Origin of the sequence: Modicisalibacter radicis, assembly GCF_900961225.1 — a bacterium.
Taxonomy (GTDB): Bacteria; Pseudomonadota; Gammaproteobacteria; order Pseudomonadales; family Halomonadaceae; genus Modicisalibacter.
This window is the reverse complement of record NZ_CAAHFN010000076.1, coordinates 56,276-112,914: the sequence shown is the minus strand read 5'-3', so window position 1 is coordinate 112,914 and position 56,639 is coordinate 56,276. Positions and strand designations below refer to the sequence as shown.

Genomic DNA, 56,639 nt, shown 5'->3' with positions numbered 1-56,639 from the left:
AATAGAATGCCAGGTACATCAGTGCCGTCGAGTCGCCGGTGGAGGATTCGATGACCGGACTTTCCGCGGCTTGGGGCAGCACGCTGCGCTGACTCGCCACCTTGGCCTGGACTTCGGCCAGGGCGGCATTGGCGTCGTAGTTGAGTGTCATGTGCACCTCGATGGTCGAGGCGCCCTGGATGCTCTGGGAATTGATGTAGTCGATGCCGTCGGCCTCGGCGATGGCCTGCTGCAACGGGGTGGTCACGAACCCTTGCACCAGTTCGGAACTGGCACCGGGATAGGACGTGGTCACCGTGATCACGGTGCTTTCCAGCTGCGGATACTGGCGCACTTCCATGTCCATCGCCGCGCGCAGACCCATCAACAGGATCAACAGACTGACCACGGTGGCCAGCACCGGCCGATGAACGAAGATGTCGGTGAACTTCATCAGCCCTGGGCCTCCGCGTCCGACGCCTCGGCATCAGCGGCCGGGGCGTCGCCGTCCGGGTTTCCCGCCGCGTTCGAGCCGTCCTTGACCTTGATCGGCTGGCCGTCGCGCAGCCGCAACTGGCCGGTGGCGACGACACGGTCACCGGGGGCGAGCCCATCGACGATCTCTACCTGGTCGCCACGCAGGCGACCGATGCTGACCTGGGTGCGCTGGGCGATCGTCTGGCCCTGATCGTTCTCGGCGATCCTGAAGACGTAGTCGCCATAGGTATTGAAGGCGAGGGCGGTGCGCGGCAGCGTCGGTACATTGACGGTATCCGGGGCCAGGGTGCGCACGTCGGCGAACATCCCCGGACGCAGCAGGCGCTCGGCATTGCTGAGCTTGGCGCGGACGTCCAGCGTGCGGCTGCTTTCATCGACGGTCGGTGCCACGGCCTCGATCTCGCCGTCAAAGACCCGCTCGGGAAAGGCCGCCACGCGAACCTCGACCTGGCGACCGGCCTGGACCCGGTCGAGCTGCTTTTCGGCCACGCTGTAGTCGACGTAGATGGGATCGAGCATGTTGAGTTCGACGATCGGCGTGCCTACGGCAATGTACTCGCCTTGATCGACCTGGCGCAGCCCGACCACGCCATCGAACGGCGCGCGGATGGTCTTCTTGTTGAGCTGTGCCTGCTGTTGTGCGACATCGGCCCGGGCGGCCTGGTAGTTGGCCTGGGCCTCGTCGTATTGCGATTGCGAGATGGCGTTGCGCGGCAACAGGTCGGAATAGCGCCGGAACGTCTCGTTGGCCAGGCGGGCCTGGGCTTCCAGGGCGGCCAATGCGGCCTGATCGACGCTATCCTCGAGCCTGATCAGGATATCGCCACGGGAAACCCGCTGACCGGACTCGAAGGCGATCTCGCTGACCACGCCGGCGACTTCGTTGGAGACCGCCACGCCGTTGATCGCCCGCAGCGAGCCGACCGACTTGATCTCCGGGCGCCAGGCTTCGGCGGTCAGGGTGACGCTGTCGACCGGCGTGGGTGGCTGGGCCTGGGACATCTGTTCGCCCATCTTCTGCATCTGCAGGAATTTCCAGCCAAAGATCCCTCCCAGAATCGCGGCCAGCAACACCAGGACGACGGTCATGCGTACGGCGGTTTTCATGCGCGGTATTCCCGAATTCTTTTTAACGGCCAGCGCGGAGCCACGCTGACGGGTAACCGCGTATCATGCAAGTAAGGTACGCTGAAATCCAGTCGTCGTAGGTCGCGACTATCAACGCAGTTGCGTCATCTGGGGCGCCGGAGGGATTGGAGACGGGGGTGGACGACTTGCGCGATGTGCGCCGAGACATTCAATTTAACATAATATATATTATGCGAACCAATGGCCTCATCTAGTGTCCTATCGCGGCGTCATGCGACCCGTGAACGCAAAACGGCCCCGCCTGGCGGAGCCGCTGAATGTGCATGACGTTTCACGTCATCGCCGCATGCTTTCGGATTGGTTTCAGAGCTCTTCGGAGGGCGCGTAGGAACCATCGGGGCGGTGGTCTTCCTTGCCGGTCAGGCCCGGGGTGAAGACACAGGCCAGCACCAGCGTCTCGGACGCGCGGAGCATGTGGTCGTCATGCTGGTCGAGAATGTAGATGTCACCCGGGCCGATCGGCCAGAGCTTGCCATCGGCGAGCGTCTCGACTTCACCCTTGCCTTCGATGCAATAAACCGCCTCGAAGTGATGCTTGTAATGGATGTGGGTCTCGGTGCCGCCGAAGATCCGGGTGATGTGGAACGAACAGTTGCCGCCATCGTCGGCGAGAGACAGGCGCGTGCTGTCCCAGTTGCCATTCGCCGCGGTAACCAGCCGGTCGGTCTGGCGCGCTTCCTCGAGGTTGCGAACGATCATTGAGTGATCTCCTGTTTTCGTGACAAGCCGACTGAGTCGACGGATGACTGAGCCACCCGACGCGATCCGCTGTGATCGGCGTCGAGTGGCTCCAGCATATCAGCTGAAGGCCTGGCGGGTACTGGCTTCCAGGATATCGAGGCCTTCGAGCAGGTCCTCGTCGGTAATCGTCAAGGGGCACAGGCACTTCACCACTTCGCCGTCCTGACCGCTGGTTTCGATGATCAGGCCGTTCTCGAATGCCTGGTGGGTGATCTTGTCGGCGATGTCGCCGCTACCCACGTCGATACCGCGCATCAGGCCCCGGCCACGCTCGGTGGCTTCGATGCCCTGCTCGCCCAGCCAGGCGGCGATCTTCTGGAAGCGCTCTTCGACGATCCGGCCCTTGCGCTGGACGTCGCGCTCGAAGGTATCGTCGCTCCAGTACTTGCGCATGGCGGCGGCGGCGGTGGTGAAGGCCAGGTTGAAGCCGCGGAACGTGCCGTTGTACTGGCCGGGCTTCCACTTGTCGAGTTCGGGGCGCATCAGCACGTGTGCGAACGGCAGACCGTAGCCGGACAGCGATTTGGAATTGGTGACGATATCGGGTTTGATGTCGGCGTGCTCGAAGCTGAAGAACTTGCCGGTACGCCCGCAGCCCGCCTGGATGTCGTCGATGATCAGCAGGATGTCATTGGCCCGGCAGATCCCTTCCAGACGCTTGAGCCAGTCGAGGCCGGCAACATTGATGCCGCCCTCGCCCTGCACCGTCTCGACGATCACGCCGGCCGGTGTGTCGAGCCCGCCGGACTTGTCGCCCAGCAGTTTCTCGAAATAGTCCAGTGTATCGGTCGCCTCGCCCATGTAACCGTCATACGGCAGGAAGGAAGCGCCCTGCGTGGGAATCCCGCCGGTCGCTTCGCGGAACTTGCGGTTGCCGGTGGTGGCCAGCGCGCCCATGGTCACGCCGTGGAAGCCGTTGGTGAAGGTGACGATGTTGTGGCGGCCCTTGGCCACGCGGGCCAGGCGGATCGCCGCCTCGACGGCATTGGTGCCGGTCGGCCCCGGCAGGTGAACCTTGTAGTCGAGTCCGCGGGGCTTGAGGATCACTTCCTCGAGGGCTTCGAGGTAGTCACGCTTGGCCGCGGTCCAGAAGTCCAGGCCGTGGACGATGCCGTCGGACGCCAGGTAGTCGATCAGGGCCTGCTTGATGTGGGGGTTGTTGTGGCCGTAGTTGAGGGTGCCGGCGCCGGCCAGGAAATCGATGTACTCTCGGCCGCTCTCGTCGGTCAGGCGAGCGTTCTGCGCCTTGGTGAAGACGACCGGAAAAGAGCGCGAATAGGTCCTGACTTCCGATTCCATGCGTTCGAGAATCTGTGTCTGCATTACGACCTCCGGGTCGATATGAAAGTAGCAAGAGAGTGACGTGTGATGACATGACGCCTGGACGCAAGGCGTCGAAAGGGACATGGCACGTAGCCACGGGCATGCGGCTCGAATCAGATCCGCTCGGGATCGAAGGGGCCGATGCGTACCAGGTTTTCCGGGTCGTGCTCGCCACCGAGCTGGTCGGTGGAAAAGTATTCGCGACTGTTCAGTGGCGCCTGCCAACGGTCGGCGAGTCGCTTGAAGAGCCCCCAGGACGCCTGGTTGTCCGGCGTGATGGTGGTTTCCATGTGCCGAACCTGGGCCATCTGCGGGCGGTGCATCACGGCCTCGACCAGACGCCGGGCGAGGCCGGTACCGCGGGCCTTTTCGCCGACGGCGACTTGCCACAGGAAATAGGTGTCCGGCGCGTTGCGCTTGGGATAGCCCGAGACGAAGCCAACCACTTCGCCCTCCTCGTCGGTGGCGACGGCGCAACTGTCACGAAACTGGGTCGCCAGCAGCAGGTAGGCGTAGGCGGAGTTGACGTCGAGCGGCGGGCAGGACTTGACGAGCTCGTAGATGGCCCAGCCATCGTCGGTGGTGGGTTTGCGGATGAACAACGGGTTGTGCTCATGACCCACTATGGCATCCGCGACGCTGGGCTTCGCCAGGTCGGCCGAGGGGATGAAGGGCTGCGTTGTCATGTTCATGAGGTCGGGTTCGCCGTTGCGAATTTGTGGTGAACTTTAACAGGCACTTAGGGATAAATCAAAAAAACGGTTATCGCTCCGAGCGTGCTCCATAAGGGTTGGTTATGCATGGAGCGAGTCGCCCTCAACCAAGTCTAGCCCAACCACGGACTTGTCGATGACCTGAATGACAGATTCGCGGCGATCGGACGATTCCGTCAGGACCCGAACGGAGCGCCCGGCTCTTGTCGAGGATTGAAGCCGGGACCGTGGCGGTCACTGCTGGGCTCGCCAACCCTAGTCCAACCACGGGCTTGTCGATGACCTGAATGACAGATTCGCGGCGATCGGACGATGCCGTCAGGACCCGAACGGAGCGCCCGGCTTTTATCGAGGATTGAAGCCGGGGCCCAAACGAAACAGGCCACCCTTGGGTGGCCTGTTCTGGCGTGTGGCGGCCACTGCTGCGGCTCGCCAACCGCTTGCCCGCCGGCTATCGGGTCAGCGCCGGCTGGGCGTGCGCATGGTGACGAACTCCTCGGCGCCGGTCGGGTGGATACCGACGGTGGCGTCGAAGTCGGTCTTGCTCAGTCCCGCGCGTACGGCGATGGCGATGCCCTGGATGATCTCGCCCGCTTCCTCGCCGACCATGTGCGCGCCCACGACACGGTCGCTGGCGTCGTCGACGATCAGCTTCATCAGGCAGCGCTCGTCGCTTCCCGACAGCGTGTGCTTCATGGGCCGGAAGTCGGCGGTATAGATGCGCACGTCGTCGTACTCGGCACGCGCCTGCTCTTCGCTCAGCCCCACGGTACCGATATTGGGGTGACAGAACACCGCCGTGGCGATGTTCCGGTAATCCAGCGGACCCGGCGGATTCGAGGTGAAATGGTGCTGCACCATATGCATGGCCTCGGTCAGCGCCACTGGCGTCAGCTCGGGGCCGCCGGTGACGTCGCCGAGCGCGAGTATCGAGGGGATCGACGTTTCGTAGCGCTCGTTGACCTTGAGCGTGCCGTCGGGGTTGAGGGCGACATCGAGCTGGTCCAGGCCCAGCCCGGCCAGGTGCGGGCGACGGCCTGTCGCCGCGAGCACGGCGTCGACTTCGAGGGTCTCGCCGTTGGTCAGGGTCACTTGAAGAGCGTCGCCCTGCTTTTCGATGGCTTCGATGGTGGTTTCGAAGTGCAGGTTGACGCCCTTCTTGGCCATCTCGTCGCGGGTGAACTCGCGAACTTCGTGGTCGAAGCCGCGCAGGAACAGCGCACCGCGGTAGACCAGATGCGATTCACTGCCCAGGCCGTTGAAGATGCTGGCGAACTCGACGGCGATGTAACCGCCGCCCAGGACCAGAAAACGCTTGGGGAACGTGTCGAGATCGAATACCCGGTTGGAATCGAGCACATGCTCGTTGCCGGGAAAGTCGGGAATCCACGGCCAGCCGCCGACCGCGACGAGGATCTTTTCGGCACTGACCGTCTCGCCGTTGACCTCGACGCGATGGCCGTCGACGACCTTGGCGCGGGTGTTGATCAGCGTCACCCCGGCGTTGTCGAGCAGGCGGTTGTAGATGCCGTTGAGACGCTTGATCTCGTCGATCTTGTTGTCGCGCAGAGTGGCCCAGTCGAAGCGCGGTGCCTCGGGCAATTGCCAACCGAAACCGGCGCTATCCGCGAAGGCTTCGTGGAAATGCGCGGCATAGGAATAGAGCTTCTTGGGTACGCAACCTACGTTGACGCAGGTGCCCCCGAGATAGCGGTCCTCGGCGATGGCAACTCGGGCACCGGTCGCGGCGGCGGTGCGTGCGGCACGCACGCCCCCCGAGCCGGCACCGATGACGAACAAATCGTAATCGTACTCAGCCACTTGCTTTCTCTCCTGTTTACCAATTGACGGCGATGATAACAGCCGTGTCGGCCTGCCGGGAGGCCCTTGCCATTGACCCTCTCTATACCGCTGATAAAGAATGCTAGCCGCCGAGCGGTCTGACCATCAGGAGCCCCTTATATGAAAACCGAAATGCAACGTCTACTGGAGCGCAACCGCGAGTGGGCCGAAAAAGTGAGTCGCCAGGATCCGGATTTCTTTGCTCGCCTGTCGCAACAGCAGAATCCGGACTATCTATGGATCGGCTGCTCGGATAGCCGGGTCCCCGCCAACCAGATCATCGACCTTCCCCCCGGCGAGGTCTTCGTCCACCGCAACGTGGCCAACCTTCTCCAGCACAACGACATGAACGCCCTGTCGGTGGTCCAGTTCGCCGTCGACGTGCTCAAGGTCAAGCACATCATGGTGGTCGGCCATTACGGGTGCGGCGGCGTCAGGGCGGCGATCACCGGTGGCGAGTTCGGTGTGGTCGACTACTGGCTGCACTCGATACGCGAGCTCTATAGCCGCCATCGCGACAGCCTCGAGGAGCTGCCGCTCGACCAGCAGGTCGATCGCATGTGCGAGCACAACGTGCGTGCCCAGGTGGCCAACCTGTGCCAGACCAAGATCATCCAGCGCGCCTGGTTGCGTGGCCAGCCGCTGGCCGTCCATGGCTGGGTCTACGGTCTCAGCGACGGCCGCGTCACCGATCTCGAATGCACGACAGAGGGACTCGATCAGGTTTCACAGCTCTATCGCGTCGACCGCATCGAGCCGGCGTCCCCGGCCGACTGAACGGGCCGCATCCGGGCCGATTGCAAGGTGTCGCCGAGCGGGGCATCAGGCCAGGCTCGCCCCAGGCGCCATACGCCGCGCGTATGGCGCCTGTCAGTTTTTCGATTGTCCCGCCCTGCCCCGCTCTCTATGGTGATACCGGGACCTCAGGGTCATACAACGAACAATCAACCATTTCGGGTTTTTGACCATGACATTCAAGAAAACACTGCTTGCCAGCTTGGTGGGTGCCTCGCTGAGCCTGCCCATGGCGGCCATCGCTCAGGACGATCAGGACATCACGTTGCGCGTCGCCTATGACGCCGACCCCGTCTCGCTGGACATCCACGAGCAGCTGTCCGGCGGGATGCTGCAACTCTCCCATCTGGTCTTCGACCCGCTGGTACGCTGGACCCAGGATTTCGAATTCGAGCCGCGCCTGGCCACCGAGTGGGAGCAGCTCGACGACACCACGCTGCAGATGAAGCTCCGCGAGGGCGTCAAGTTCCACAGCGGCAACGCCTTCACCGCCAAGGATGTCGCCTGGACCGTCGAGCGCCTCCAGCGCAGCGCCGACTTCAAGGCGATCTTCGAGCCGATCGCCAGCGTCGAGGTGGTCGACGAGCATACCGTCAAGTTCCACACCGAGAAGCCCTATCCGCTGCTGCTCAACCTGGCCACCTATATCTTCCCGATGGATAGCCAGTTCTATTCCGGCGAAACCGACGCTGGCAAGGACAAGAGCGATATCGTCAAGAACGGCAACTCCTACGCTTCGCGTCACGTATCGGGTACCGGCCCCTATCAGGTCACCGAAAGGCAGCAGGGCGTCAAGATCGAGTTCGAGCGCTTCGAGGATTACTGGGACGAGCAGTCGCCGGGCAACGTCGACCACATCGTGATGACCCCGATCAGCGAGAACGCCACCCGCGTGGCCGCCCTGCTCTCCGGCGACGTCGACTTCATCGCCCCGGTGCCGCCCAACGATCTGGAGCGGGTCCGCGCCGCCGACGACGTCAAGCTGGTGACCATGTCGGGCACCCGCATCATCATGATGCAGATGAACCAGAAGCGCGTCGAGGCCTTCAAGGACCCCAAGGTCCGCCAGGCCTTCGCCTATGCGGTCAACCAGGAGGCAATCGCCGACCGCCTGATGAAGGGCTTCGCCACGCCGGCCGCGCAGCTCTCGCCGGAAGGCTACGACGGTCACAACCCGGATCTGAAGCCGCGCTACGACCTGGAGAAGGCCAAGCAGCTGATGCAGGAAGCCGGCTACGAGGATGGCTTCAGCATCACCATGATGGCGCCCAACAACCGCTACGTGAACGACGCCCAGATCGCCCAGGCCGTGTCGGCGATGCTGGCGCGGATCAACGTCACGGTGGATCTCAAGACGCTGCCCAAGGCGCAGTACTGGTCCGAGTTCGACGATCGTGCCGCCGATATGATGCTGATCGGCTGGCACGCCGACACCGAGGATTCGGCGAACTTCTTCCAGTACCTCACCGAGTGCCCCAACGCCGACACCGGCGCCGGCCAGTACAACTCGGGCAACTACTGCAACCCCGAGCTCGACGAGAAAGTCGCCGCGGCCAACCTCGAGACCGATCGCGAGCAGCGCGCCAAGATGCTTCAGGCGGTGGAGAAAGGTCTCTACGACGATGCCGCCTTCATCCCGTTGCACTGGCAGGACCTGGCCTGGGCCGCCGACGACAACGTTCAGATCGAGCCGGTACTCAACGTCATGAACTTCCCCTACCTGGGGGACGTGGTCGTCAACCCGGAATAAGCCGCACCCACCCGCCGCTCGACGGTGCAAGCCGGCGAGCGGTCAGTCGCTTCGAATTTCAAGCCGAGCAAGTGCGTCCTGACGGTCGACGACCGCCCGGGCGCCCTTCGTTTGCCAACAGGGCCCGCAATCCATGATTGCCTTTCTGATCAAGCGCCTGTTTCACGCCTTCCTGGTGATGTTCATCATCAGCGTGATCAGCTTCGCCATCCAGGACAACCTCGGCGACCCCATCCAGCAGATGGTCGGTCAGTCGGTGCCCGAGAGCGAACGCGCCGAACTGCGCGAGGAGCTGGGCCTCAATGACCCGTTCATGGTGCAGTATCTGCGCTTCGCCAAGAATGCCGCACAGTTCGACTTCGGCTATTCCTACTTCTACGGCGAGCCAACCATCGACGTGGTCCTGCGTCACCTGCCGGCGACCCTGGAACTGGTGTTCGCAACGACCCTGCTGATTATCCTGCTGTCGGTGCCGATAGGCGTCTACAGCGCCATCAAGCCCCGCGCGGCACTCTCCCGGCTGTTCATGGGCCTCTCGATCGTCGGCATCTCGATACCGGTATTCCTCACTGCCATCGTGCTGATCCAGATATTCGCCATCGGCGTGCAGTTCACGTTGTTTCCCGCCGACACAGGCTGGGGCGGCTGGCTCAACGGCGTACTGTCGACCGATGGCGGCATGCCCGCCTACGGGCGCGGCGACGTGGTTCACGTGATCGGCACCTGGAGCACCAACTTCGCCTCGCTGGAGGGGCTGTCCTACCTGGTGCTGCCGGCGATATCGCTGGCCTCGATCATGCTGCCGCTGTTCATTCGCCTGATCCGCGCCGAAATGCTCGAGGTGCTGCAGTCCGAGTACGTCAAGTTCGCCAAGGCCAAGGGCATCAGCATGCGCCGCATCTACTTCCTGCACGCGCTGAAGAACACCATGCTGCCGGTGATCACCGTGGGCGGCGTGCAGATCGGCACGCTGGTCGCCTACACCATCCTCACCGAGACGGTCTTCCAGTGGCCGGGCGTGGGGCTGATGTTCCTGGATGCCATCGAACGTTCCGACATCCCGCTGATCGTCACCTACCTGATGATCGTCGGCCTGATTTTCGTGATCACCAATACCCTGGTCGATCTGATCTACGGCCTGGTCAATCCCACCGTGAAACTCACAGGGAAGCCCGCATGACTACCGCCTCGACCTCTTCCCCGGCCCCCTCTCGCTGGGCGCGCTTTCGAAGCTCCTATCTGCTCTACAGCTTCAAGCGCGACTGGATCGCCCAGGTCTGCTTCATCATCTTCGTGCTATTGGTGGCAGCGGCGATCCTGGCGCCCTGGCTGTCGCCGATGAACCCCTACGATTTGGCGCAGATCGACATCCTCGCCTCGGAGCTGCCACCGTTCTGGATCGACGGCAGCGATCCGCAATACCTGCTGGGCACCGATGCCCAGGGCCGCGATCTGCTGTCGACGATCCTCTACGGTGCCCGCGTATCGCTGATCATCGGCTTCGGCGCGGTGATCATGCAGGCCCTGCTCGGTGTGACCTTCGGTCTGCTCGCCGGCTACCTGGGCGGGCGCGTCGATGCCTTCCTGATGCGCATGGCCGACATTCAGTTGTCGTTCTCCACGCTGATGGTGGCGATCATCGTCGGCGCGGTGATCAAGGCCAGCTTCGGTGGCGCCGTCTACAGTGAATACGCGGTGTTCATTCTGGTGCTGATCATCGGCCTCGCCGAGTGGCCGCAGTACGCGCGCACGGTGCGCGCCTCGGTGCTCGCCGAGCGCAGCAAGGAGTACGTCGATGCCGCGCGGGTGATGGGCTTTCGCGCCAAGCGCATCATGTTCCGGCACATCCTGCCCAACACCCTGTCGCCGATCTTCGTCATCTCCACCGTGCAGATCGCCAACGCCATCATTTCGGAAGCGGCGCTGTCGTTCCTCGGCCTGGGCATGCCCGAAACCCAGCCGTCACTGGGCTCGCTGATCAAGTCCGGCTTCGACTACCTGCAGTCGGGTTCCTGGTGGATCACGCTGATTCCGGGGGCCGTGCTGGTGGTGCTGGTGCTGGTGATCAACCTGCTCGGCGACTGGCTGCGCGACGTCATGAACCCGCGACTCTACAAGGGCTGATCGCATGGCTTTACTCGAAGTTTCCAATCTCGATGTGCGCTTTGCCCTGCGCCAGGGCGAAGTCAAGGCGCTGCGCGGTGTCAGCTTCACGCTGGATCGCGGCGAGCGCCTGGGGATCGTGGGCGAGTCCGGTGCCGGCAAGTCGGTGGCCGCGTTCACCATTCTCAACCTGATCGCCAAGCCGGGCTATATCGCCGGCGGCAGCATCCGTTTCGACGGCCGCGAGCTGACCACCATGAAGCCGCGGCAGCTGCAGCAGGTGCGCGGCAATCAGGTCTCGATGATCTTCCAGGACCCGATGATGACGCTCAATCCGGTGTTGACCATCGGCGAGCAGATGGTCGAGTGCCTCAAGGCGCACCGCCGCATCCGCAGCCGCGATGCCCGGGAGATCGCGCTCAACAAGTTGCGCCAGGTCTACATCCCCTCCCCCGAGCGGCGCCTGGACCAGTATCCCCACGAGCTCTCCGGCGGCATGCGACAGCGCATCATCATCGCCATCGCCCTGCTGCTCGATCCCGACGTGATCGTCGCCGACGAGCCCACCACCGCGCTCGACGTGACCATCCAGGCGGAAATCATGGAGCTGCTGCTGGAGCTGTGCGAGAAACACAACGTGGCGCTGATCCTGATCACCCACGACCTGGGCGTGGTCAGCCAGGTCACCCAGCGCACACTGGTGATGTATGCCGGTCGGGTGATCGAGCAGGGGCCGACCCGCGAGATCATCAACGACGCGCAGCATCCCTACACCCAGGGGCTGATCAACGCCCTGCCGCAGATGGCCACCCCCGGGCAGCGTCTCAACCAGATTCCCGGTTCGATGCCCAGCCTGGCCAACACCCCGCCCGGCTGCGCCTTTCACCCGCGTTGCAGCTTTTCGGTCGACGCCAACGGCGAACGCCGGCGCGACTGTCGCGAGGTGATCCCGACGTTCGTGCGGTCGGGCAATTGCGATGTCGCCTGTCACATGGTGCGCGAGCTGGTCGAGTCACGTCCGGCCGGCGACGCCGAACAACGGGAGGCCCCATGAGCGAGGTCATGAAACCCTCACAGCGTCAGGACGACGATTCGGCGCAGGCCGGCGAGACGCTGCTGCAGATCCGCGGGCTGGAAAAGCACTTTCCGCTTTCCGGCGATTTCCTCGAACAGTTGCGTTTCGAGGGCGGCAAGCTGAAGCGTCGCCAGGAGTTCGTGCATGCCATTAATGGCGTCGACATCGACGTCAAGCGCGGCGAATCATTGTGCGTGGTCGGCGAGTCCGGCTGCGGCAAGTCCACGGTGGCGCGCATGGTGATGGGGCTGCTGAGCCCCAGCGCCGGCGAGATCCGCTACGACGGCCAGCGCATCGATCATCTCAGCCCGGGTCAGTTACTGCCCTACCGCCGGCGCATGCAGATGATCTTCCAGAATCCCTATGCGTCGCTGAATCCGCGCATGAGCATCCAGCAGACGCTCGAGGAACCGCTGCGCTTCCATCATCCGGACTGGAATCGTGAACGGATCCTCGAGAAGATCGCCGAGGTGATGGCTTCGGTGGGCATCGATCCCGAATGGGGCAAGCGCTTCGGTCACGAATTCTCCGGCGGCCAGCGTCAGCGTATCGCCATCGCCCGGGCACTGGTGGTCGAACCCGAGTTCATCGTCGCCGACGAACCGATATCGGCGCTCGACGTATCGATCCAGGCGCAGGTGCTCAATCTGCTGATGGACGCCCAGGAGGCCCATCACCTTACCTACCTGTTCATCACCCACGACCTGGCGGTGGTCGAGCACTTCGGGACCCGCGTGGTGGTGATGTATCTGGGACGGGTCTGTGAGATCGCCGAAACCCGTAGCCTGTTCGACCGCCCGCGCCATCCCTACACCCAGGCGCTGCTCTCGGCGATCCCGCGTCTCGAGGACGATGGCCCCGACCATATAAAGCTCTCCGGCGAAGTACCCACTCCGGTCAACCTGCCCTCGGGCTGCGTCTTCCATGGTCGCTGCCCGCATGCCAATGAACGTTGCCGGCGCGAGATTCCCCGGCTGATCGAAGCCCAGGGCAGTCAGGTGGCGTGTCACGGTGTCGAAGAGGGGCGAATTTAAGCAGGGCTCTAGGGGTTGTACGAAAAGTCGGCAATCGGCGCCTGCTCCGGCTCGCCCTGGGCAGGCGCCGTTAGCGCAGGCCCCGCCTTGCTCACCCTGTCGACTCATCACGCGTGTCAGCAAAACGAGGTAAACCGATGGAGATTCGCTGGTTGGAAGACTTCATCACCTTGGCCAGGACGCGCCATTTCTCGCGGGCTGCCGAGGCCCAGAACGTCACTCAGCCGACCTTTTCGCGGCGCATCAAGCTGCTCGAGGAAGAGATGGGCACTACCCTCGTCGATCGCCAGAGCCTGCCGCTCACGCTGACCCCGGCCGGCGAGGAATTCCTGCGCCTGTGCGAACAGATCACCGAGCGCGTGCGGCTGACCCGCGAGCGTATCGGCCAGATCGCCGAGGATCAGGCCCGGCGCATTGTCCTCGCCGCCCCCCAGAGTGCGTTGTCCTATATCCTGCCGGACTGGCTTAACCAGCACGGACTGCAGCAACGGGTCGAACCCTACCTGCGCGCCACCAGCTGGCTGCTGGGTGATTATTTCCGGGCCCTGGATCGCGACGAATGCGACCTCGCGCTGTGCTACTGGCCGCGACAGCCGGTATCGCTGGATGTCGACACCAGCGGTTTCGAATATCTATCCATCGACACGGAGCTGCTGATTCCGGTCTGCGCGCCCGACGACTGCGGGCAACCGCGCTTTGCCCTGCCCGGCCAGCGCCGCCAGCCGTTGCCGTGCATCGCCTATCATCCCCGCGGGTTGATCCAGAAGGTGATCGAGGCGCACCTGATGCGTCTCACCCAGCAATGCTATCTGAGCACGCTCAACGAGAACGTGCAGACCGCCAACATCAAGGAACTGGTGATCCAAGGCTACGGGCTCGGCTGGCTGCCCCAGCGGGTCGCCCGGCGTGCGCTGGATTCAGGCGAACTGGTACCCGCCGGGCCCGCACGCTGGAACGTTCCGCTCGAGGTGCGCCTCTATCGGCGCCGAGCGCACCGCCATCCCGGCCTCGACGAGCTATGGCAACAACTACAGGAGACACCCTCATGAGCGCAACGCGTCTCGACGACCAGCACGATGCCCATCTGGAGGGCCTGGAAAACGCCTACGCCCGGCTGCTCGAGGCCCATGGCTACGATGGCGTGCTGCTTTACAGTGGCGCGCCGCGGCCCTTCTTCGGCGACGACCAGCAGGCCAGCTTCGCGACCTTCGCGCACTTCCTGCACTGGGTACCGCTGGCCGGCATCGAGCACAGCTGGCTGCTGATCCGTCCCGGCCAGCGCCCCCTGCTGCGCATCCATGCCCCGGCCGATTTCTGGCACCTCGCGCCGTCGCTACCGGAAGCGGCCTGGACCCGGCGCTTCACCATCGAGACCGGCGACGACGCCGTGCCACCGGCTCCGCCCAGGGGCCGCCTGGCGATCGTCGGCGAGGTCGATGCCGCCACGGCCGAACGGCTCGGGGCGGTGCTCAACCCGCCGGCGCTCTGCCGGGCGCTCGACGAACTGCGCATGCGCAAGAGCGACTACGAGATCGCCTGCCTGCGCGAAGCCAATCAACTGGCGCTGGCCGGCCACGCGGCGGCCCGCCGGGCCTTCCTCGACGGCGACGCGGAGCTCGACATCCAGCTCGCCTACCTCAAGGCCAGCCGTCAGCGCGAGTCGCAGGTGCCCTATCAGAACATCGTCGGGCTCAATGAACATGCCGGGGTGCTGCACTACCAGCATTACGACATCGAGGCCGCACCGCATCGTTACAGCTTGCTTCTCGATGCCGGACGACGCGTCGCCGGCTACGCCTCGGACATCACCCGGACCTGGGCAGGCGATGATGCCGATCCGCAGTTCACGGCCCTGATCGAGGGCGTCGAGCGGCTGCAGCAGCGCTTGATCGCCGAGCTGAGACCGGGGCTGGATTACGTCGCCCTGCACGAGCGGATGCACCTCGAGCTGGGTCGCTTGCTGAGCGAGCAGGCGCTGATCGAGTGTTCGTCCGAAGCGGCGGTCGAACGTGGCATTACCCGGGCATTCTGTCCGCACGGCCTGGGTCATTCGCTGGGTCTGCAGGTACACGATGTCGCCGGGCGGTGCGATTCACGCGGTGAGCCGCTGCCAGCCCCCGAACGCGATCCGGCCCTGCGTCTGACACGCACCCTGGAAGCCGGCATGGTGGTCACCATGGAGCCGGGGTTTTATATCATCCCGATGCTGCTCGAGCCGCTACAGGCCGAGCCGGCGGGACGCGACATCGATTGGGCCGGTGTCGCGCGGCTGGCGCCCCATGGCGGTATCCGCATCGAGGACAACATCGTCATCGGCGAGGCCGGGCCGATCAACTTGACTCGTGACAAGTAAGCCCCGGGCCGCTGCCATCGGCACCTTGTAAGCGGCGATGGGCGGGATATGCTGGAGGAGCGATCATGGCAAGCGATCATGGGGGCCGCATGGCACGCACCGTCGTTCCAGCCACATTCACCGCCGCGCGCGGCCTGGGCAACCGCCATATCCAGACCCTGCTGCCGCGTCTGCTGCCGCTCCCGGCACTGGAACGCGACATCGAGATCCTCAACCTGCCCGACGGCGACTTCGTCGAGCTGGCCTGGGTTCGTCCGGCGCCGCTCGCCGACGATGCGCCGTTGTTCATTCTCTTCCACGGCCTCGAGGGGTCGTTCGATTCGCCCTACGCCCGCGAGCTGCTGAACATGGCCAGCCGCCTCGGCTGGCGAGCGCTGCTCATGCACTACCGCGGGTGCGGGCAGGCTCCCAACCGGCTGCCACGGGCCTATCATTCCGGCGACACAGCCGACGCCTACTGGCTGATCGGCCAACTGGCGCAGCGCTATCCGCGCGCCATCAAGGTCGCCGCCGGCGTCTCGCTGGGCGGCAACATGCTGGCCAAGCTGGTCGCCGAACAGGGCGGCGACGGTCTCGATCTGGCCGGCGCCATCGTCGTCAGTGCGCCGCTCGACCTGGCCGCCAGCGCCGATGCGCTGAATCGCGGCTTTGCCCGCGTCTACCAGCGGCATCTGCTCAAGGCGCTGCGCAGCAAGATCGCCGCCAAGATGGCCAGCGGTCCGTTGCCGATCGACCTCGCCGCCCATCAGCTCGAGCGCCTCGACAGCTTCTGGGCCTACGACAACCAAGTGACTGCCCCGCTGCATGGATTCGCCTCGGCCAGCGATTACTATCGCCGTGCCTCGGCAGGCCGGTTGCTCGGCGACATCGAACTGCCGACGCTGATCCTGCATGCCGACGACGACCCCTTCATGCCGGGCGATCTCTTCTCGCGGCTGCCGATGGCCAGCGATGCCGTGCGCATCGAGGTGGCTCGCCAGGGCGGCCATGTCGGCTTCATCGAAACCCGCAATGGCCGACTGAATCCCTGGCTGGCCGATCGCGTGGGTCGCCAGCTCGCGGATTGGACGAGTATCCCGACACCCATCAGGGCCGCGGCCAGCCGTTCATGACGCGCCTCTGTGCACGTTGCGTCAGCCGATCGGGCAACTCACGCCGGTGCCCTTGAGGCCGCAATACCCTCCCGGATTCTTCACCAGGTACTGCTGGTGGTACTCCTCGGCGTAGTAGAAAGCCTTGAGCGGCGCGATCTCGGTGGTGATCGGCCCCATGTTCTCGCTGCCCAGGGCCTGCTGGTAACGCGCCCGGCTCTGTTCGGCAAGCGCCTGCTGATCGGGATCGGTGGTATAGATCGCCGAACGGTACTGGCTGCCGATGTCGTTGCCCTGGCGTAGCCCCTGGGTCGGGTCGTGGGCCTCCCAGAATACCTGCAGCAGTTCGGGCAGGCCGATGACCGTCGGGTCGAAGACCACCCTGACGACCTCGGCATGTCCGGTCATGCCGGAGCAGGTCTCTTCGTAACTGGGGTTGGGCGTGTAGCCGCCGGCATAACCCACCGCCGTGACATGCACGCCGGGCAACTCCCAGAACAGCTGCTCGGCGCCCCAGAAGCAGCCCAGGCCGAGCACGATCTCCTCGTAGCCCGCCGGGAAAGGCGGTAGCATCGAGCGCTGCGTGACGGCGTGAATGCCACTGATCGCCATCGCCCGGTCGCGCCCCGGCAGGGCCTGTTCCGGCGTGGGCATGCGCTGTTTGTCTCTACTCCACATGATGTCTAGCTCTCTTGAACGATGGAAATTGCCCCGACCGCTGCCTGTCCGTGTGGCAGCCGCTTCTCCTATGCGACCTGCTGCGCGCCGATTCACGTCGCCCCGGGCCGGGCGCCGACGCCCGAGGCATTGATGCGCGCCCGCTTCAGCGCCTTCGTCCTCGCCGACAACGACTTCCTGATTGCCAGCTGGGCCCCGGAAACCCGGCCATCGCGCGCCGAACTCGGCGAACCCGGGCCACACTGGCGGCGGCTGATTGTCGAAGCCAGCGAGCATGGCGCCGATCAAGGCTGGGTGCGCTTTCGGGCGATTGCCCGGCAGCCGGATGGCTGGCTCGCCCTCGACGAAACCAGCCGCTTTCGACACGCCGACGGCCAGTGGTACTACCTGGATGGCGATGCCGAGTGGCAGCGGCTGCGCGTGGGCCGCAACGCCCCCTGCCCATGCGGCAGCGGGTTCAAGGCGAAGCGCTGCTGCGGCCGAGACTGAAACTGTAGATCAGGTCCACCGCCTGGGCCGCCCCGGTCACCGCCTCCAGGTAGAGGTTCTGCATCAGCTTGTAGCGCAGTGTCAATTCGGCGATCGGCGAGAAGACCCCGACGCCGTAGCTGACCTCGAGATCCTCGAACAGCTGGCCGCTGACCACCACCTGGCTATCCTCACCGCTGCCGGCGGTATCCAGGGTCAGATCCTGTACCCCGAAGGCCTGCCCCAGGCGGCCGACGGCGTTGCCGGTACGCGATAGCGACAGCCCGATCAGTGCCGACGTCAGCGCGCCGTCGCTGCCGGCGTCATCCGGCGCGCGACCGCGCAACAGGTAGGACAGCGCCCGGCTCTCGGCCATCGCCGGCTCGGAAAACACTTCCAGGTTGGGCTGCTCCGCCGGCCCGGTGACACGCAGCCCGGCGATAACGTCATCCTCGGTGGCCTCCGGATTGCGAATCGCCTCGAACTGCAGGCGTGGCTGCGAGGCCGGGCCGCTGAACAGCACCTGCCCCTTGCGAATCACCAGATCCTGGCCGAACGCACTGTATTCGCCATTGATCAGGTTGACATCGCCGAACAGCTGTACCGGGCCGCTACCCTGGCGCACCTGCAGGTCGCCGGTCAGCTCGGCCTCGAGGCCATAGGCGGCGATGCGCACGTCGGGACCGATGTTCAGGTCGACGCGCACGTCGAGGCGCATGCCGGCTTCCGACAGTGCCTGGGCGGTCGCTTCGTCGGCGCCCTTGCCCGCTTCATCGGCGGCCTCGGCGGCCTCGCGCCGGGCGCGCTGCTCGTCGCGTCGGGTGATGATCACTTCATCGCTGCTCGGCGACACCGCCGAGGCCGGCAACTGGCCGACCTCGAGGCGCCCCCAGGGGATGCCGACCCGGCCGCGTATCTGCAACAGCTCCGGTGAAGCGGCAATCTGCAGGTCCGGTGCCACCCGCAGGCGCCCGAACTCGGGCATCGTCAGTTCCAGCGGCTCCTCGACGCCCTCGAGCGCCAGGTCGGCCTGCCACTGGCCGGGCTCGGGCCAGCGCGCATCGCCGGAAAGCTCCAGGCGACCCCGCTCGGCGGCAACGAAGCCCTGGATGTCGGCCCGATGGCCGCTCAATGCGATCTGCAGGCGGCCATCGCGGACTTCAACGGGTACCTCGCCGCCTTGGGCGCTCAGCCCGTCTAGGACCAGCCGACCGTCAAGATCGGGGTTGGTCAGGGAGCCCGCCAGGGCGATATCGCCGTCGAGCGTGCCCGCGAGCGTATCGACCCCGGCCACCAGCGCCTGGTAGGGCGCCAGGCCCAGCCCGTCGACACGCAACCGGCCGTCCAGCGTGGCCGCGCCGGTGGGATCCTCGACGTCCGCCTGGAGGTGGATCGCCCCGGCCTCGTCGATATTCATCCGGGCCTCGAGGCTCGCCTGGGCGGGATCGGCCTCGAGGCTCAGTTCGAGCTGCGTCGTCGGCAGGGCCCAGGGTTTGCCATAGGCATCGAGACCCTCCAGATCGAGCTGGCTTTGCAGCTCGGCATCGGCCTGCCAGCGGCTGGCGCCGGCCGACCACGAGAACTCGAGCCGGCCGTCGCTCTGGCCGGCGGCGCGCCAGTCCTCGGGCAGTACAAGGCTCAGCAGATCCATGGGGATCCGCTGCAAGGCCATGACCACCCGGCCCTGGTCGGGCGAGGCCTGCAATGCCTGCGTGGCGCACAGCCGCCCGCCCTGCTGACGCACCAGGCAGAACGGCTGCATGCTGAACCGGCTGGCGGCCAGGTCGACGGCGAACGGCGTCGCTTCGGCCAGCCGCAGCTCGGCCTGTTCGCTGTCGACCTCGAGAGAGGAAAGTTGGCCCCGGTAACGACTCCGCTCGGCATTCAGGCCTCCCTCGATGCGCAGCGAGGCGCGCGACAAGGGCATGCCCTCGCCGGCCTGCAGGGTCAGATCCAGGCGATGCCGCGAGAGTCGCCCGTCGAGCCCGAGGTTCAGTTCGCTGAGGCGCTGCCCGCCCGCCGTGACTTCATCGAGTCCCAGGTCGACGTCGAGTTGCGGATCGTCGAGGCCGGTGACGTCGGCATCCAGGGACAGCGAGCCGATGCCATTGTCGGCGTAACGCAGGTCGCTGCCCCGCAGCTCGGCGGTGATCTGCGGCGCCTCGAGCGTTCCGCCCAGGTTGAAGCGACCGCTGGCCGAACCGCCGAGTGCGGGCAGCAGCGAATCCAGCGCCGGGGCGTCGAGGCGCCCGGACAGATCGAGAGTGTCGGCCATCGTGCCCTGCGCGGTCAGGCGATTGCGTCCCTGGCGCAGCGCTAGTGTGTCGACCTGCCAGCGCATGTCGCTATTGCCGCTGAGCCGGGCCTGCAACGAGAGCGGCCGCCCTTGCAGCGTGCCATCGATCGCCAGTTCCGGCACCGCCAGTCGCCAGCCTTGTTGCTGCTGGCTGAAGCGCACCCGGGCATCGCCGTTGAGCGTTCCGTCGACCGCCTGGGTGACGGCGCCCAGCGCGAAATTCTCGAGACCGATGGTGGCGTCGACCGTCAGGTCCGGCGCCCAGTGCACCTCGCCACGGCTGGTCAGCGAGCCCTCGGCGGCGGAAAGCGACAGTGGCAGCCAGGCGAAGTGCTCGAGATCGCCGTTACCCGTCAGGTCGACCGCGACGCTGTCGGGCAGCGCCTGACCCGAGACTTGGCCCCTCAGCGTCATCCGATAGCCGGTGAGATCGCCCTCGGCGCGTAGCTGGAGGTCCTCCACGCGGTAGTCGGGCGGGCTGCCGTCGGGGGGCTGCAAGACGGCGGCCTGCTCGCTTTCGTCCTCGGCGGCGTTGCCGCTGACTGCCAGCGCGGCCTCGATGTCGACGGGCTGTCCCGGGAGCGGCCAGGCCAGCCGCTCGGCGTCCAGGCTGGCATCGAAGGGCACGGTGGGATCGAGGACGTCGGCATGGGCGCTGAGCGAGGCGCTGACGGGACCGCTGGCTTCGATGTCGGCGGTCAGGTCGGCCAGCGAACCGGAAATGTCGAGGTCGAGCCGCTGCCCGGCGAGTGGCGGCTGGTGGACCAACGCTTCCAGGCTTGCCGTCAATGGGTAGTCGTCGCGCAGCTCGACCGAGGCCGAGAGTTGCGCATCGGCATCGGGTGAGATCAGATTCAGGCTGTGCAGGCGCAGAGCGTGGCCCTCGCCCTCGAGGCTGAATGCCAGCCGTTCGATGCGGCGCGGTGAAGGCCCTTCGAGGCGAAAGTCGCTGACCACGATACTGGGCGCGCGTATTGCCAGCGGCAGTTCGATCTCGGGTAGCGAGCGCTTCGGCCGGGCCTCCAGCGGCGTCGATGCCGGTTGCGAGGAGGTCGGCGTCGATTCGGTGCGCGGTGCGGTGACGGCGATGCTGGCATCGATCGCCGATGCGCTGAGCACGCCGCTGTCGCCCGACGGGCCCTCGGTCGTGTCGGCCAGGGACCGGCCCGGTGATGCCGGCAAGGCCAGGCGGGCGTTTTCCAGGCGGGTCGGCAACAGCGTCAGCTCGCTGCCGGCGATTCGCGCCCCGCTGGTGAAGCGCTGCCATTCGAAACGCGTGCCATCGGCGAGTCGTATGGCGACGTCAGTGATCGCCAGCGCGCGCAACTCGATCGGAAACGGCACGCCGATCGTCGGCAGGCCGCCCGACTCGTCGGTCGCCTGCTGCTCGGTCGTTGCCGGCCCGGACTGCTCGAGTCGGACGTCGACATCCTCGAGTTCGAGTGCATTCAGGCATAAACGGCCCTCGAGCAGGCAGTCATCGGCCCAGGCCAGATGCAGGTGCCCCACGCGCACCTGCGCCGGTCCGGCCTGCATGACGAAGCCTTCGAGGGTGAAGGTATCCAGCGGCGAGCCGCTGACGCGTTCGAACTCGAAAAAACCGCGCCGTTCACCCTGCTCGGCGAGCCAGGCGGTTCCCCAGGGTGAAAGCCCCAGGCCCGCCAACAGGCAAACCAGCCCAAGCAACCAGAGGGGTAGCCAGAGCAACAAGCGCAGACAGGGAATGATCAAAATTCGGGCCCTATGGCGAAGTGCAGCCGCCACGAGTCCTCCTCGCTATCGAAGGGGTGCGCGATATCCAGCCTTATGGGGCCGACCGGCGAGACCCAGCGAACCCCCAGGCCGGCGCCGGTCGCCAGGTCCTGCGGCCACCAGTCGTCGAAGGCGTTACCGGTATCGACGAAGGCCGCGCCCCACCAGTCGCCGGTCAGGCGACGCTGGGCCTCGATGCTGGCGACGAATTTCTGCTGGCCGCCCAGCAGTTCACCGTCTTCGTTCTCCGGAGCGAGACTCTCGTAGCCATAACCCCGGACACTGCGATCGCCGCCGGTAAAGAAACGCAGCGATGGCGGGATCTTTTCGAAATCGCTGGTGCTCATCGCGCCGATGCTGGTACGCCCGATGAAGCGATAGTTCGACCCGAGCATGCGAATCCACTGCGAGTCCAGCGTCCCCCGCACGAAGTCGGCATCCGATCCCCAGCTGGTATCCGAAACGGCCAGCGACAGCCGCTGGCTGTCACCCCAGGTGGGAAAGCGCGGGTTGCGAGTGCGGGTGCGCGACCAGCTGACGCCCGGGTAGTAGAGCAGCACATTCTCTTCCTGATCGGCCTGTCTGAAGTCCTCGTACGTGGAACGGACGAACAGGCGCTGCGTCCAGCCGTTGTCGAAGACCCATTCGCGAGCCAGCTCGACCGAGGCCTCCAGGCTCTGGGTGTCTTCGTTGTCGAGATTCTTGAGGCCGTATTGCAGTTCGTAGCTGTCGCGCAGCGGATCGGCCAGCGGCATGCGGTAGGTACCGCTGAACTGCTGCTCGGGAGCGGACAGGTACAGCTCATGGTTGAGGCTGTCGCCGTCCTCGTTGAGCCAGGGCTGGTCCCATCTGAACTGGGTGCGCGCGCCGACGTCGGTCGCGTAGCCGATGCCCACCTCGAACTGATGGCGGTCGGCGGGGATCAGGCTGACTTCGACGGGAACCAGAGGCGGGCCCGGGATGGCAACGTTGCGTGCCGCCTCGAGGGCCCCCGCGCCGAGCAACGGCGACGTTTCCCCGACGGCCGACCCCGCCGCGCCGTCGCCAGGGCGACGATCGACGGCCTGCCACCAGCTGCGCTGGGCCTGGGCCAGCGAGGCACCGCTCTCGATGATTGGCCTGACGCTGATACCCCGGAACCAGTTGGTCTGGCCAAGGCGCTGGTTGTATTCGGCGAGCTGGCCGGCCAGGTAGGGATCGCCCTCGTCGAAGGGCAACATGTTGCGCAACTTGGCAACGTCGATCTGGCTGCCGGAATAGCTGACCCGACCAAAGCGATAGCGCTCGCCACTGTCCAGGGTCAGGTAGATGCGCGCACTCTGTTGCCAGGGCCGTACTTCGATACGGTGGCGAGGAAAGGCGGCGTCGAAGTAGCCACGCTCGGCCGCCAGCGTGGAAAGCTGACTGCGCAGTCCTTCGTAGGGCGCATGAAGGAGCGGCTCGCCCTCCTCGAGGGGCATGGCGTCGATGGCGTCGCGGAAGTGGCGATCGTTGCGAGCGTCGCCGGCCAGCTGAACGTCCAGGGTCTCGACGGTCACCCGGGGGCCCGGGTCGATGGTGACCACGGTGCGCTCGACGACATCCTCGTCATCACTCGTTTCCAGGCTCACATCGATCGTGGGTTCGTAATAGCCGTAGGCCTTGAGCGCTTCACGACTGCGGCGCTGAATTTCCGATTCCAGGCGCGCCCTGCCGTAATCCGCCGCTTCGAGACCCGCCAGAAAATTGACGACGTTATCGGCAACCGGCCCTTCGAGTCCCTCGACGCGGGTCTCGATGGCCCATGCCCTGCCGCTGGTTGCGGCCAGGATGGCAGCGATCAGGGGGGCCAGCACGAGGGGGACGAGATAGCGCCGCTGCAGGTGCATGAATCAGCGCTCGTCGGGCCGCGGTGAAGCGCCGACGGACGAGCGGTCATCGCACCGGTTGACTATGACTGCTTCCATTCGTGTCTCTGGCTCCCTGAAGACATCGTCGTGATCAGTTGCCGGCACTCAAGCTTTCCAGACTGGCGTTGATCGCCAATTGATTCTGGCGCAATTCCGTGATCGCGGTGCGGATTTCATCGATCCGCGCCTGGAGCTGTTCCCGCTCATCCTGTCGCGACTGACTGGTCTGGTTCAACGAGTCGACACGCTCACCGAGTGTCGCGATACGGGTTTCGACTTCGCCCAGCGCCTCGAGCTGCTGTTGCATGCCGCGCTGGGTCTGGGTCAGTTCGTCGGTGCGTCCTGCCAGCGCCTCGCGACGCTGGGTCGCCTGCTGTTGATCGGAGGCGAGGCGAGATACACGCTCGGACAATCCCTGACGGGCTTCGTTCCCCTGCTTCTCGAGCGCCGTCAGCGAGCGGCGGGTCGCATCGAGGGTGGCGGCCAGTGTGTCACCCTGCGTTTCGAGGCCGTCAAGCCGCTGGGCCAGGTCGTCGATCCGCGAGCTGTCGGCCGTGTTCTCTTCGAGCCCTTCGACGGTCGAACGCAGCTCGTCGAGCTGCCGGGACAGCGATTGCTGCTCCTCGCCGAGGGCGCCGAGCTCGTTCGACAGCTGGTCGGGGGACATGCCGCGCCCGTCATCGAGACTATCCAGCCTGGCATGCATGTTGGACACCTGCCCCTCGAGCTCGCGCTGGGTCGTCTGCCAGCTCTGGCGGTCCGTCCAGTAGAGCCAGGCCAGTGTCGTCAGCCCGACCAGCAGCAGGCAAACCAGCAACCATAGCGGCCAGACGCGCGCACTCTGGGTGTTGCCCGGCGAGCGATGCGTCGTCAGTTCGTCGCCGGGTCCCGGGACGATCGGGGTTGTCAGGCGTGGTTCGTCGGCGCGATCCACCATGGATTCTCCTCGTCTGTGCCTGGCGTGTAGCGAGTTCGCCATCGTTGCCTTCGTTACACGTGCTGAGCTGCGGCAGCGGAATTGGCGAGCATACCCCAGGCTGATAACATGTTGCGACCTCACTGAACGCAGATGCTTGGTATTGTAAGGTTTTTTATCCGCTTCTGTATTCCACGGTGATTACCGGAAGCAAATAGGAGTCGACCCATGGCCTTCGAACTTCCCGCGCTGCCCTATGAGAAAAATGCGCTGGAACCGCACATCTCCGCGGAAACCCTCGAGTACCACTACGGCAAGCACCATCAGGCCTATGTGACCAAGCTCAACGAACTGACCCAAGGGACCGACGACGAGGCCAAGTCGCTCGAGGAGATCATCAAGTCGACTTCCGGGGGGCTGTTCAACCAGGCGGCTCAGGTATGGAACCACACCTTCTACTGGCACTGTCTGTCACCCAAGGGGGGTGGCCAGCCTTCGGGGGCACTGAATGAGGCCATCAACGCCGGATTCGGTTCCTTCGACGCGTTCAAGGAGGCGTTCAACGCCAAGGCCGCCGGCAACTTCGGGGTGGGCTGGACCTGGTTGATCAAGACTGCCGATGGCGGCGTCGATATCCTCAATACCGACGATGCCGACACCCCGATCGCTCACGGCCAGACGCCATTGCTGGCCATCGACGTGTGGGAGCATGCCTACTACATCGATTACCGCAACGCACGACCCAAGTACCTGGATGCGGTGTGGAATATCGTCAACTGGGATTTCGTCGCCCAGAATTTCAGCTGATCGCAGCGCTCCGCAGCCGGGCAAGGTGGTTGCCGGTCCGCGACGCCGACGTCCCGTTCTGAAGCGGGACGTCGGCGCATGCCCGCGCGGCGCTCGGGCCTAGTGGCTCAGGGGTCGGCGCGCCGTCCGATGCCCCGGTAGACCAGCCCGCGGGCCGCGACGTAGACCGGATCGTAGATGTTGCGTCCGTCGAGGATCAGCCGCTCGCCTAGCGTTTCGGCAAGACGCCGCCAGTCCGGGTTCCAGTAGCACTTCCACTCGGTGACCAGCATCAGGGCGTCGGCGCCCTCGCAGGCGGCGTAAGGATCGTCCTCGTGCAGGCTGAGCAGCGGATGCTCGCCGAGTTCCTTGCGTAGCGCCGGCAGCGCTGCAGGGTCGTGCAGGCGGACATGGACGCCCTGGGCCCACAGCGCACGCAACAACGTCAACACGGGGGCATGATCGATGCGTGTGGTGCCCGGCTTGAAGGCGGCGCCCCAGATGGCCACCGTGCGCCCTTCCAGCTTGCCGTGGAAGTGATTCCACAACTTGCGGAACAGCGTCTCCTTCTTGCCCTCGTTGATATCCAGCACCTGTTCGAGCAACTGCGATTCACGCCCCGTCTGATGCTGGACGTCGGCCAGGCGCATCAGGTCGCGGGAAAAGTTGGGCCCGCCGAAGCCGATCCCCGGGTACAGATACTCATAGCCGATGCGGGTATCCGCGCCCATGCCCTGCCGAACGTGCTCGACATCGACGCCCAGCGAGTCGGCCAGACCGGCGACTTCGTTCATGTAGCTGATACGCGTCGCCAGCATGCCGTTGATCGCCAGCTTGGTCAGCTCGGCGGCACGTCTGGGCATGCGCTGGAAGACTTCGGCCCGGCGATTGAAGGCACGCAGCAATTCGCGGACCTGGTCGGCCGCCCAATCGTCCTCGCAGCCCAGCAGCCAACGCGAGGGGCGCGTGAAGACCTGCCAGGCACGCCCCTCCTCGAGCATGTCCGGCAGTACCACGGCGACCTGCGAGGCATGCCGCAGCAATGCTTCCAGCGCTTCGGTCTGGCCCACCGGGAACGTCGAGTTGTTGACCACCACCAGCGGCGAACTCTGCGCACCGGCGACGTCATCGACGAACCGCTCGGCGGCGTCGCGTTGGTCGGGCGCCAATGCCAGCCAGAGGACATCCGCTTCCAGTGGCTCTTCGAGAGCCGTTGGGGCATCGTGAATGCGCAGCGCGCCGGAGTCGCGGCTCGCCGTCAGCTGTTCGGCGACGAAGGGCTCGCCACTCAGCCAGTCGGCGGCCGCGAGCTGTGTCCATACGGTGTCGGGATGCGGGTACCAGTCGACCCGATGACCGACCGAGGCCATCGCCGCGGCGGCGGTCGCCGCGGCCAGCTCGCTGCCGTGTACGATAATTCGCATCGGCTTACCCCTCGTTGGCGTAACGCTTGAGCAGCGCGTTGAAGCCCTCGCCGAACTTGGGATGGCGCTTGCCGTAGGCCAGCGTAGCTTCCAGGTAGCCGAGTTGGTGTCCGCAATCGTAGGTTGCGCCCTGCATGCGATAGGCGGCGACGCCCTGCTGCTTGCGCAGCGTGTCGATGGCATCGGTCAGTTGAATTTCGTTGCCGGCGCCCGGCCTGGTCTGGGCGAGCAGCTCGAAGATCGAACCGGGCAGCAGATAACGGCCGATGACCGCCAGCGTCGAGGGTGCCTGCTCGACCGCGGGCTTTTCGACCATGTCGCTGATCAGCGCGCTCTTGCCGGGGTCGGGCACGTCGCCCTCGAGCGCCACGATGCCATACTTGTGGACCATGTCCCTGGGCACGTTCTCGACCATGATCTGAGCATCGCCGGTACGCTGGTAGGCCTCGATCATGCCGGCCAGGTCGTTGCGCGGCAGGCCTTCGTCATCGACCAGCACGTCGGGCAGCAGCACCGCAAAGGGCTCGTCCTGACCGATCACCGAGCGAGCGCAGAGCACCGCGTGACCGAGCCCCAGCGCTTCGGGCTGACGCACCGCAATGATGCTCACGTCGTCGGGGACGATGCTGCGCACCTCGGCGAGCATGTCGTCCTTGCCCTTGGCCTCGAGCATCGTCTCGAGTTCGAAATGCTTGTCGAAGTGATTCTCGATGGCGCCCTTGCTGGAGTGCGTGACCAGCACGATCTCCTTGATTCCGGCGGCCACCGCCTCTTCGACGACATACTGGATCACCGGCTTGTCGACGATGGTGATCATCTCCTTGGGGATGGCCTTGGAAGCCGGCAGGCAACGCGTGCCGAGCCCCGCTACGGGTAGTACGGCCTTACGAATCATGGGGGTCCCTCCTGCATGAATGTAACAATAAGTATGCCATATCGGGGCCGTGAAGCGAGCCCCGCTACGCTCAGTGAATCAGCCTGCGTCTCCGGCAGACTCGCGATCGTCGCGCTGGCCGAGCTTGCGCGATTGCCAACGATAACATCGCGCCGGACCGCCGGCACTCCCGACCGCCGGTCCGGCCACCGCTTACCGTGGCATCTTTGCCCAAAGCTTGTCGAGAAAGCGTAGAATATGGGCAGCTCGTCGGCCCGGCATGCAAGCGTTGCATCATCCCCGGGCCGGGCTCGCTGACGGCGAGCCATGCCGATCGATAACCAGGAACGCAAGCACATGGCGCTAGCCAGCGCGTCACGTACAACCCCCGCCAACAGGGAGAGGCGCTATGAACCAGGCACAACGCGGTACCCAGCGCGGCAATGTCGACTCCAGCGAGATTGCCAAATTCGAGGCCCTGGCGAGTCGCTGGTGGGACCCCGACAGCGAGTTCAAGCCGCTCCACGAGATCAATCCGCTGCGCCTGGACTTCATCGACGCGCGGGCCGGGCTCGCCGGCAAGACCGCCCTCGACGTCGGCTGCGGCGGTGGCATCCTGAGCGAGGCCATGGCGCACCGCGGTGCCCGGGTAACCGGCATCGACCTGGGCGCGACGCCGCTGGAAGTCGCGCGCATGCATCAGCAGGAAAGCGGCGTGACGGTCGACTATCGCCAGGTCAGCGCCGAGGAGATGGCCGCCGAGCATCCCGGCGAATACGACATCGTCACCTGCCTGGAAATGCTCGAGCACGTCCCCGACCCCGCCGCGGTGGTGCGGGCCTGTGCCACGCTGGTACGCCCCGGTGGGCACGTGTTCTTCTCGACCATCAACCGCAACCCCAAGGCCTATGCCTTTGCGATCATCGGCGCCGAATACGTGCTCAGCCTGCTGCCGCGCGGCACCCACGACTATCGCAAGTTCATCCGCCCCTCGGAACTCTCCAACTGGTGCCGGGCCACCGGCCTGCGGGTACGCGAACAGAGCGGGCTGACCTACAACCCCTTGACCCGCACCTACCGCCTGGCGCCGCGGGATGTCTCGGTCAACTACCTGATGCATTGCACGATGGAGGCGCCGTGATCGATGCGCCACTCGGGCTGCTGTTCGATCTCGACGGCACCCTGGTCGACACCGCACCGGACCTGGCCCGGGCGACCAATGCCCTGCGTGCGCACCACGGCCTCGACGCACTGCCCTTCGAGGTGATCCGCGCGCAGGTGTCCAATGGCGGCAGCGCCCTGGTGACGCTGGCGCTGGGGCTCGAGGTTGCGCACCCCGAGCATGCCGCGGCACGCGAGTTCCTGCTTGACAGCTACGCCTGCGATGTCGCCGCCGAGAGTCGAGTCTTCCCGGGATTGGAACCGCTACTTGCCACCTGGTCGCAGCCACCACGGGCCTGGGGCATCGTCACCAACAAGCCGCGAGCTTATGCCGCGCCGCTGATCGAGGCGCTGGGCCTGGCGCCTGGCGCATTGCTGTGCGCCGACGATCTGCCGGTCAGAAAGCCCGCCCCGGAGCCGTTGTGGGAAGCCGCGCAACGCCTGGGCGTGAGTGCCTCGCAGTGCTGGTACATCGGCGATCACCTACGTGACATGCAGGCCGCCCAGGCCGCCGGCATGGCGGCGATCGCCGTAGGCTACGGCTATATCGACGAGGCTGAGGACCGGCATAGCTGGGGAGCGGATCGCTGGTACGAGCACCCCCGGGATCTCAGCGCGGCGCTTATCGCGCTGGACGCCCGGCGGGTCGGCGATAACGGGCAGGCCCAGCCTCGGCGAGGCATGGACAGCGAAGCGCGAGGACGGCCCTAGCCGCGGGGTGGCTGGGCGTCGAAGCGCTCGCCGGTATGCCCCCGGCTGTCGGCGCCCATCAGCCATAGATACGTCGGCATGATCTCGTCGGCGCTGCGCAGTGTCGCCGGGTCTTCGCCGGGAAAGGCCTCCTGACGCATGCGCGTGCGCGTCGCACCGGGGTTGAGGCTGTTGACGCGCACCGCAGAAAGGTTTTCGAGCTCGTCGGCGAGTACCTGAACGAACCCCTCGGTGGCGAACTTGGAGACCGAATAGGCGCCCCAGAACGCCCGCCCCTTGCGCCCCACGCCGGACGACGTGAATATCACCGAGGCATCCTCGGAGGCCTTGAGCAGCGGCAGCAGCGCCTGGGTCATCCATACCGGCCCATTGACGTTGACCTGCATGACCTGCTCCCAGAGCTCGGGATCGTACTGCTCGAACGGCGTGATCCGTCCCAGCAGGCCGGCGTTGTGCAGGATGCCGTCGAGACGCGCGAACTCCTTGTCCAGCGTCGCCGCCATATCCTGATAGTCCTTGAGCGTGGCGCCTTCGAAATTGAGCGGGAAGATAGCCGGCTGCGGGCCGCCTTCGGCCTCGATCTCGTCGTAGACGGCCTCGAGCTTGGCGGTAGTGCGCCCCAGCAGGATCATCGTGGCGCCGTGGCGGGCGTAACACCGGGCGGCGGCTCGGCCAATGCCGTCACCGGCGCCGGTTACCAGGATGACTCGCCCCGCCAGCAGATCCGCCGGGGCCTGGTAATCGATCTTGCAACTCATCATGACTCCTCGGTGCCGATCAAAGCCCGGACTGGTTGAGGAAATCGCCGGCCATGCTGGCCGCATTACTGTCCGGATATTCCTGCTGAACGCGGTTCAGAAGTTGCTTGCTGGCCTCCGGCTGGCCCTGGCGTGCCTTGAGCAATCCCAGTTTATAGAGCGCATCGGGGACCTTGTTGCTTTGCGGGTAGTCTTCGATCACGGTCGTGAACGACTGGGCCGCCGGCTCCAGCTCGGAGCGCGCCGAATAGAGCTCTCCCAACCAATAATAGCCGTTGGCGCGCAATGGCGAATCGGGATGATTCTCGACGAAGGCCTCGAAGGCAGTGAGCGCGGCATCGAAGTCGCGTGCCTGGACCTTCTGGAAAGCCGCCTGGTAGGCCTGGCGATCCTCCTGGCTGGCGGCGCTGGCAGCGGCCGTGTCGCCGTCACCCGCCTGTGACGAAGCGTCAGAAGCGCTGCCATTGTCACCACTCGCGGCGATCGCCTCGATGCGCTTCTCCAGCTCCAGGTAACGCTCCTGCGCCAGGGTCTTCTGCTGCTCGAGCTGGTAGCGCAGCTCCTCGATCTGCCCTCGCAGTTCCTGGAGCCTGCGCTGGTTTTCCTGCAACTGGTTGAACAGCACCAGGTTGCCGCCCGCCTCGGGACGAGCCTGGGTCTGCTGGTAGAGATTGCTCTGCTGATTGGCCGAAAGATCTTCGACCACGGGGGCGGCCCATACGGACAGCGGGAGCAACAGGGCCCCCGCGCCGCACAGTCCTTTCAGACTGTGTTTCATGCTTGACTCCGCCGAAGCTTAGTAAGCGATGACCACGCGACGGTTCTTCGCGTAGGCCTGTTCGGAGTGGCCTTGCACGGCCGGACGTTCTTCGCCATAGCTGACGACATCGACCTGCGATGACGATACGCCCTGAACGCTCAGGTAACGCTCCACCGACTGGGCACGGCGTTCGCCCAGCCCCAGGTTGTACTCGCGGGTACCGCGTTCGTCGGCATGACCCTGCAGGACGACCTGAGCGTTGGAGTGGTTGCGCAGGTACTCGGCGTGTTCGTTGAGCACGGACTCGAACTCGGGACGAATGGTGTCCTTGTCGTAGTCGAAGTAGATGGTACGTACATCGGGAATGCCCGCGCGCTGACCGGCACCCACCTGCGAGCCGCTGGCCTGTCCGCCGGAGACGCCCTGGCCGGTGGTCACGCCGCCCTGCCCCTGGCCGCCGGCCGTGGTGCCATCCATGCTGCCGTCCTGGGTGCCGCCGCTGCTGGAACAACCAGCCATGACAGCGAGAGAAACAGCGACGGCCAGGCTTTTGGCGTACGGTTTAAACTTCATTTCAAACTCCTTGCTCAAAATGCGAATGACACAATTGTAACTGTCTGTTCAGGCTCAGTTCATGAACGGCGACCACGCAGGCTCCCGCACGTCGCCTTCGGCCGAGGGCAGGCGGTACGAAGCATTGCCATCGGCCGACACCACGCCCAGCACCCCGTTATTTCCCTGCTGGGTGGCGAAGATTACCATGCTCCCGTTCGGCGCAACACTGGGCGACTCATCCCACTGCGAGTCGGTGAGTATCGTCAGCCGGTCGTTGTCCAGGTTCTGCTTGGCGACGCTGAAACCGCTGTTGCCACGGTGGATCATAAACAGTGTTTCGCCATCCGGCGAGTAGCGTCCGCGCGAGTTGTAATTGCCGGTAAAGGTCAGTCGCTGGCTTTCGCCACTACCCAGCGAGTAGCGGTAAAGCTGCGGGCCGCCGCTGCGATCCGAGGTGAACACCAGGCTGTCGCCGTCCGGCGCCCAGGAAGGTTCGGTATCGATCGAGTCGTTACGGGTCAGGCGCTGGAAACTGCGCGAACCGATGTCCATGACGTAGATCTCCGGCTGGCCATCCTTCGACAGCGACATCGCCAGCTTGCGGCCATCCGGCGACCAGGTCGGGGCGCCGTTGATGCCCGGGAACGAGGTGACCTGGACGCGCTGGCTGGTCGCCAGGTTCTGGATGTAGATCGCCGAGTTACCCGATTCGAAGGATACGTAGGCAAGCTTGTCGCCATCCGGCGACCAGGCCGGCGACATGATCGGCTCCCGCGAGGACAGGATCTGCTGGCTGTTGTGCCCGTCGGCATCGGCGACATGCAGCGCGAAACGCCGGCTGTCGGCGGCGCCCTGGGCGGTGACGTAGGCGATGCGCGTCGAGAAGGCACCGCGAATCCCGGTGATCGCTTCGTAGACCTTGTCGCTGATGTAATGGGCACCGGAACGCAGCTGGTTCGCGCTGACGTTGACCGCCTCGCCGAGCATGCGCCGCTCGCCGTAGATATCCATCAGCTCGAACTGAATGCGATAGCCCTGGTCGGTCTGGCTGGCCTGGCCGACCACCAGGTAATTGCTGTCGACGGCACGCCAGTCGCGATAGCGGACCTCGTCGCTGGTGGTCGGCGAAGCGATCAGCGTGCTGCGCGACAGCGGATCGAACTGACCGCTGTGGGCCAGGTCGTCGCTGACGATCTGGGCGATGTCCTCGGGCAATTGCTGCCCGCCGAACGGTACGACGGCGATGGGGATCGCTTCATCGCTGCCCTTGGTGATCTCGATGGTCAGGTCCGCGCTGGCCGGGTTGCCAAACAGCAACATTAGCCAGCCGAGCATGAACGGAGCTAGTCGTTTCATCAGCGCACATCCTCAGGATTGAAATCCAGGTTGAATTCACGGAATTGCCGCTGCGCGGCGGCTGGAAGCTCGCGCATTTCACGGAACGGCGCGGCACGCTCGACGGCCTGAAGGACCGAACGATCGAAGCTGGCGTTACCACTGCTCTGGCTAATTGAAGCATTGACCAGTTCACCCGTCGGCAGCAACTCCAGGCTGACCACGGCGCGCATCTGATTAGTGGCTCCCGGCGGTATGTTCCAGGCTTGTTCGACCGCCCGCTTGACCAGGTTCTTGAAGCCATTGGCCGCCTGCGCCGCCTGCTTGGCATTGGCGATCGCCTGCTCTTCGCCGGCGATCGAACTCGCCAGGGCCTGCTCCGAGGCGCGTTCGGCCGCTTCGGCCGCGCGCCTGGCGGCGGCCTCGGCCTGGCGCTGCTTCTCGGCTTCGGCCTGCTTGCGCGCCTCCTCGGCCTGGCGCTGCTTCTCGGCTTCGGCCTGCCTGCGCGCCTCCTCGGCCTGGCGCTGCTTCTCGGCTTCGGCCTGCCTGCGCGCCTCCTCGGCCTGACGCTGTTTCTCGGCTTCGGCCTGCCTGCGCGCCTCCTCGGCCTGACGCTGTTTCTCGGCTTCGGCCTGTTGGCGTGCCTTTTCGGCCTGGCGCTGCCTTTCGGCTTCGGCCTGCGCCTCGCGTTCGGCCGCTTGCTGTTCGGCCCTTTCCGCGCGCCGCTGGGCTTCCTGCTCGGCCTGCTGCCGGGTTTCCTGCAACGCCTGCTGCTCGGCTTCACGACGCTCACGCGCCTGCTCTTCGGCCCGGCGTTGCTGTTCGGCTTGTTGTTGCTCCTGCTCCTGCGCTTTCTCTTGCTGGGCCTGGCTCTCGGCGGCACGGGCCTGGGCTTCCTTGGCCCGCTGCGCCTGATCGGTCGCCGTTTCGGTACTCACCAGGGTCGCCTGGACAATCGCCGAGGAGGTCTGTTCGGGTTCACTGGCAGGCCAGCGCAACACGCTCAACAGCAATATGCCGACGTGCAGGCCTACCGCCAGCACCACGGGGAGCCCGTAGCCGACCCGCCTTTCCTGTTTCGCCATCGTGCGTCCTCACTGCTCCCGGGAAGGCGGGTCGGAAATCAGGCCGACATTGGGCACGCCCGCGACCTGCAGGGTGCTCATCAAGGTCACGATCTGGCCGTAGGGCACGTTTCGATCGCCCTTGACCATTACCGGCGTCTGCGGCTTGCGCTGCAGTACCGCGATGACCTTGTTGCTGATCTCATCGAGGCTCAGCGGTGTCTCGCCATCGCCGATGGAAAGGAAATATTCGCCATCGCTGTTGACCGATGCGACCAGCGGCTCGCTGTCCTCGGGCATGTCGATGGGCTCGGAGGAGACCCTGGGCAATTCGACCTGCACGCCCTGGGTCATCATCGGCGCGGTGATCATGAAAATCACCAGAAGCACCAGCATGACGTCGATGAAAGGCACGACGTTGATCTCGGCCATGGGCTTGCGGTGCGGGCCACGGTTGAAGGGGCCATGCATCATAGCGGCGCTTCCTCAGGCTGCTTCCCGGTCACCGCGTCCCTGCAGGTTGCGGTGCAGAATGGAGTGGAATTCCTCGGCGAAGTCCTCGTACTGACCGAGCAGACGATTGGACTGCGCGGACAGGCGGTTGTAGAAGATCACCGCGGGGATCGCCGCGAAAAGGCCCATGGCGGTGGCGATGAGCGCCTCGGCGATCCACGGCGCGACGGTCGACAGCGTCGCCTGCTGGGCCATGGACAGGCTCATGAACGAGCCCATGATGCCCCAGACGGTACCGAACAAGCCGATATACGGGCTCGACGAGGCAACCGTGGCCAGGAAGATCAGGTGCTGATTGAGGCGCTCCTCCTCGCGCGACCAGGCGACCCGCATGGCGCGCTGGACGCCGTCGAGGATCGCCTGATTGCTGCGCGTCTTGGGCAGCAGCCGATTGAACTCGCGAAAGCCGGAACGGAAGATGTGCTCGGCGCCGAGTACGTCCTGCTCGGCCGGCGTTTCGCGATAGAGCTCGTTGAGATCGACGCCCGACCAGAAGCGGTCCTCGAACGTGCGATGCGCCTTGTGAGCCCGCCGCAGCACGAAGCTGCGCTGGAAGATCACCACCCAGGAAGCGATGGAAGCCGCGATCAGCAACAGCATTACCAGTTGCACCACCAGGCTCGCGTTCATGATCAGGTGGGGAATGGACAGGGATTCGTTCACGGGTGTCCTCGTCAGTGGTCCAGATTATCCGTTCAGGGCCGAGGCGATTGCCGCCGGCCAGCGTATTGGACGAAGCCGCTGTGCATCGACACAGGCAATATCGACGCTGGCTTCGCACAAGGGTTCCTTTGCTGCGCTCACTTTCTGTCTGAAACGCATCCGACAGGCTGAGTGGTTGACGATCTCGGCGCTTACCGAAAGCTCGTCATCGAGCCGTGCCGGCCTGGCATAGCGGCAATCGAGCCGGTGCACCACCAGTTGGATGCCGCCCTCGAGCAAGGCGCGCTGGTCGAGACCGCGAGCCCGCAGCCACTCGCTTCGCGCCCGTTCCATGAACTTGAGGTAATTGACGTAATAGACGATGCCGCCGGCATCGGTGTCCTCGATATAGACCCGTACGGGGATCGTGAATGCGCTCATGGCCGCCCCTCGCCACTGGCTTCGGGGGTGGCATCGTCGGCGGCGATGCCGAAGTGCAGGTAGGCCTGGCGGGTGACCATGCGCCCCCGCGCGGTGCGCAGCATGAAGCCCTGCTGGATCAGGTAGGGTTCGATCACGTCCTCGATGGTGTCGCGCTCCTCGCTGATCGCCGCCGCCAGGCTGTCGACCCCCACCGGCCCGCCCTCGAACTTCTCGATCATCGCCAGCAGCAGCCGGCGATCCATGTGATCGAGGCCGTGGCGGTCGACGTTCAACATGTTCAGTGCCTGGTCGGCGATGGCCTTGGTCAGCCGACCATCGGCGCGCACCTCGGCATAGTCGCGCACCCGGCGCAGCAGACGGTTGGCGATCCGCGGCGTACCGCGGGCCCGGCGCGCCACTTCGGCGGCACCCTCGGCCTCGGTCTCGATACCCAGCAGCCGCGCCGAGCGCACGACGATCTCGGTGAGTTCGTCGATCGCGTAGAATTCGAGACGCTGCACGATCCCGAAGCGGTCGCGCAGCGGCGAGGTCAGCAATCCCGCGCGCGTGGTCGCGCCGACCAGGGTGAAGCGCGGCAGGTCGAGCTTGATCGAACGCGCCGCGGGCCCCTCGCCGATCATGATGTCGAGCTGGAAATCCTCCATGGCCGGGTAGAGCACTTCTTCCACCGCGGCCGGCAAGCGGTGTATCTCGTCGATGAACAGCACATCGCCCGGTTGCAGGTTGGTCAGCATCGCCGCCAGGTCGCCGGCGCGCTCGAGCACCGGCCCGGAGGTCGACTTGATGTCGACGTCCATCTCGACGGCGATGATGTTGGCGAGCGTGGTCTTGCCCAGCCCTGGCGGACCGAATACCAGGGTATGGTCGAGACTGTCGCCGCGGCCACGCGCCGCGGCAACGAAGATATCCAGCTGCTCACGAACGCGCGGCTGGCCGATGTAGTCGGCCAGTCGCTTGGGGCGGATCGCGTAGTCGTGTTGTGGCTCGCCCTGCTGAGGCTCGGCGGCGATCAGTCGGTCACTTTCGATCATTCATCGCTATCCTGCCAACTTGCGAGTGAGTGCGGCCTTGATCAGCGCTTCGGTGGATAGCCCCTGGTCATGTCCGCTGAGCATGCGTGCCGCCTCGGTCGGCTTGTAGCCGAGCGTCACCAGCGCCGCTTCGGCATCGGCCAGCGGGTCGTGAGCACGCGAAGCCGAAGGCGGCGTGCTCGCCTGACCGTCGACCTGCTCCTCGGCCCAGTGAGGAAAACGGTCATGCATCTCGACGATCAGCCGCTCGGCGGTCTTGCGCCCCACCCCCGGCAGTCGTGTCAACGCCTTGACGTCGCTGTCCATCACGCAGCGAATGAACTGGTCCTGTTCCATGCCCGAGAGAATCGCCAGTGCCAGCTTGGGACCCACGCCATTGACCCGGACCAGCGCGCGGAACAGCGCACGTTCGGCTTCACGCACAAAGCCGTAGAGCAGATGCGCATCGTCGCGAATGCTCAGATGGGTATACAGCTGTACGGTTTCGCCGATACCGGGCAGCGCCAGCAGTGTATTCATCGAGGCTTCGAGTTCGTAGCCGACACCGCCGACGTCAATTACCAGCCATGGGGGCTGCTTTTCCAGCAAGGTACCGCGCAGGCGTCCAATCATGCAGTTACGTTCCTCCGGCCGACTGGGTAGTCACTATACTGGTCACCCGTACGAGTGACCAGCGCCCACCTCGCGTCGTCAGGATCCGGGCCGGAAGTCGCGCCACCCCGTACCCCGGGAGCGACGTCGGCGGCTGTCTTTGTGGCCGAGCAACCCGGCCCGGGCGTGGGCGTGCGTGAGAGCAATCGCCAGTGCGTCGGCGGCATCCGCCGGTGGCCGTGCGTCGAGCGCCAGGAGTGCCGCGATCATGTGCTGTACCTGGCTCTTGTCGGCAGCCCCGGTACCGGTCACCGCCTGCTTGATCTGACGCGCCGCATATTCGTGTACCGGCAGGCCATGATTGGCGGCGCAGACGATCGCCGTGCCCCGGGCCTGGCCCAGCTTGAGCGCCGAATCCGGATTACGCGCCATGAACACCTGCTCGATGGCCAGTTCGCCGGGGCGATACCGACCGATCAGCTCGGCGACCCCGGCATAGACCTGGGCCAGCTTCTGGGCCAGGTCATCGGCACGCATGCGGATGCAGCCGCTGGCGATATAGCGCGGCCGCGCCGTGCTCGCGTCGAGCACCCCGTAGCCGGTGATGCGCGAGCCGGGATCGATGCCCAGTATGATCAATCGGCCTCCCCGGTTCGCCCGGATACGCTGAGTAATGTCATTCGAGCTCGGCCAGCACGGTGTCGGCGAAGTCGGCATTGGAATAGACGTTCTGCACGTCGTCGAGATCCTCGAGCCTGTCGAACAGCTTGATGACCTTGCGCGCCACTTCGACATCGTCGATCGACGCGTAGTTGTCGGGATAAAGGCCCACGTCACTGGCGGTGGGCTCGATATTCGCCTCGATCAGCGCATCCTTTACGGCGCCGAAGCGCTCCGGCGAGGTCACGACCTCCAGCGTACCGTCCGCTTGCGCGACGATGTCCTCGGGCTCGGCGGCCAGTGTGGCCTCCATCGCCATTTCCTCGCTGACACCCTCGGGCAAGGCCAGCCGCCCCTGTTTATGGAACATGAACGCCACCGACCCCGACGTACCGAGATTGCCGCCCTGCTTGCTGAAGGCGTGACGCACGTCGGAGACGGTACGGTTACGATTGTCGGTCATGCACTCGACCAGCACCGCGACGCCGTCCGGGCCGTAGCCCTCGTAGACGGTCTCCTCCATGGCATCGCCATCGGTGTTGCCGGCACCGCGATCGATGGCGCGCTGAATGGTGTCCTTGGTCATGTTGTTGGCCAGCGCCTTGTCGATCGCCGCGCGCAGACGTGGATTGTCGTCGGGCTCGCCGCCGCCCTGGCGCGCGGCCACGCTCAACTCGCGGATAAGCTTGGTGAAGACCTTGCCCTTCCTGGCATCCTGGGCCGCCTTGCGGTGCTTGATGTTCGCCCATTTGCTATGGCCTGCCATCGAAAGCCTCCTCGTTCAGCAAAACCGGCGGCGCTGGGAGCGCCGCCGGGTTCATTGAAAGCCGGATCGTGCCGTCCACCTGACGCGATGCCGCCAGGTGCCGGCGTCACTCGTCGCCCGTCGTCACCTTGGCTTTCTGGCGCAAGCGAATGTTGAGCTCCTTGAGCTGATCGGCACTGACCTCGCCGGGGGCATCGGTCATCAGGTCGGCGGCGCTCTGGGTCTTGGGGAAGGCGATCACCTCGCGGATGGTCCGCGCGCCGGTCATCAGCATCACCAGGCGGTCGAGGCCGAAGGCCAGGCCGCCGTGCGGCGGCGCACCGAAACGCAGCGCGTCGAGCAGGAAGCCGAACTTCTCCTCGGCTTCGGCTTCGCCGATGCCGAGCACCTCGAACACCGTGCGCTGCATCCCCTGATCGTGGATACGGATCGAGCCGCCGCCCAACTCGGTGCCGTTGAGCACCATGTCGTAGGCCCGCGACAGGGCGCTGGCCGGGTCGGCCTTGAGCGCCTCCGGGCTGCACGACGGCGCGGTGAACGGATGGTGCAGTGCCGACAGCCGTCCCGCATCGTCGGCCTCGAACATCGGGAAGTCGACCACCCAAAGCGGTGCCCAGGCGCGTGTATAGAGATCGAGATCCTCGCCCAGCCGCACGCGCAGCGCACCGATCGCCTCGTTGACGATTCGCGTCTTGTCGGCGCCGAAGAAGATGATATCGCCGTCCTCGGCACCCACCCGGTCCAGCAGCGTCTCGATGATGCCGTCCATGAACTTGACGATCGGCGACTGCAGACCCTCGAGACCCTTGGCGCGCTCGTTGACCTTGATCCAGGCCAGCCCCTTGGCCCCGTAGATGCCGACGAAGCGCGTGTACTCGTCGATCTCCTTGCGGGTCAGCTTGGCGCCGCCGCTGACCTTGAGTGCCGCGACACGGCCGTCGTCGGCGTTGGCCGGGCCCGAGAACACCTTGAAGTCGACATCCTTCATCAGGTCGTCGACATCGACCAGCTCCAGCGGAATGCGCAGATCCGGCTTGTCCGAGCCGTAGCGCTGCATCGCTTCGGCGTAGGGCATGCGCGGAAACTCGGGCAGGTCGACCTCGAGCACCTCCTGGAACAGCTGGCGGATCATGCGTTCGGTGATGCCCATGATCGCATCCTCGTCGACGAACGAGGCCTCGAGGTCGATCTGGGTGAATTCCGGCTGGCGATCGGCGCGCAGATCCTCGTCGCGAAAGCACTTGGCGATCTGGTAGTAACGATCAAGCCCGGCCACCATCAACAGTTGCTTGAACAGCTGCGGCGACTGCGGCAAGGCGAAGAAGTGCCCTTCATGGGTACGACTGGGCACCAGGTAATCGCGGGCGCCTTCCGGGGTGGCGCGGGTCAGGATCGGCGTTTCGATATCCAGGAAGCCCTGGCTTTCCAGGTAGGCGCGTACACTGTGAGTGATCCGCGAACGCAGGCGCAGCTTGTCGATCATCTCGGGGCGGCGCAGGTCGATATAGCGGTGCTTGAGACGCACCTCCTCGCCTACCTTGCCATGTTCGTCGAGCTGAAACGGTGGCGTGGCCGCGGTGTTCAGGACTTCGACCTGCTTGGCCAGCACCTCGATCATGCCGGTGGGCATGTTGGGGTTCTGGGTCCCTTCGGGGCGCAACCGGATGCGGCCATGGATACGCAGCACGAACTCGCTGCGCGCACGATCGGCGGTGGCGAACGCGTCCTGGGTATCGGGGTCGACCACCACCTGGGCGATGCCATCGCGATCGCGCATGTCGAGGAAGATGACGCCCCCGTGGTCACGGCGGCGATGCACCCATCCGCAAAGCGTGACCTCCTGATCTACCAGGGTCTCGTTCAACTGGCCGCAATAATGGCTGCGCATGTCACATCCTGTTTCGTTGCTGTAAAGGGTAAGGGCCGCCGGTCCGGGCCGGCGGCGGTATCAGGCGGACGCCTTGGCGTCGGAGGCCGGCGTCGCAGCAGGCGCGGGCTTGTCGCCGCTGACGGGGGTCTTGCTATTGCCGTCCCCGGCCAGATTGCGCTTGGTGCCACCCGATTTGAAATCGGTCTCGTACCAGCCACCTCCCGCCAGTCGGAAACCGGCCGCCGAAATCAATCGCGACAGGGCATCGGTCTGGCACGCCGGGCATTCCCGCAGCGGTGCTGCGCTGACTTTCTGGAGTTTTTCCAGGCGATGGCCACAAGCCTTGCACTCATATTCATAGATGGGCATGGTTTTTATCACTCTGTGACTGAGACGGCATCCGCAGGCATTGTGGGCAATGTGCGGCGATAACGATATGTGGCCACGCGACGCGCTTTCCAAGCCTGCCATGAAAGCCGCATATTATAGCGTGTTGCGGCCCCTCACGGGCAAGTTGTCGGCGCCCGTGGACGAGCTTGTCTGCAATGCTGCGAAGCCTGGCGACTGCCCCGCCCGTTTTCCGAACAAGGAGCCCCCATGAAAGCCGTGATTCTGGATGCCGCCACGCTGGGCGACGACATCGACCTCGAGCCGATTCGCGGCGAGGTCGATACACTCGACATCCATGCGACCACCGCGCCCGAGCAGCGTCAGCCGCGGCTCGCCGGGGCCGAGGTGGCGATCGTCAACAAGGTCGTGCTCGACGCCGAATTGCTTGCCGCCCTGCCCGAACTCAGGCTGATCTGCGTACTGGCAACGGGGACCAACAATATCGACATGACGGCCGCCGAGCGCCAGGGTATCACCGTTCGCAATGTCAGCGCCTACGGCACCGGCAGCGTGGCGCAGCACACCCTGATGCTGATGCTCGCCCTGGCCAATCGGTTGCCCCGCTATCAGCAGGACGTGGCCGGTGGTGAATGGCAGCGCAGTCCGCTGTTCTGTCTGCTGGGGCACCGCACCCTGCAACTCTCCGGCAAGCGCCTGGTGATCGTCGGCAGCGGCGAACTCGGGCGGGCCGTGGCCAGACTCGCCGAGGCCTTTGGCGTCGAAGTGATATTCGCCGCCCGCCCCGGAGACGAAACCGGGGATCCTCGCCCTTCACTCGTCGAATTGTCTGCCAGCGCCGATATCATCAGTCTGCATTGCCCCTTGACCGAGGCCACCCGCCACCTGATCGACGCGCCGATGCTGGCTCGACTCAAGCCCGAGGCCCTGCTGATCAACTGCGCACGCGGCGGCATCATCGATGAACAAGCGGCCCTCGATGCGCTGCGCGCTGGACGCCTCGGCGGTCTGGCCGTCGATGTACTGCCCTCGGAACCGCCGCGTGACGGGCATCCGTTGCTCGATGCACTCGGCGAACCGCTCAATCTGCTCGTTACCCCGCATAATGCCTGGATCAGCCCCGAAGCACGGGCCAATGTCGTGAAACTGACGGTCGAGAACCTGGAGCACTGGAAGTCGAATCGTTAGAAACACAAGGAATGCTTGATCGAATAGAGACTATAAAGAAGATAACGGTATAAAAAGTGCAGTTGCATCGCCCGGGATGAATGCCAATACTCTGACCACATCCGACGAACGGAAGCTTCTCCGCAGCTCCCGACGGGGTTGCCTGCTCGCCGCACGCCTTGTGCTTATCTGGAGGATCCATGCTCTACAACTATGGCTCGATCAATATCGACCATGTCTATCGAGTCCCTCACCTGGTTCGCCCGGGCGAAACCCTGACCAGTCACGGCTATCGTCAGGTTCTCGGGGGCAAGGGGGCCAATCAGTCGCTTGCCGTTGCCCGGGCCGGCGGTAGCGTCACCCACTGGGGACGCCTCGGCCAGACCGATCGCTGGGCCCTGGAAACGCTCTCCTCGGCCGGCGTCAATACCGCGCACATCGAATTGACCGCCGAGCCCAGCGGTCATGCGCTGATTCAGGTCGACGATCACGGCGAGAACTCGATCATCCTCCACCCCGGCGCCAACCATGGCTTTACCGATGCCCACCATCGGGCCCTGCTCACCTCGATTGCCGGGGGCGACTGGCTGCTGCTCCAGAACGAGTGCAATGCGCTCGGCAAACTGATGGTGAGCGCCGCCGACAGGGGCATGCGCATCGCGTTCAATCCCGCCCCCATGACTGCCGACGTCCTGCGCCTGCCCCTCGAGCGTTGCCGGTTGCTGTTTCTCAATCGCGGCGAAGCGGCCGCGCTGGTCGGACTCGATGAAAGCGATGCCGTCGAGCGGCTGCTCGATGCGCTTCAGGATAAGTTGCCGGGCAGCGAAATAGTGCTCACCCTAGGTGGCGAAGGCGTCTGCTATCAAAGCGACAGCCAGCGGCTGCGGCTTGCCGCGCACAAGGTCGAGGCGCGTGACACCACGGCCGCCGGCGACACCTTCATCGGCTATTTCATGGCCGCGATTCAGCACGAACACCATGTCGCCGCGGCATTGCGGCTTGCCAGCGCAGCTTCGGCGCTGTGCGTCCAGCGCGAAGGCGCTGCCCCCAGCATCCCCGTCTTCAGCGAAGTCATGGAGGCCGCCGGCCATTGGCAGGAACTGGCGATAGACGCAGACTGAATGCCACGAACCCGACCACAATAGGATTCCAAGCATGCCCACACCGATCATTTTCGATACCGACCCCGGCGTCGACGACGCCCAGGCCATCGCCATCGCCCTCGCTCATCCGGACATCGAACTGCTCGGCATGACTACCACCTACGGCAATGTCGATGTCACCACGGCAACCCACAACGCCCTGCTGCTTGCCGAACTCGCCGGGCAGCGTATCCCGGTGGCCCAGGGCGCGGCCGGCCCCATGGTCAAGACGCGCTTCCCGCCGCCCAGGCACATTCACGGCGACAACGGCCTGGGCAATATCGGGCTGCCCGAGATCCAGGGGCGTGCCGAGGCCATCAGCGCCGCGCAATTCATCGTCGATCAGGTCAATGCCCGCCCCGGCGAGATCACGCTGGTCGCGGTGGGCCCGCTGGGCAACCTCGCCGCGGCCCTGCAGCTAGACCCGGGCATCGTCGAGCGCGTCAAGCACGTGGTGGTGATGGGGGGATCGATCCGTGAAGGCGGCAACGTCACGCCGGTCGCCGAAGCCAACCTGTTCAACGACCCCCACGCCGGGCAGCGCGTGCTGACCGCCGGCTGGCCATTGACGCTGGTTGGCCTGGACGCCACACACCGGTGCGTCCTCGACCCCGAGGCGATGGCCCGGATCGCCGCTGGCCAAGGGCGGCTTGGCGAGGTGCTGGCCGGCAGCTACGACTTCTACAAGGCGTTCTATCAGCAGGCGCTGGGTATCGATGGCTGCTGCCCGCACGACAGCTGCGCCCTGGCCTGGCTGATGAAGCCCGAACTGTTCACCGCCGTGGAGGGGCACCTGACGGTCGTCACCGAGGGCGACGCCGAGGGCCAGACGATCTTTGCGGCGGCGGGCCGTCCGTTCATCGCCGAGCGCTGGTCGCGCACGCCGAGCGCCCGGGTATGCCTGGACGCCGACGGCCCTGCCGTCGTCGACTGGATCGTCGAGACACTGAGCTGACGCGACGCCTCCTGGCTACCGGGTCACGAAGCTGTCACGATCGCACCACTCGACAGCATGCAATTCCACATGGGTCACCCGCGCCGCCGGTGGCCCCTGCCAGAGCCACTCGGTAAGCGCGTTGACCGCCTCGCGGTCGCCGCACAGCAACACTTCCACGCGCCCGTCGGGCAGGTTCCGGGCATACCCCGTCACACGGTGGGTGAGCGCGCGCTCCTGGACCGCGGCGCGATAGCTTACTCCCTGTACCCGGCCATCGACGAAGGCCTTTACACAACATCGATCCATGACGATCTCCTGCGACTGCATGCCGGTCACGACCACGAGGCCGCGCTGTATCGATAGTTGTAGCATCGCCTCCCCGGGCAGCCCAAATCGAGACAGGGCGCCTGCGCTGCCCTAGGCTTGACTATACAGGCCGCACTAGCCCCGCCTTGGCCGGTTCCAAAACGAGAAACCTCCATGAGAGAGGGGCGACAACAATGTCGATCTTCGATCACGCCGACTTCTCCAGCCTCGAGCAGGTCATCTTTGCCAGTGACCCGGCCAGCGGGCTCAAGGCGGTTATCATCGTCCTCCACAACAACTGCCGTCGACCGGCGCTCGGCCGCTTGCGCGCGGCAAGAAGCCCGCCTGGCCACGCTCAGCCATGCAGCAATTCGGTCTTGACCCGCACCGCCATGTTGCGCGGAACGATTTTCAAGCCGCGCGCCTCGAAATGCGTCCGCGTCAAGGCCGCGCCGAACAGCAGAATCAGCGAGGAGTAATAGACCCACAGCAGGATCAGCACCACCGAGCCGGCAGCGCCATAGGTCGAGGCCGTGGCGGTATAGGCCAGGTAGGCGGCGATTCCGTAGCGACCGATGGCGAACAGCACCGCGGTAACCAGCGCACCGACCACGACATCCCGCCAACGCAGCATGACATCGGGAAGGATCTTGAAGATCGTGGCAAAGAACAGCGCGATCACCAGCAGCGACAGCGTCAGTTCGCCGACGCTGAGCAGGAGTTCGCTACCGGGCAGCCAGCCACCGGCATAGCGAAACGCCGCACGCAATGCGACGCCCAGCACCAGCGACACCAGCAACACGAAGCCGATCGACACCACCACCGCCATCGACAGCACGCGTTTCTGCAGGAAGACCAGCAGGCTGTTGCGATCGGGGTTGGCGGTCACGCCCCACAGGCTGTTTAACGAATACTGCATCTGCGCGAATACCGTCGTCGCCCCTACCAATAGCGTGCCGACCCCAAGCAGCGTGGGGAGCACCCCCGAGCTCTCGATCCGCGAGGCGGCAACGGCGTTCTCCACGGCCTCGGCCGCGCCGGGGCCGATCAGCCCCTGAAGATTCGCGACGATCTCGCCCCGGGCGGCATCCTCGCCAAGCACCACGCCGATCACCGTGACGGCGATGATCACCGTCGGCGCCAGCGAGAATAGCGTGTAGAAGGCCAGCGAACCGGCATAGCTGAACGCATTGTGATCGAGCCACAGCTTGATCGCGTCGCGCACGATGCGAAACCAGTAGGCGAATGTCTTGGTAATCACGGCGGAATCCTTTATGGCCATTCAAACCAGCATAACCGGGCCGGCCCCGGCATGCGAAAGCGACTCGCCATGATCGGAACGCTCACTTCCGGAACGCTCTCTTGTAGTGCCTGGGGCGGCCACCCATAATGGCCGCGCCACTCTCACCGGAGCGCCCATGGAATCCTCGTCCGACGCGATGCAGCAGCCCGATTTCGATTGCCTGGTGTTCATCGGCCGTTTCCAGCCTCCGCACCTGGGCCATCTCGCGGTGATCCACGAGGCGCTCAAGCGAGCGCGACAGGTCATCGTGCTGATCGGCTCGGCCTGGCAGGCGCGCTCGTTGCGTAACCCCTGGCGCTTCGAAGAGCGGCGCGACATGCTGCGCAGCGGTTTCAACGACGCCGACAACGACCGGCTCGAGATCGAGCCGCTGCTCGACGCCTTGTACAATGACGATGTCTGGGTGCGCGACGTGCAACGCAAGGTGCGCGACATCGCACAGCCCTGCCAGGGCAAGCTGCCGCGTATCGGCCTGATCGGCGCCAGCCGCGGTCAGTCGAGCTACTTCCTGAGCCTGTTTCCACAGTGGGAATCGGTCAGCGTGCCGCTGGTCGACGGTATCTCGGCGAGCCACATTCGCGAACGGCTCTTTCACTCCCGTAACTCGGCAAGCGACTATCTGTCGACCGGTGCCGCGCACGATCTCCCCGCGAACGTGCATCACGCCCTGAACGCCTTCCACGATTCCGAGGCCTGCCAACAGCTGCTCGAAGAGCAGCAACTGCTCGAGCAGTATCGCAGTGCCTGGGCCCAGGCGCCCTATCCGCCGATCTTCGTGACCGTCAACGCGGTGGTGGTGCAATCCGGCCACGTATTGCTGGTGCGTCGCAACGCCGCTCCCGGCAAGGGGCTGCTGGCACTGCCCGGCGGGTTCATCAACCCCCACGAGCGCCTGCAGGATGCCTGCCTGCGCGAACTCCGCGAGCGAGTGAGGCTGAAGGTGCCCGAACCGGTGCTCAAGGGCTCGCTGCGCGATCAGCGGTTGTTCGACAACCCCCATCGCAGCTGGCGGGGACGCACCCTGGCCGAGGCCTTCTATTTCGCCCTGCGCCCCGAACAGCGCCTGCCGCAGCTCAAGCCCGCCAAGGGCGGCGAGCAGGCGCGCTGGGTGGCGCTGGCCGACCTCGAGCCGGATACGCTGTTCGAAGACCACTTCTTCATCATTCAGAACTTTCTCGGCCTGCCCGCGGGCTGGGGCGCCCCTTAGCCGCCGCGTGGCGACTCGAGTTCAAGCCTGCAGGAAATCCCGCGGCAGCTTCATCATCTGCCGCCACAGCTGCTCCACACCGGGCTTGTGTACCAGCGCGCAGCGGTACAGCCGCACCTCCAGCGGAATGTCCCAGGCACCGTCACCGGCCCGCACCAGGCGGCCGCTGGCGAGTTCGTCACGGATGCAGAAATCGGGTATCCAGGCCATCCCCACGCCCTGCAGCGCCATGCCCTTGAGTCCTTCGGCCATCGCCGTCTCGTAGATGGTCTTCAGGCGCATGCGTGTCGGATCGTTCTTCAGCAGCATGCGTACCGAGCGCCCCAGGAAGGCACCCTGGGTATAGGCCAGAAACGGTATCGAACGCTCGCCATCGAGGGGATACAGAGGCCGGCCCTCGGTATCGGGCATGCACACCGGCACCATCATCGCCTTGCCGATCGAGAACGAGGGAAACACTTCGGCATCGAGCTGCATGGTCGCGTAAGGATCATGGTAGCCAAGCATCAGGTCGCAGTTGCCCTCGCGCAGCACATGGATGGCATCGCCGACGTTCATCGCCGCCAGGCGCGTAGGCAACTCGCCGACGCCCTTCTGCAGGCGCGAAATCCAGCGCGGGTAGAAGGCCAGGGCCAGCGAATGCGCCGCCACGATGTCGAGGGCTTCATTGGCGATCGCCAGGCCGCGCAGGTGGCTGAGGCTTTCGCTGAGCTGCTCGACCAGGTTGCGCGCGGTGATCAGGAACAGCTGGCCCTCCGGAGTCAGCCCCACCGGAGTCGTCGAGCGATCGACCAGGGTCGCCCCGACGGCCTGCTCCAGCGAACGGATACGCCGGCTGAAGGCCGGCTGGGTGACGTGACGCTGGCGCGCCGACGCCGAGAAGCTGCGCGTGTTGGCCAGTGCCACGAAGTCTTCCAGCCATTTGGTTTCGAGGTTCACCGTGGCTCCACATCGAGTGAGAAGGTAGACGGCTGGATGTTCGCCAGCCACGACGCGCCTGAGTGTACCCAAGCCGGGACCCACCCACCATGGCGGATGGCTTCGCGACGCGGATTATTGAACCGGGGCCAGCAAGTAGGCGGCGCGGGATACCAGCTTGCGCCATAGCGGCCGGCTTTCCAGTTCCTCGAGGGTCACGCCGCGACACTGGGCGAAGTCGTTCTCGAGCATCACCGCGACTTCGGCGGCGAAGCCATGATCGGGAATGAAGGCGGTGATCTCGAAATTGAGCCGGAACGAGCGATTGTCGAGATTGACCGTTCCCACCGTGGCGCTGTGATCGTCGATCAACATTACCTTCTGGTGAAGAAAGCCGGGTTGATAACGGTATATCTTCACGCCGGCACGAATCATGTCGGGCAGAAACGAGAACGCCGACAGGAAGACCAGCAGATGATCCGGGCGTTCGGGCATCATTACCCGAACATCGACACCCCGCAGCGCCGCCAGTCGCAAGGCATCCTGCACGCCCTGGTCGGGAACGAAATAGGGGCTGGTGATCCACAGGCGCTGCTGGGCACCATGGATATTGTGCTGCATCAGCAGGCTGGCGGTTTCCAGGCCATCGGCCGGCCCCGAGGGCACGATCACCACATGCTGGCATTCGTCGCAGGTCACCCTGGGCTTCCACTCGAGATCGATGACCCGGCCCGTGGCCCAGTGCCAGTCCTCCCAGAAGGCTTCCTGCAGCCCCAGTACGCTGGGCCCGGACAGCATCAGGTGGGTGTCTCGCCACGGTCCGTGGCGCGCATCCTCGCCGAGGTACTCGACACCGACGTTGAGCCCGCCCGTCCAGCCGAGCACGCCGTCGACGACGGTGACCTTGCGATGATTGCGAAAGTTGAGCTGAAAGCGATGTCGAAAGCCGCGCGACGAATTGAAGGCACTGACCTCGACACCGGCACGAGACAAGTCGTCGAGATAGCCGTCGTCCAGCGAATGGCAGCCGATCTCGTCGTAGAGCAGGTAGACCCGCACGCCCTGCCCGGCCTTGCGCTCGAGCAGATCCTTCAAGGCGATACCCAGGCGATCGCGCCGGATGATGAAGAACTGCACCAGCACGTAATCCCGCGCGGCCTCTATGCCGGCGAACAGGCTGTCGAAGGTCGCCTGCCCATCGATCAGCAGCGAAGCGCGGTTGCCGCCGGTCAGCGGCATCATCGCCAGCTTTTCCACGGCCTGGACGCGTACGTTCGCCGCCTCGGTGAGGTACGGCTCTATCAGGGGCCGATAACGGGCGAGTATCCGCCGCAAGGTCGAGTCATGCTCGCCTCGCGAGGAGACATAGCCGTAGAACCGCGGTCGACCGAAGACCCAGTACGCCGGTAGCGCCGCGTAGGGAAAGGTGACCAGACTGATAATCCAGGCCACCGCGCCCTGCGACGTGCGGCTGGAAAGCAGCGCCAGCACCGCCGAGACCACCCCGGCCAGATGGATCACGAACACGCCTGCACCCAACAGCCAGGATGTCATCGGCGATCCGTACCGCTAGCGGTCGTCATGGCGCCTCCAGGGCTGTGAAAGTACGCCCCCAGCCTACGCCGGGGTCTCGTGGACAGCCAGCGTCACGCGCGCTCGGCGATGATCTCTTTCCACCTGGCCGGCCCCGTCCGGTGTACCGACTCGCCCCGGGGGTCGACGGCCACGGTCACCGGCATGTCCTCGACCTCGAACTCGTAGATCGCCTCCATCCCCAGGTCCTCGAAGCCCACCACGCGGGATTTCTTGATCGCCTGGGCGACCAGATAGGCAGCACCGCCCACCGCCATCAGGTAGACCGCGCGATTGTCACGGATCGCCTCGATCGCCACCGGGCCACGCTCGGCCTTGCCGACCATCCCCAGCAGTCCGGTCCGCTCGAGCATGGTCCGGGTGAACTTGTCCATGCGGGTGGCGGTCGTCGGGCCGGCCGGGCCCATCACTTCATCGCGGACCGGATCCACCGGGCCCACGTAGTAGATGAACCGCCCCCTGAGATCCACCGGCAGCGCTTCTCCCCTGGCCAGCATGTCGACCATGCGCTTGTGGGCCGCGTCCCGGCCGGTCAAGAGCCTGCCGTTGAGCAGCAGGGTGTCGCCAGGCTGCCATGTCTGCACCTCTTCGGGGGTGACGGCATCCAGGTCGACGCGCTTGACGTTGCCACCCGCCTCACGAGTGATCTCGGGCCAATCCTCCAGCCTGGGCACCGGGAGCTCGGCGACGCCTGAGCCGTCCAGGCTGAAGTGCACATGCCGCGTGGCGGCGCAGTTGGGAATGATCGCCACCGGCTTGTTGGCGGCGTGGGTCGGATAATCCTTCACCTTGATGTCGAGCACCGTGGTCAGGCCGCCCAACCCCTGGGCTCCGATCCCCGTGCGGTTGACCTTGTCGTAGAGCTCGAGGCGCAGCTCCTCGGCACGGTTCGCGGCGCCGCGGGCCTGCAGCGCCTGAATGTCGATGGGATCGAGCAAGGCTTCCTTGGCGAGCTCCATGGCCTTCTCGGCGGTGCCGCCGATGCCGATGCCGAGCATGCCCGGCGGGCACCAGCCGGCGCCCATCCGGGGCAGTTGCTCGAGCACCCAGTCGACCACGCTGTCGGAGGGATTGAGCATCGCGAACTTGGACTTGGCCTCGCTGCCCCCGCCCTTGGCGGCGACATGAACCTCGACGGTATCGCCCGGAACCAGCTTGTGGTGAATGACCGCCGGCGTATTGTCGCGGGTGTTCGCCCGCTTGCCGTCGGGATCGGCGAGTACCGATGCGCGCAGCACGTTGTCGGGGTTCAGGTAGGCCCGCCTCACGCCCTCGTTGATCATGTCGTCGAGGCTCATGTCGGATTCCCAGCGCACGTTCATCCCCACATGCACGAAGACGGTGACGATGCCGGTATCCTGACAGATCGGCCGATGACCGGTAGCGCACATCCGCGAATTGATCAGAATCTGCGCGATGGCATCGCGTGCCGCCGGGTTTTCCTCCCGCTGATAGGCCGCATGCATGGCCTCGATGAAATCCTTGGGATGGTAGTAGGAGATGTACTGCAGGGCATCGGCGACGCTCTGGATCAGATCGTCCTGGCGGATCACGGTCATGGGGGGCGGGGCTCCTTGGTTCACGCTCGCGCGCACAAACGGCCGCCGTTGGCAGGTCAGGCTACCCGGCGGATTCTTGGTGGCGGGATTATACCGCAACGATGCCAGGACAGGCAGGTACCGGGATGGCGACGGGAGCAAACTTGCAGGCCAAGGTACGGCATTGAAAAGATAACGGTATAAACGGAGTCCAAGAACACATTCTCAACGATTCCGGCACGCCATGTTGAGGGCAGGTTGCAGCGAGGGGGTCGCCTTGGAGGGCCAAAGTAGCGCTCATGGACGGGTCGACAGCGCCCTCGCAAAAACCTGCCCCCAACCTCTTCCCCGGACAGCGTTTACCGGCTACTGCTCTGACCGGCCTCCGTGGGCCTCGGCTTCATGACCTGCCGTCACTTGAGTTCGATCAGCCGGGCGTTGAGCGTCTGGACCTGATCGCGCAAGCGCGCGGCTTCCTCGAATTCGAGATTGTGCGCGGCCTCGTGCATGGCGTCCTCGATCTTGCCGATCTCCCGGGTCAGCTCGGGGACGGTGAGATTGCGCAACGCTTCGACGCCGTACTCGCCGGGCCCCTCGGCGACCTTGCGCTCGCTCTTGCGCCGGCTGCCCTTCTTGCCCGGCGTCTGGGCGCCCTCCATGATGTCGGCGACCGACTTGGTCACGGTGCGCGGCACGATGCCATGCGCCTCGTTGTGGGCGATCTGCTTGTTGCGACGCCGCTCGGTCTCGTCGATCGCCCGGCGCATCGAATCGGTGACCCGGTCGCCGTAGAGGATCGCCTTGCCGTTGGCGTTGCGCGCGGCGCGGCCGATGGTCTGGATCAGCGAGCGCTCGGCGCGCAGGAAACCCTCCTTGTCGGCATCGAGGATCGCCACCAGCGAGACCTCGGGAATATCCAGCCCCTCGCGCAGCAGGTTGATACCCACCAGCACATCGAACTTGCCCAGCCGCAGGTCGCGCAGGATCTCGACCCGCTCGACGGTATCGATATCCGAGTGCAGGTAGCGCACGCGAACGTCGTGCTCGTCGAGGTACTCGGTCAGGTCCTCGGCCATGCGCTTGGTCAGCGTGGTGACCAGTACCCGCTCGCCGACTTCGGTGCGCAGACGAATCTCCGAGAGCAGGTCATCGACCTGGGTGGAGGCCGGACGCACCTCGATCTCGGGGTCGACCAGCCCGGTCGGGCGCACCACCTGCTCGACCACCTGGCCGGCATGTTTCTCTTCGTAGGGGCCGGGTGTGGCCGAGACGAACACCGTCTGCGGGCAGATCCGCTCCCATTCGTCGAAGGTCATCGGCCGGTTGTCGAGCGCCGACGGCAGGCGGAAGCCGTACTCGACCAGGGTTTCCTTGCGCGAGCGGTCGCCTTTGTACATGCCGCCCACCTGCGGCACGCTGACGTGGGATTCGTCGATGAACAGGATGGCGTCGGGCGGCAGGTAATCGAAGAAGGTCGGCGGCGGTTCGCCCGGGGCACGCCCGGAGAGATAGCGCGAGTAGTTCTCGATGCCGTTGCAGTAGCCCAGCTCGTGCATCATCTCCAGGTCGTACAGGGTGCGTTGCTCGAGTCGCTGGGCCTCGACCAGCTTGTCGTGGTTGCGCAGCCACTCCAGACGCTCGGCGAGTTCGGCCTTGATGTTGTCGGCGGCGGCAAGGATCGTCTCGCGCGGCGTGACGTAGTGACTCTTGGGATAGATGGTCATGCGTGGCAGCTTGCCGCGCATCTCGCCGGTCAGCGGATCGAACAGGCTGATCGACTCGATCTCGTCGTCGAACAGCTCGATCCGCACCGCTTCCTCCTCGGAGTCGGCGGGGAACACGTCGATCACGTCGCCGCGCACCCGGTAGGTACCGCGCCGGAAGTCCATGTCGTTGCGGGTGTACTGCAACTCGGCCAGGCGGCGCAGGAAGGAGCGCTGGTCGATCTGTTCGCCGCGATTGAAGTGCAGCCGCATCTTCAGATACTGGTCCGGGTCGCCGAGCCCGTAGATCGCCGACACCGAGGCCACGATCAGCGAGTCGCGGCGCTCGAGCAGCGCCTTGGTCGCCGACAGGCGCATCTGCTCGATATGGTCGTTGATCGAAGCGTCCTTCTCGATGAAGGTGTCCGACGACGGCACATAGGCCTCAGGCTGGTAGTAATCGTAGTAGGAGACGAAATACTCGACCGCGTTGTCGGGCAGGAACGACTTGAACTCGCCGTATAGCTGAGCGGCCAGCGTCTTGTTGGGCGCCAGCACGATGGTCGGCCGCTGCAGGCGCTCGACCACGTTGGCCATGGTGAAGGTCTTGCCCGAGCCGGTGACGCCGAGCAGGGTCTGGTGCGCCAGGCCCGCCTCGAGACCCTTGACCAGTCCCTCGATGGCAGTGGGCTGGTCGCCCGCCGGACGGTACTTGGATTGGATGCGAAATGGCTTGTTCATGGCCCTGAAATGGTAGCGGTGCGGTGAAAGTTCAAGCGCTCGCACCCGTGTCCGGCGCCAATTGGCTGCGAATCTCGACGGTAGCATCGGTCATCAGGCGATGGATGGGGCAGCGGTCGCTGATCTCGAGCAGGCGCTGGCGCTGCCCGGGATCGTCGATGCCATCGAAGGTCAGCGCCACATCGAGATAGTAGCGACCCTGGCGCTCTTCGCGATCATTGCGGGTCACGGTGACCGTGACCCCGCTCAACGGCCACTGCTTGCGCCGCGCGTACATGCGCGCGGTGATCGCCTTGCAGGCCCCCAGCGCCAGGTCGAAGTAGTCGTGGGGGTCGGGGGCGCTCTCGTCGCCGCCGACGATGGCCGGCGCATCGACGAAAAGATCGTCGAAATGCTCCAGTTCGACGCGCTGGCGCAGGCTGTCGCCGTCGCTGCTGATCACCGTGATCGTCATGCGGGGACTCTCCTCTACTCGACCGATATCTCGTTGTTCAGCGGACTGTGACGCCGAGCCGCTCGACCGTCTCGACCAGGATCGCACGGTTCACGCGGCCCTCCACGTCGGCGCCATGGCGGCCGACCTCGGCGCTCTCGACGCCGTCGACCATCATCAGCTCGCTGGTCAGTCGGTTGACCAGCTCGGCGTCCTCGACACCCTCGAAGATCAGGGACACTCGCGCCATGTCGGATTCTCCCGTTTCGCTGCTGGTTGCGTGCGCCCAAGTCTAGCACGCGCCATGACGCGCACCGCTAGCCCACGCTACGAGCGCCTTGCATTCAGCGCGCTCCACCCCCATACAGCCGGTATCGAGAGTAACTGAACGCCTGCCTTGCGCGAGGCTCTAGGAGAATGCATGAGCGACTGGATCGCCCATTTACAGCAGCTCGGCGCACGTCTCACCGATGATCGGCATATCGAATTCGATGCTCGACCGTCCGCGGCCACGACGTCGACGCAACCTCTCATAGCGCCACTGACTCATTTCGCCGTGCTCGAGATCGCCGGGGCGGATGCCGAACGCTTCCTGCAAGGCCAGACCAGCGCCCAGCTGACGCTCGCCGACGGCGAATTCGCCGCCCCCACCAGTTTCTGCACGGCCAAGGGCCGCATGCTTGCCAATGGTCAGCTGCTGCGGGCCGGGGAGTCGCGCTTCTGGCTGTTGCTGGATGTCAGCCTGCTCGAGCCGCTACGCAGCCATCTGGCCAAGTTCGCGGTGTTCTACAAGGTCGAGCTGACGCCGCGCGACGACCTGGCGCTGTTCGGGGTGATCGGCCACCAGGCCCCGGCACTGGTCGAGCGTCGGCTCGAAGTGATGCCGCCCACCGTCTGGCAGCAGGTCGCACTGGGTGACGGCGTCGTGCTGCGCCATCCCGGCGCCCAGCCGCGCCTGGTACTCTGCCTGCCGGAAGACGAAGCAATCGGCGCCTGGCAGAACCTGGCTCATGATGCCTTGCCGGTGGGCAATGCCGCATGGCGGCTCCACGACATCCAGGCCGGCCTGGCATGGCTCGCAGCGGGCCTGCAGGACAGCTACCTGCCGCAGATGTTCAATTGGGAAGCGCTGGGCGGCATCAGCTTCAAGAAGGGCTGCTACACCGGCCAGGAGGTCGTCGCCCGCGCGCACTTTCGCGGGCAGGTCAAGAAGCGCCTGATGCGTGGCCGAACCGAAGGGCAAGTGCCGCCCGGGCTGGGTAGCGCCATCACCGACGCCGACGGCAAGTCGCGGGGCGATGTGGTTGCCGCGACGAGCGACGGCGAGGGGCGCGTGGAGATCCTCGCGGTGATGACCACCCGGGATGTCAGCGAGCCTTTGACGATCGACGACCAGCCCCTCGAACGTCTCGACCTGCCCTATCCGATCGAGCGCGTCGACCCCGAGGCGCTGGCCACCGGCGGCGTCTGAAGGCTCTCAGCCGGCGATGCCGAACAGTCGCCGGGTGTTGTCGGCGCTGTGAGCCGTCACATCGGCGACGCTCTGGCCGCGCAATTCGGCGACCCCCTCGGCGACCCGCGCCACCCGTGCCGATTCGTTGCGCTGGCCCTGATGGCCGCACAGCGGCATGTCGGGGCTGTCCGTCTCCAGCACATAGCCGTCGTCGGGCAGCGCCGCCACGGCGCGCTGAAGGCGCCGGGCGCGCGGGTAGGTGATCGCCCCGCCCAGGCCCACCACGAACCCCAGGTTGACGAACCGCCGCGCCTGATCGGCACTGCCGGCGAAGGCGTGGATCAATCCCCCGGCCGGCAGATCGAGTTGACGCAGCCGCTTGCCGAGCTTGTCGTTGGCATGCACGCAGTGCAGCACCACCGGCAGGCGACGCGCCTTGGCCAGCCTCAGTTGGGCGTCGAGCAATCGCCACTGGGCGTCGAGGGTCTCCTCGAAGCGCGCGTCGATGCCGCACTCACCCAGCGCCACGGCCTCCGGGTGCGCATCCAGGGTCTGCGCCAGCGCCTCGACATCACCCTCGCGATGACACGCCATGAAGACGGGATGCAGGCCAAGCGCGATGCTGACGTCGTCACGCTCGGTTCCCAGCGCGACGACCCGCGGCCAGCTTTCGCGGGTCGTTCCGGGCACCACGAAATGGCCGACGCCGGCCGCGCGGGCACGCTCGAACATCGCCTGACGGTCGTCGTCGAACGCCGCGAAATCGAGATGGCAGTGAGCGTCTATCAGCATGCCGGACCTCCTCGTTCGGCTCGGTTCAGGACTGCTCGTCAAGTTCGGCAGTTGACCGCGAATTCCCGGAACTCCTTGAGAAACTTCATCGCCATGCGCGCTCCCCGGACGTTGCCGCGTGGTTGGTTCGCATCAAGCATTGGCCAGCCGGCCGCGGCGGGCAAGCGCTTTCGCTCAATGCTCGCGGGTGGCGTTGAAGCGCACCTCGGGCCAGCGCTCCTGGGTCATCTGCAGATTGACGCGAGTCGGCGCGATGTAGGTGAGATAGCCGCCGCCATCCAGGGCCAGGTTGCTGCTCGCCTTGCGCCGGAACTCGTCGAGCTTCTTGGCATCGTCGCAGTACACCCAGCGTGCGGTCTGGACGTTGACCGCCTCGTAGATGCAGTCGACCTTGTACTCCTCCTTGAGCCGGTGGGCCACCACGTCGAACTGCAGCGAGCCCACCGCGCCGAGGATCAGGTCGTTGTTGTCGAGCGGCATGAACACCTGGGTCGCGCCCTCCTCGGAGAGCTGCTGAAGCCCCTTCTGCAGCGCCTTGGTCTTGAGCGGATCGCGCAGCCGCACGCGCTTGAAGAGCTCCGGGGCGAAGTGCGGAATGCCGGTGAAGCGCATGTCCTCGCCAACGGTGAAGGTATCGCCGATCTGGATGGTGCCGTGGTTGTGCAGGC

Annotated in this window: 54 protein-coding genes (2 of these 54 running past the window's edge); 18 read left to right on the top strand and 36 right to left on the bottom strand. The window is 65.3% G+C overall.

Annotation, left to right across the window (positions count from 1 at the left end; translation table 11 throughout):
- From HR9077_RS14500 to gorA, 6 genes are all read right to left on the bottom strand, one after another.
- On the bottom strand, positions 1-433 hold the beginning of the coding sequence (locus HR9077_RS14500) for an efflux RND transporter permease subunit (RefSeq protein WP_136067704.1). It extends 2,633 nt beyond the left edge of the window; only the first 433 of its 3,066 coding nucleotides appear in the window; its start codon is at positions 431-433; the stop codon falls past the left edge of the window.
- Positions 433-1,584 (bottom strand): efflux RND transporter periplasmic adaptor subunit, encoded by a 1,152-nt coding sequence (locus HR9077_RS14495; RefSeq protein WP_136067703.1) that lies wholly within the window; start codon positions 1,582-1,584, stop codon positions 433-435. Before HR9077_RS14495 ends, HR9077_RS14500 begins: the two co-directional genes overlap by 1 nt.
- A gap of 345 nt (positions 1,585-1,929) precedes the next feature.
- Positions 1,930-2,325: an ectoine synthase gene (locus HR9077_RS14490; protein WP_136067702.1), complete on the bottom strand. Its 396-nt coding sequence runs from the start codon at positions 2,323-2,325 to the stop codon at positions 1,930-1,932.
- A gap of 99 nt (positions 2,326-2,424) precedes the next feature.
- On the bottom strand, positions 2,425-3,690 hold the full coding sequence (ectB, locus tag HR9077_RS14485) for a diaminobutyrate--2-oxoglutarate transaminase (protein ID WP_136067701.1): 1,266 nt from the start codon (positions 3,688-3,690) through the stop codon (positions 2,425-2,427).
- A gap of 113 nt (positions 3,691-3,803) precedes the next feature.
- On the bottom strand, positions 3,804-4,382 hold the full coding sequence (gene ectA, locus HR9077_RS14480; protein ID WP_136067700.1) for a diaminobutyrate acetyltransferase: 579 nt from the start codon (positions 4,380-4,382) through the stop codon (positions 3,804-3,806).
- Positions 4,383-4,862: 480 nt separating this feature from the next.
- Positions 4,863-6,224 (bottom strand): glutathione-disulfide reductase, encoded by a 1,362-nt coding sequence (gene gorA / locus HR9077_RS14475; RefSeq protein WP_136067699.1) that lies wholly within the window; start codon positions 6,222-6,224, stop codon positions 4,863-4,865.
- 153 nt (positions 6,225-6,377) lie between these two features.
- Here gorA and can point away from each other — a divergent pair, with 153 nt between their 5' ends.
- From can to HR9077_RS14430, 9 genes are all read left to right on the top strand, one after another.
- Positions 6,378-7,022: a carbonate dehydratase gene (can, locus tag HR9077_RS14470; RefSeq protein ID WP_244613265.1), complete on the top strand. Its 645-nt coding sequence runs from the start codon at positions 6,378-6,380 to the stop codon at positions 7,020-7,022.
- A 190-nt stretch (positions 7,023-7,212) separates the two neighbouring features.
- The gene (locus HR9077_RS14465; RefSeq protein ID WP_136067697.1) at positions 7,213-8,790 is read left to right on the top strand and encodes an ABC transporter substrate-binding protein; all 1,578 of its coding nucleotides are present in this window, start codon (positions 7,213-7,215) and stop codon (positions 8,788-8,790) included.
- Between the two features lie 133 nt (positions 8,791-8,923).
- Positions 8,924-9,970, top strand: a complete 1,047-nt coding sequence (locus HR9077_RS14460; protein WP_136067696.1) for an ABC transporter permease — start codon at positions 8,924-8,926, stop codon at positions 9,968-9,970.
- The gene (locus HR9077_RS14455) at positions 9,967-10,914 is read left to right on the top strand and encodes an ABC transporter permease (RefSeq protein ID WP_136067695.1); all 948 of its coding nucleotides are present in this window, start codon (positions 9,967-9,969) and stop codon (positions 10,912-10,914) included. The genes HR9077_RS14460 and HR9077_RS14455 overlap by 4 nt, the downstream gene beginning before the upstream one ends.
- A gap of 4 nt (positions 10,915-10,918) precedes the next feature.
- The gene (locus HR9077_RS14450) at positions 10,919-11,947 is read left to right on the top strand and encodes an ABC transporter ATP-binding protein (protein WP_136067694.1); all 1,029 of its coding nucleotides are present in this window, start codon (positions 10,919-10,921) and stop codon (positions 11,945-11,947) included.
- Positions 11,944-13,002: an ABC transporter ATP-binding protein gene (locus HR9077_RS14445; RefSeq protein WP_244613263.1), complete on the top strand. Its 1,059-nt coding sequence runs from the start codon at positions 11,944-11,946 to the stop codon at positions 13,000-13,002. The genes HR9077_RS14450 and HR9077_RS14445 overlap by 4 nt, the downstream gene beginning before the upstream one ends.
- 137 nt (positions 13,003-13,139) lie before the next feature.
- A complete protein-coding gene (locus tag HR9077_RS14440; protein ID WP_136067693.1) occupies positions 13,140-14,051 on the top strand; it encodes a LysR family transcriptional regulator in 912 nt (303 codons plus the stop codon).
- On the top strand, positions 14,048-15,355 hold the full coding sequence (pepQ, locus tag HR9077_RS14435; protein ID WP_136067692.1) for a Xaa-Pro dipeptidase: 1,308 nt from the start codon (positions 14,048-14,050) through the stop codon (positions 15,353-15,355). Before HR9077_RS14440 ends, pepQ begins: the two co-directional genes overlap by 4 nt.
- Before the next feature lie 65 nt (positions 15,356-15,420).
- Complete coding sequence (locus tag HR9077_RS14430) at positions 15,421-16,467, top strand: hydrolase (RefSeq protein WP_348532933.1); 1,047 nt, start codon at positions 15,421-15,423, stop codon at positions 16,465-16,467.
- 21 nt (positions 16,468-16,488) lie between these two features.
- On the opposite strand, the gene msrA is transcribed toward HR9077_RS14430, so the two are convergent.
- Positions 16,489-17,124, bottom strand: coding sequence for a peptide-methionine (S)-S-oxide reductase MsrA (msrA, locus tag HR9077_RS14425; RefSeq protein ID WP_136067691.1), 636 nt, complete (start codon positions 17,122-17,124; stop codon positions 16,489-16,491).
- 21 nt (positions 17,125-17,145) lie between these two features.
- Here msrA and HR9077_RS14420 point away from each other — a divergent pair, with 21 nt between their 5' ends.
- A complete protein-coding gene (locus HR9077_RS14420; protein ID WP_136067690.1) occupies positions 17,146-17,613 on the top strand; it encodes a YchJ family protein in 468 nt (155 codons plus the stop codon).
- Here HR9077_RS14420 and tamB read toward each other — a convergent pair.
- The 3 genes from tamB to HR9077_RS14405 form a co-directional block, all read right to left on the bottom strand.
- A complete protein-coding gene (gene tamB / locus HR9077_RS14415) occupies positions 17,582-21,619 on the bottom strand; it encodes an autotransporter assembly complex protein TamB (protein ID WP_244613259.1) in 4,038 nt (1,345 codons plus the stop codon). The two genes, HR9077_RS14420 and tamB, sit on opposite strands and share 32 nt — an antisense overlap.
- Complete coding sequence (gene tamA / locus HR9077_RS14410) at positions 21,616-23,508, bottom strand: autotransporter assembly complex protein TamA (protein WP_136067689.1); 1,893 nt, start codon at positions 23,506-23,508, stop codon at positions 21,616-21,618. The genes tamB and tamA overlap by 4 nt, the downstream gene beginning before the upstream one ends.
- A gap of 112 nt (positions 23,509-23,620) precedes the next feature.
- Positions 23,621-24,466, bottom strand: a complete 846-nt coding sequence (locus HR9077_RS14405) for a hypothetical protein (protein WP_136067688.1) — start codon at positions 24,464-24,466, stop codon at positions 23,621-23,623.
- 207 nt (positions 24,467-24,673) lie between these two features.
- On the opposite strand from HR9077_RS14405, the gene HR9077_RS14400 reads away from it, so the two are divergent.
- Positions 24,674-25,252, top strand: coding sequence for a superoxide dismutase (locus tag HR9077_RS14400; RefSeq protein ID WP_136067687.1), 579 nt, complete (start codon positions 24,674-24,676; stop codon positions 25,250-25,252).
- A gap of 107 nt (positions 25,253-25,359) precedes the next feature.
- Here HR9077_RS14400 and HR9077_RS14395 read toward each other — a convergent pair whose 3' ends face one another.
- On the bottom strand, positions 25,360-26,655 hold the full coding sequence (locus HR9077_RS14395) for a nucleotide sugar dehydrogenase (protein WP_136067686.1): 1,296 nt from the start codon (positions 26,653-26,655) through the stop codon (positions 25,360-25,362).
- A 4-nt stretch (positions 26,656-26,659) separates the two neighbouring features.
- A complete protein-coding gene (galU, locus tag HR9077_RS14390) occupies positions 26,660-27,550 on the bottom strand; it encodes a UTP--glucose-1-phosphate uridylyltransferase GalU (protein ID WP_136067685.1) in 891 nt (296 codons plus the stop codon).
- Between the two features lie 388 nt (positions 27,551-27,938).
- Here galU and ubiG point away from each other — a divergent pair, with 388 nt between their 5' ends.
- Complete coding sequence (gene ubiG, locus HR9077_RS14385; protein WP_136067684.1) at positions 27,939-28,670, top strand: bifunctional 2-polyprenyl-6-hydroxyphenol methylase/3-demethylubiquinol 3-O-methyltransferase UbiG; 732 nt, start codon at positions 27,939-27,941, stop codon at positions 28,668-28,670.
- Positions 28,667-29,401, top strand: coding sequence for an HAD-IA family hydrolase (locus HR9077_RS14380; protein ID WP_136067683.1), 735 nt, complete (start codon positions 28,667-28,669; stop codon positions 29,399-29,401). The genes ubiG and HR9077_RS14380 overlap by 4 nt, the downstream gene beginning before the upstream one ends.
- Here the strand turns inward: HR9077_RS14380 and HR9077_RS14375 are convergent.
- From HR9077_RS14375 to HR9077_RS14310, 14 genes are all read right to left on the bottom strand, one after another.
- A complete protein-coding gene (locus HR9077_RS14375) occupies positions 29,398-30,159 on the bottom strand; it encodes a YciK family oxidoreductase (protein ID WP_136067682.1) in 762 nt (253 codons plus the stop codon). The genes HR9077_RS14380 and HR9077_RS14375 overlap by 4 nt on opposite strands.
- A gap of 19 nt (positions 30,160-30,178) precedes the next feature.
- Positions 30,179-30,937 (bottom strand): tol-pal system protein YbgF, encoded by a 759-nt coding sequence (ybgF, locus tag HR9077_RS14370; RefSeq protein WP_136067681.1) that lies wholly within the window; start codon positions 30,935-30,937, stop codon positions 30,179-30,181.
- An 18-nt stretch (positions 30,938-30,955) separates the two neighbouring features.
- Positions 30,956-31,492 (bottom strand): peptidoglycan-associated lipoprotein Pal, encoded by a 537-nt coding sequence (gene pal / locus HR9077_RS14365; protein ID WP_136067680.1) that lies wholly within the window; start codon positions 31,490-31,492, stop codon positions 30,956-30,958.
- A 54-nt stretch (positions 31,493-31,546) separates the two neighbouring features.
- On the bottom strand, positions 31,547-32,830 hold the full coding sequence (gene tolB, locus HR9077_RS14360; protein ID WP_136067679.1) for a Tol-Pal system beta propeller repeat protein TolB: 1,284 nt from the start codon (positions 32,828-32,830) through the stop codon (positions 31,547-31,549).
- Positions 32,830-33,894 (bottom strand): cell envelope integrity protein TolA, encoded by a 1,065-nt coding sequence (tolA, locus tag HR9077_RS14355; RefSeq protein ID WP_136067678.1) that lies wholly within the window; start codon positions 33,892-33,894, stop codon positions 32,830-32,832. Before tolA ends, tolB begins: the two co-directional genes overlap by 1 nt.
- 9 nt (positions 33,895-33,903) lie before the next feature.
- Positions 33,904-34,344, bottom strand: coding sequence for a protein TolR (gene tolR, locus HR9077_RS14350; RefSeq protein ID WP_136067838.1), 441 nt, complete (start codon positions 34,342-34,344; stop codon positions 33,904-33,906).
- Between the two features lie 15 nt (positions 34,345-34,359).
- The gene (gene tolQ / locus HR9077_RS14345) at positions 34,360-35,049 is read right to left on the bottom strand and encodes a protein TolQ (protein ID WP_136067677.1); all 690 of its coding nucleotides are present in this window, start codon (positions 35,047-35,049) and stop codon (positions 34,360-34,362) included.
- A 24-nt stretch (positions 35,050-35,073) separates the two neighbouring features.
- Positions 35,074-35,469 carry a tol-pal system-associated acyl-CoA thioesterase gene (ybgC, locus tag HR9077_RS14340; protein ID WP_136067676.1) on the bottom strand — a complete coding sequence of 132 codons (396 nt, stop codon included), beginning with the start codon at positions 35,467-35,469 and terminating at the stop codon, positions 35,074-35,076.
- Positions 35,466-36,503 carry a Holliday junction branch migration DNA helicase RuvB gene (ruvB, locus tag HR9077_RS14335; RefSeq protein ID WP_136067675.1) on the bottom strand — a complete coding sequence of 346 codons (1,038 nt, stop codon included), beginning with the start codon at positions 36,501-36,503 and terminating at the stop codon, positions 35,466-35,468. Before ruvB ends, ybgC begins: the two co-directional genes overlap by 4 nt.
- A 6-nt stretch (positions 36,504-36,509) precedes the next feature.
- Entirely contained in the window at positions 36,510-37,115 is a 606-nt protein-coding gene (gene ruvA / locus HR9077_RS14330; RefSeq protein WP_136067674.1) for a Holliday junction branch migration protein RuvA, read from the bottom strand.
- A 78-nt stretch (positions 37,116-37,193) separates the two neighbouring features.
- Positions 37,194-37,733: a crossover junction endodeoxyribonuclease RuvC gene (gene ruvC / locus HR9077_RS14325; RefSeq protein ID WP_136067673.1), complete on the bottom strand. Its 540-nt coding sequence runs from the start codon at positions 37,731-37,733 to the stop codon at positions 37,194-37,196.
- Positions 37,734-37,770: 37 nt separating this feature from the next.
- Positions 37,771-38,520: a YebC/PmpR family DNA-binding transcriptional regulator gene (locus HR9077_RS14320; protein ID WP_136067672.1), complete on the bottom strand. Its 750-nt coding sequence runs from the start codon at positions 38,518-38,520 to the stop codon at positions 37,771-37,773.
- Between the two features lie 106 nt (positions 38,521-38,626).
- Positions 38,627-40,408 carry an aspartate--tRNA ligase gene (gene aspS, locus HR9077_RS14315; protein ID WP_136067671.1) on the bottom strand — a complete coding sequence of 594 codons (1,782 nt, stop codon included), beginning with the start codon at positions 40,406-40,408 and terminating at the stop codon, positions 38,627-38,629.
- Positions 40,409-40,468: 60 nt separating this feature from the next.
- On the bottom strand, positions 40,469-40,759 hold the full coding sequence (locus tag HR9077_RS14310; protein WP_136067670.1) for an FmdB family zinc ribbon protein: 291 nt from the start codon (positions 40,757-40,759) through the stop codon (positions 40,469-40,471).
- A gap of 228 nt (positions 40,760-40,987) precedes the next feature.
- Here HR9077_RS14310 and HR9077_RS14305 point away from each other — a divergent pair, with 228 nt between their 5' ends.
- From HR9077_RS14305 to HR9077_RS14295, 3 genes are all read left to right on the top strand, one after another.
- Complete coding sequence (locus tag HR9077_RS14305; protein ID WP_136067669.1) at positions 40,988-41,926, top strand: D-2-hydroxyacid dehydrogenase; 939 nt, start codon at positions 40,988-40,990, stop codon at positions 41,924-41,926.
- A gap of 179 nt (positions 41,927-42,105) precedes the next feature.
- On the top strand, positions 42,106-43,026 hold the full coding sequence (locus tag HR9077_RS14300) for a ribokinase (RefSeq protein ID WP_136067668.1): 921 nt from the start codon (positions 42,106-42,108) through the stop codon (positions 43,024-43,026).
- Positions 43,027-43,060: 34 nt separating this feature from the next.
- Positions 43,061-44,002: a nucleoside hydrolase gene (locus HR9077_RS14295; protein ID WP_136067667.1), complete on the top strand. Its 942-nt coding sequence runs from the start codon at positions 43,061-43,063 to the stop codon at positions 44,000-44,002.
- Positions 44,003-44,017: 15 nt separating this feature from the next.
- Here the strand turns inward: HR9077_RS14295 and HR9077_RS14290 are convergent, their stop codons facing one another.
- Positions 44,018-44,290: an acylphosphatase gene (locus tag HR9077_RS14290; RefSeq protein WP_136067837.1), complete on the bottom strand. Its 273-nt coding sequence runs from the start codon at positions 44,288-44,290 to the stop codon at positions 44,018-44,020.
- Positions 44,291-44,645: 355 nt separating this feature from the next.
- Positions 44,646-45,551: a YihY/virulence factor BrkB family protein gene (locus HR9077_RS14285; RefSeq protein WP_244613257.1), complete on the bottom strand. Its 906-nt coding sequence runs from the start codon at positions 45,549-45,551 to the stop codon at positions 44,646-44,648.
- A 157-nt stretch (positions 45,552-45,708) separates the two neighbouring features.
- Here HR9077_RS14285 and HR9077_RS14280 point away from each other — a divergent pair, with 157 nt between their 5' ends.
- A complete protein-coding gene (locus HR9077_RS14280; protein WP_136067665.1) occupies positions 45,709-46,800 on the top strand; it encodes a bifunctional nicotinamide-nucleotide adenylyltransferase/Nudix hydroxylase in 1,092 nt (363 codons plus the stop codon).
- A gap of 21 nt (positions 46,801-46,821) precedes the next feature.
- Here the strand turns inward: HR9077_RS14280 and HR9077_RS14275 are convergent, their stop codons facing one another.
- From HR9077_RS14275 to HR9077_RS14250, 6 genes are all read right to left on the bottom strand, one after another.
- Positions 46,822-47,739: a LysR substrate-binding domain-containing protein gene (locus tag HR9077_RS14275; protein ID WP_136067664.1), complete on the bottom strand. Its 918-nt coding sequence runs from the start codon at positions 47,737-47,739 to the stop codon at positions 46,822-46,824.
- A gap of 114 nt (positions 47,740-47,853) precedes the next feature.
- On the bottom strand, positions 47,854-49,272 hold the full coding sequence (gene cls / locus HR9077_RS14270; RefSeq protein WP_136067663.1) for a cardiolipin synthase: 1,419 nt from the start codon (positions 49,270-49,272) through the stop codon (positions 47,854-47,856).
- 92 nt (positions 49,273-49,364) lie between these two features.
- On the bottom strand, positions 49,365-50,870 hold the full coding sequence (locus HR9077_RS14265) for a fumarate hydratase (protein WP_136067662.1): 1,506 nt from the start codon (positions 50,868-50,870) through the stop codon (positions 49,365-49,367).
- 392 nt (positions 50,871-51,262) lie between these two features.
- Positions 51,263-53,293, bottom strand: coding sequence for an excinuclease ABC subunit UvrB (uvrB, locus tag HR9077_RS14260; protein WP_136067661.1), 2,031 nt, complete (start codon positions 53,291-53,293; stop codon positions 51,263-51,265).
- Between the two features lie 31 nt (positions 53,294-53,324).
- Positions 53,325-53,747, bottom strand: a complete 423-nt coding sequence (locus HR9077_RS14255; RefSeq protein ID WP_136067660.1) for an OsmC family protein — start codon at positions 53,745-53,747, stop codon at positions 53,325-53,327.
- A 37-nt stretch (positions 53,748-53,784) separates the two neighbouring features.
- Positions 53,785-53,976 (bottom strand): hypothetical protein, encoded by a 192-nt coding sequence (locus tag HR9077_RS14250; RefSeq protein WP_136067659.1) that lies wholly within the window; start codon positions 53,974-53,976, stop codon positions 53,785-53,787.
- Between the two features lie 171 nt (positions 53,977-54,147).
- Between HR9077_RS14250 and ygfZ the strand changes: the two genes are divergently transcribed.
- A complete protein-coding gene (gene ygfZ, locus HR9077_RS14245; RefSeq protein ID WP_136067658.1) occupies positions 54,148-55,197 on the top strand; it encodes a CAF17-like 4Fe-4S cluster assembly/insertion protein YgfZ in 1,050 nt (349 codons plus the stop codon).
- Positions 55,198-55,203: 6 nt separating this feature from the next.
- Here ygfZ and HR9077_RS14240 read toward each other — a convergent pair whose 3' ends face one another.
- Positions 55,204-55,971, bottom strand: a complete 768-nt coding sequence (locus tag HR9077_RS14240) for a TatD family hydrolase (protein ID WP_136067657.1) — start codon at positions 55,969-55,971, stop codon at positions 55,204-55,206.
- Positions 55,972-56,145: 174 nt separating this feature from the next.
- A protein-coding gene (locus HR9077_RS14235) for a peptide chain release factor 3 (protein ID WP_136067656.1) crosses the window boundary here: on the bottom strand, positions 56,146-56,639 show its end. It continues 1,096 nt past the right edge of the window; the window shows 494 of its 1,590 coding nt (coding positions 1,097-1,590); the start codon falls outside the window, past its right edge; its stop codon occupies positions 56,146-56,148.

What these genes read in the sequence shown, in the direction of transcription:
- aspS (WP_136067671.1), bottom strand. Translation starts at nt 40,408, where the DNA reads ATGCGCAGCCATTATTGCGGCCAGTTGAACGAGACCCTGGTAGATCAG.
- pepQ (WP_136067692.1), top strand. Translation starts at nt 14,048, where the DNA reads ATGAGCGCAACGCGTCTCGACGACCAGCACGATGCCCATCTGGAGGGC.
- HR9077_RS14280 (WP_136067665.1), top strand. Translation starts at nt 45,709, where the DNA reads ATGGAATCCTCGTCCGACGCGATGCAGCAGCCCGATTTCGATTGCCTG.
- HR9077_RS14430 (WP_348532933.1), top strand. Translation starts at nt 15,421, where the DNA reads ATGGCAAGCGATCATGGGGGCCGCATGGCACGCACCGTCGTTCCAGCC.
- can (WP_244613265.1), top strand. Translation starts at nt 6,378, where the DNA reads ATGCAACGTCTACTGGAGCGCAACCGCGAGTGGGCCGAAAAAGTGAGT.
- ubiG (WP_136067684.1), top strand. Translation starts at nt 27,939, where the DNA reads ATGAACCAGGCACAACGCGGTACCCAGCGCGGCAATGTCGACTCCAGC.
- HR9077_RS14305 (WP_136067669.1), top strand. Translation starts at nt 40,988, where the DNA reads ATGAAAGCCGTGATTCTGGATGCCGCCACGCTGGGCGACGACATCGAC.
- HR9077_RS14395 (WP_136067686.1), bottom strand. Translation starts at nt 26,655, where the DNA reads ATGCGAATTATCGTACACGGCAGCGAGCTGGCCGCGGCGACCGCCGCC.
- ygfZ (WP_136067658.1), top strand. Translation starts at nt 54,148, where the DNA reads ATGAGCGACTGGATCGCCCATTTACAGCAGCTCGGCGCACGTCTCACC.
- ectB (WP_136067701.1), bottom strand. Translation starts at nt 3,690, where the DNA reads ATGCAGACACAGATTCTCGAACGCATGGAATCGGAAGTCAGGACCTAT.
- cls (WP_136067663.1), bottom strand. Translation starts at nt 49,272, where the DNA reads ATGACATCCTGGCTGTTGGGTGCAGGCGTGTTCGTGATCCATCTGGCC.
- ybgF (WP_136067681.1), bottom strand. Translation starts at nt 30,937, where the DNA reads ATGAAACACAGTCTGAAAGGACTGTGCGGCGCGGGGGCCCTGTTGCTC.
- HR9077_RS14450 (WP_136067694.1), top strand. Translation starts at nt 10,919, where the DNA reads ATGGCTTTACTCGAAGTTTCCAATCTCGATGTGCGCTTTGCCCTGCGC.
- HR9077_RS14310 (WP_136067670.1), bottom strand. Translation starts at nt 40,759, where the DNA reads ATGCCCATCTATGAATATGAGTGCAAGGCTTGTGGCCATCGCCTGGAA.
- HR9077_RS14445 (WP_244613263.1), top strand. Translation starts at nt 11,944, where the DNA reads ATGAGCGAGGTCATGAAACCCTCACAGCGTCAGGACGACGATTCGGCG.
- HR9077_RS14320 (WP_136067672.1), bottom strand. Translation starts at nt 38,520, where the DNA reads ATGGCAGGCCATAGCAAATGGGCGAACATCAAGCACCGCAAGGCGGCC.
- tolA (WP_136067678.1), bottom strand. Translation starts at nt 33,894, where the DNA reads ATGGCGAAACAGGAAAGGCGGGTCGGCTACGGGCTCCCCGTGGTGCTG.
- ectA (WP_136067700.1), bottom strand. Translation starts at nt 4,382, where the DNA reads ATGAACATGACAACGCAGCCCTTCATCCCCTCGGCCGACCTGGCGAAG.
- HR9077_RS14375 (WP_136067682.1), bottom strand. Translation starts at nt 30,159, where the DNA reads ATGAGTTGCAAGATCGATTACCAGGCCCCGGCGGATCTGCTGGCGGGG.
- HR9077_RS14400 (WP_136067687.1), top strand. Translation starts at nt 24,674, where the DNA reads ATGGCCTTCGAACTTCCCGCGCTGCCCTATGAGAAAAATGCGCTGGAA.
- HR9077_RS14295 (WP_136067667.1), top strand. Translation starts at nt 43,061, where the DNA reads ATGCCCACACCGATCATTTTCGATACCGACCCCGGCGTCGACGACGCC.
- HR9077_RS14495 (WP_136067703.1), bottom strand. Translation starts at nt 1,584, where the DNA reads ATGAAAACCGCCGTACGCATGACCGTCGTCCTGGTGTTGCTGGCCGCG.
- HR9077_RS14440 (WP_136067693.1), top strand. Translation starts at nt 13,140, where the DNA reads ATGGAGATTCGCTGGTTGGAAGACTTCATCACCTTGGCCAGGACGCGC.
- tamA (WP_136067689.1), bottom strand. Translation starts at nt 23,508, where the DNA reads ATGCACCTGCAGCGGCGCTATCTCGTCCCCCTCGTGCTGGCCCCCCTG.
- pal (WP_136067680.1), bottom strand. Translation starts at nt 31,492, where the DNA reads ATGAAGTTTAAACCGTACGCCAAAAGCCTGGCCGTCGCTGTTTCTCTC.
- HR9077_RS14300 (WP_136067668.1), top strand. Translation starts at nt 42,106, where the DNA reads ATGCTCTACAACTATGGCTCGATCAATATCGACCATGTCTATCGAGTC.
- HR9077_RS14455 (WP_136067695.1), top strand. Translation starts at nt 9,967, where the DNA reads ATGACTACCGCCTCGACCTCTTCCCCGGCCCCCTCTCGCTGGGCGCGC.
- ybgC (WP_136067676.1), bottom strand. Translation starts at nt 35,469, where the DNA reads ATGAGCGCATTCACGATCCCCGTACGGGTCTATATCGAGGACACCGAT.
- HR9077_RS14490 (WP_136067702.1), bottom strand. Translation starts at nt 2,325, where the DNA reads ATGATCGTTCGCAACCTCGAGGAAGCGCGCCAGACCGACCGGCTGGTT.
- tolR (WP_136067838.1), bottom strand. Translation starts at nt 34,344, where the DNA reads ATGCATGGCCCCTTCAACCGTGGCCCGCACCGCAAGCCCATGGCCGAG.
- tolB (WP_136067679.1), bottom strand. Translation starts at nt 32,830, where the DNA reads ATGAAACGACTAGCTCCGTTCATGCTCGGCTGGCTAATGTTGCTGTTT.
- ruvA (WP_136067674.1), bottom strand. Translation starts at nt 37,115, where the DNA reads ATGATTGGACGCCTGCGCGGTACCTTGCTGGAAAAGCAGCCCCCATGG.
- HR9077_RS14240 (WP_136067657.1), bottom strand. Translation starts at nt 55,971, where the DNA reads ATGCTGATAGACGCTCACTGCCATCTCGATTTCGCGGCGTTCGACGAC.
- HR9077_RS14290 (WP_136067837.1), bottom strand. Translation starts at nt 44,290, where the DNA reads ATGGATCGATGTTGTGTAAAGGCCTTCGTCGATGGCCGGGTACAGGGA.
- HR9077_RS14255 (WP_136067660.1), bottom strand. Translation starts at nt 53,747, where the DNA reads ATGACGATCACGGTGATCAGCAGCGACGGCGACAGCCTGCGCCAGCGC.
- HR9077_RS14265 (WP_136067662.1), bottom strand. Translation starts at nt 50,870, where the DNA reads ATGACCGTGATCCGCCAGGACGATCTGATCCAGAGCGTCGCCGATGCC.
- HR9077_RS14405 (WP_136067688.1), bottom strand. Translation starts at nt 24,466, where the DNA reads ATGGTGGATCGCGCCGACGAACCACGCCTGACAACCCCGATCGTCCCG.
- HR9077_RS14460 (WP_136067696.1), top strand. Translation starts at nt 8,924, where the DNA reads ATGATTGCCTTTCTGATCAAGCGCCTGTTTCACGCCTTCCTGGTGATG.
- uvrB (WP_136067661.1), bottom strand. Translation starts at nt 53,293, where the DNA reads ATGAACAAGCCATTTCGCATCCAATCCAAGTACCGTCCGGCGGGCGAC.
- galU (WP_136067685.1), bottom strand. Translation starts at nt 27,550, where the DNA reads ATGATTCGTAAGGCCGTACTACCCGTAGCGGGGCTCGGCACGCGTTGC.
- ruvB (WP_136067675.1), bottom strand. Translation starts at nt 36,503, where the DNA reads ATGATCGAAAGTGACCGACTGATCGCCGCCGAGCCTCAGCAGGGCGAG.
- HR9077_RS14250 (WP_136067659.1), bottom strand. Translation starts at nt 53,976, where the DNA reads ATGGCGCGAGTGTCCCTGATCTTCGAGGGTGTCGAGGACGCCGAGCTG.
- HR9077_RS14420 (WP_136067690.1), top strand. Translation starts at nt 17,146, where the DNA reads ATGGAAATTGCCCCGACCGCTGCCTGTCCGTGTGGCAGCCGCTTCTCC.
- HR9077_RS14465 (WP_136067697.1), top strand. Translation starts at nt 7,213, where the DNA reads ATGACATTCAAGAAAACACTGCTTGCCAGCTTGGTGGGTGCCTCGCTG.
- msrA (WP_136067691.1), bottom strand. Translation starts at nt 17,124, where the DNA reads ATGTGGAGTAGAGACAAACAGCGCATGCCCACGCCGGAACAGGCCCTG.